General features: G+C 47.0%; 53 protein-coding genes (2 of these 53 cut by a window edge). 41 read left to right on the top strand and 12 right to left on the bottom strand.

What is annotated here, in order from left to right; genetic code table 11:
* A protein-coding gene (locus ADS79_RS00275; RefSeq protein WP_049736419.1) for a LacI family DNA-binding transcriptional regulator crosses the window boundary here: on the top strand, positions 1-213 show its 3' end. 813 nt of this gene lie to the left of the window's left edge; only the last 213 of its 1026 coding nucleotides appear in the window; its start codon lies off the left edge, out of view; the stop codon is at positions 211-213.
* Positions 214-463: 250 nt separating this feature from the next.
* Entirely contained in the window at positions 464-1432 is a 969-nt protein-coding gene (locus tag ADS79_RS00280) for a phosphotransferase family protein (protein ID WP_049736420.1), read from the top strand.
* Between the two features lie 115 nt (positions 1433-1547).
* Here ADS79_RS00280 and ADS79_RS00285 read toward each other — a convergent pair whose 3' ends face one another.
* Positions 1548-2558 (bottom strand): alpha/beta fold hydrolase, encoded by a 1011-nt coding sequence (locus ADS79_RS00285; protein ID WP_049736421.1) that lies wholly within the window; start codon positions 2556-2558, stop codon positions 1548-1550.
* Positions 2559-2710: 152 nt separating this feature from the next.
* On the opposite strand from ADS79_RS00285, the gene ADS79_RS00290 reads away from it, so the two are divergent.
* The 3 genes from ADS79_RS00290 (at position 2711) to ADS79_RS00300 (ending at position 5945) form a co-directional block, all read left to right on the top strand.
* Positions 2711-3526, top strand: coding sequence for a MerR family transcriptional regulator (locus tag ADS79_RS00290; RefSeq protein ID WP_049736422.1), 816 nt, complete (start codon positions 2711-2713; stop codon positions 3524-3526).
* Between the two features lie 159 nt (positions 3527-3685).
* Positions 3686-4411 carry an acetoacetate decarboxylase family protein gene (locus ADS79_RS00295; RefSeq protein WP_049736423.1) on the top strand — a complete coding sequence of 242 codons (726 nt, stop codon included), beginning with the start codon at positions 3686-3688 and terminating at the stop codon, positions 4409-4411.
* A gap of 166 nt (positions 4412-4577) precedes the next feature.
* Positions 4578-5945, top strand: coding sequence for an FAD-binding oxidoreductase (locus ADS79_RS00300; protein WP_049736424.1), 1368 nt, complete (start codon positions 4578-4580; stop codon positions 5943-5945).
* A 59-nt stretch (positions 5946-6004) separates the two neighbouring features.
* Here ADS79_RS00300 and ADS79_RS00305 read toward each other — a convergent pair whose 3' ends face one another.
* The gene (locus tag ADS79_RS00305) at positions 6005-6283 is read right to left on the bottom strand and encodes a DUF7832 domain-containing protein (protein ID WP_457912073.1); all 279 of its coding nucleotides are present in this window, start codon (positions 6281-6283) and stop codon (positions 6005-6007) included.
* 82 nt (positions 6284-6365) lie between these two features.
* On the opposite strand from ADS79_RS00305, the gene ADS79_RS00310 reads away from it, so the two are divergent.
* The 3 genes from ADS79_RS00310 (at position 6366) to ADS79_RS00320 (ending at position 10330) form a co-directional block, all read left to right on the top strand.
* Positions 6366-7814, top strand: a complete 1449-nt coding sequence (locus ADS79_RS00310) for a sigma-54 interaction domain-containing protein (RefSeq protein WP_049736426.1) — start codon at positions 6366-6368, stop codon at positions 7812-7814.
* A gap of 307 nt (positions 7815-8121) precedes the next feature.
* Complete coding sequence (locus tag ADS79_RS00315) at positions 8122-9567, top strand: sodium/proline symporter (protein WP_049736427.1); 1446 nt, start codon at positions 8122-8124, stop codon at positions 9565-9567.
* A 16-nt stretch (positions 9568-9583) separates the two neighbouring features.
* The gene (locus ADS79_RS00320; RefSeq protein ID WP_049736428.1) at positions 9584-10330 is read left to right on the top strand and encodes an acetoacetate decarboxylase family protein; all 747 of its coding nucleotides are present in this window, start codon (positions 9584-9586) and stop codon (positions 10328-10330) included.
* 201 nt (positions 10331-10531) lie between these two features.
* On the opposite strand, the gene ADS79_RS00325 is transcribed toward ADS79_RS00320, so the two are convergent.
* Positions 10532-11926 (bottom strand): TraB/GumN family protein, encoded by a 1395-nt coding sequence (locus ADS79_RS00325; RefSeq protein WP_049736429.1) that lies wholly within the window; start codon positions 11924-11926, stop codon positions 10532-10534.
* A 253-nt stretch (positions 11927-12179) separates the two neighbouring features.
* On the opposite strand from ADS79_RS00325, the gene ADS79_RS00330 reads away from it, so the two are divergent.
* The 16 genes from ADS79_RS00330 to ADS79_RS00410 all read left to right on the top strand — a co-directional run bounded on the left by ADS79_RS00330 (position 12180) and on the right by ADS79_RS00410 (position 28024).
* On the top strand, positions 12180-12767 hold the full coding sequence (locus tag ADS79_RS00330) for a TetR/AcrR family transcriptional regulator (protein ID WP_049736430.1): 588 nt from the start codon (positions 12180-12182) through the stop codon (positions 12765-12767).
* 1 nt (position 12768) lies between these two features.
* Positions 12769-13854, top strand: coding sequence for a DUF418 domain-containing protein (locus ADS79_RS00335; protein ID WP_049736431.1), 1086 nt, complete (start codon positions 12769-12771; stop codon positions 13852-13854).
* Positions 13855-14138: 284 nt separating this feature from the next.
* Positions 14139-15359: an amidohydrolase gene (locus ADS79_RS00340; RefSeq protein WP_049736432.1), complete on the top strand. Its 1221-nt coding sequence runs from the start codon at positions 14139-14141 to the stop codon at positions 15357-15359.
* A gap of 70 nt (positions 15360-15429) precedes the next feature.
* Positions 15430-16647 carry an amidohydrolase family protein gene (locus ADS79_RS00345; RefSeq protein WP_049736433.1) on the top strand — a complete coding sequence of 406 codons (1218 nt, stop codon included), beginning with the start codon at positions 15430-15432 and terminating at the stop codon, positions 16645-16647.
* Positions 16648-17010: 363 nt separating this feature from the next.
* Positions 17011-17466: a tellurite resistance TerB family protein gene (locus tag ADS79_RS00350; RefSeq protein ID WP_049736434.1), complete on the top strand. Its 456-nt coding sequence runs from the start codon at positions 17011-17013 to the stop codon at positions 17464-17466.
* Positions 17467-17752: 286 nt separating this feature from the next.
* A complete protein-coding gene (locus ADS79_RS00360) occupies positions 17753-18958 on the top strand; it encodes an HpcH/HpaI aldolase/citrate lyase family protein (RefSeq protein ID WP_049736436.1) in 1206 nt (401 codons plus the stop codon).
* On the top strand, positions 18891-20267 hold the full coding sequence (locus ADS79_RS00365) for a phosphoribosyltransferase family protein (RefSeq protein ID WP_049736437.1): 1377 nt from the start codon (positions 18891-18893) through the stop codon (positions 20265-20267). Before ADS79_RS00360 ends, ADS79_RS00365 begins: the two co-directional genes overlap by 68 nt.
* A gap of 75 nt (positions 20268-20342) precedes the next feature.
* Positions 20343-21440: a cysteine protease StiP family protein gene (locus ADS79_RS00370; RefSeq protein ID WP_049736438.1), complete on the top strand. Its 1098-nt coding sequence runs from the start codon at positions 20343-20345 to the stop codon at positions 21438-21440.
* Positions 21437-22243: an HAD family hydrolase gene (locus tag ADS79_RS00375; protein WP_049736439.1), complete on the top strand. Its 807-nt coding sequence runs from the start codon at positions 21437-21439 to the stop codon at positions 22241-22243. Before ADS79_RS00370 ends, ADS79_RS00375 begins: the two co-directional genes overlap by 4 nt.
* Positions 22244-22404: 161 nt before the next feature.
* Positions 22405-23013, top strand: a complete 609-nt coding sequence (locus tag ADS79_RS00380; protein ID WP_049736440.1) for a TerD family protein — start codon at positions 22405-22407, stop codon at positions 23011-23013.
* 45 nt (positions 23014-23058) lie between these two features.
* Positions 23059-23640 (top strand): TerD family protein, encoded by a 582-nt coding sequence (locus tag ADS79_RS00385; protein WP_049736441.1) that lies wholly within the window; start codon positions 23059-23061, stop codon positions 23638-23640.
* Positions 23641-23676: 36 nt separating this feature from the next.
* A complete protein-coding gene (locus tag ADS79_RS00390) occupies positions 23677-24261 on the top strand; it encodes a TerD family protein (protein WP_049736442.1) in 585 nt (194 codons plus the stop codon).
* Between the two features lie 68 nt (positions 24262-24329).
* Positions 24330-25562 (top strand): TerD family protein, encoded by a 1233-nt coding sequence (locus ADS79_RS00395; RefSeq protein ID WP_049736443.1) that lies wholly within the window; start codon positions 24330-24332, stop codon positions 25560-25562.
* A gap of 55 nt (positions 25563-25617) precedes the next feature.
* Entirely contained in the window at positions 25618-26316 is a 699-nt protein-coding gene (locus tag ADS79_RS00400; protein WP_049736444.1) for a TerC family protein, read from the top strand.
* A 112-nt stretch (positions 26317-26428) separates the two neighbouring features.
* Positions 26429-27448 carry an ATP-grasp domain-containing protein gene (locus ADS79_RS00405; RefSeq protein ID WP_049736445.1) on the top strand — a complete coding sequence of 340 codons (1020 nt, stop codon included), beginning with the start codon at positions 26429-26431 and terminating at the stop codon, positions 27446-27448.
* A 183-nt stretch (positions 27449-27631) separates the two neighbouring features.
* Positions 27632-28024, top strand: coding sequence for a VOC family protein (locus tag ADS79_RS00410; RefSeq protein ID WP_049736446.1), 393 nt, complete (start codon positions 27632-27634; stop codon positions 28022-28024).
* 107 nt (positions 28025-28131) lie between these two features.
* Here the strand turns inward: ADS79_RS00410 and ADS79_RS00415 are convergent, their stop codons facing one another.
* On the bottom strand, positions 28132-29193 hold the full coding sequence (locus ADS79_RS00415) for an SDR family oxidoreductase (protein WP_049736447.1): 1062 nt from the start codon (positions 29191-29193) through the stop codon (positions 28132-28134).
* Between the two features lie 148 nt (positions 29194-29341).
* Complete coding sequence (locus tag ADS79_RS00420; RefSeq protein WP_049736448.1) at positions 29342-30427, bottom strand: LuxR C-terminal-related transcriptional regulator; 1086 nt, start codon at positions 30425-30427, stop codon at positions 29342-29344.
* A gap of 352 nt (positions 30428-30779) precedes the next feature.
* Between ADS79_RS00420 and ADS79_RS00425 the strand changes: the two genes are divergently transcribed.
* From ADS79_RS00425 to ADS79_RS00475, 11 genes are all read left to right on the top strand, one after another.
* Positions 30780-31847 carry a saccharopine dehydrogenase family protein gene (locus tag ADS79_RS00425; protein WP_049736449.1) on the top strand — a complete coding sequence of 356 codons (1068 nt, stop codon included), beginning with the start codon at positions 30780-30782 and terminating at the stop codon, positions 31845-31847.
* Between the two features lie 66 nt (positions 31848-31913).
* The gene (locus ADS79_RS00430; protein WP_236699832.1) at positions 31914-32426 is read left to right on the top strand and encodes a DinB family protein; all 513 of its coding nucleotides are present in this window, start codon (positions 31914-31916) and stop codon (positions 32424-32426) included.
* A 275-nt stretch (positions 32427-32701) separates the two neighbouring features.
* A complete protein-coding gene (locus ADS79_RS00435) occupies positions 32702-33328 on the top strand; it encodes a nitroreductase family protein (protein ID WP_049736450.1) in 627 nt (208 codons plus the stop codon).
* 59 nt (positions 33329-33387) lie between these two features.
* On the top strand, positions 33388-34335 hold the full coding sequence (locus tag ADS79_RS00440) for a ring-cleaving dioxygenase (protein WP_049736451.1): 948 nt from the start codon (positions 33388-33390) through the stop codon (positions 34333-34335).
* On the top strand, positions 34335-34946 hold the full coding sequence (locus ADS79_RS00445; protein ID WP_049736452.1) for an alpha/beta hydrolase: 612 nt from the start codon (positions 34335-34337) through the stop codon (positions 34944-34946). Before ADS79_RS00440 ends, ADS79_RS00445 begins: the two co-directional genes overlap by 1 nt.
* Before the next feature lie 287 nt (positions 34947-35233).
* Positions 35234-38284 carry an efflux RND transporter permease subunit gene (locus ADS79_RS00450; protein ID WP_049736453.1) on the top strand — a complete coding sequence of 1017 codons (3051 nt, stop codon included), beginning with the start codon at positions 35234-35236 and terminating at the stop codon, positions 38282-38284.
* A 12-nt stretch (positions 38285-38296) separates the two neighbouring features.
* A complete protein-coding gene (locus ADS79_RS00455) occupies positions 38297-39547 on the top strand; it encodes an efflux RND transporter periplasmic adaptor subunit (RefSeq protein ID WP_049736454.1) in 1251 nt (416 codons plus the stop codon).
* Positions 39548-39549: 2 nt separating this feature from the next.
* Entirely contained in the window at positions 39550-39996 is a 447-nt protein-coding gene (locus ADS79_RS00460) for a hypothetical protein (protein WP_049736455.1), read from the top strand.
* Positions 39997-40011: 15 nt separating this feature from the next.
* Entirely contained in the window at positions 40012-40689 is a 678-nt protein-coding gene (locus ADS79_RS00465) for a response regulator transcription factor (protein ID WP_049736456.1), read from the top strand.
* Positions 40689-42077 (top strand): sensor histidine kinase, encoded by a 1389-nt coding sequence (locus ADS79_RS00470; RefSeq protein WP_049736457.1) that lies wholly within the window; start codon positions 40689-40691, stop codon positions 42075-42077. The genes ADS79_RS00465 and ADS79_RS00470 overlap by 1 nt, the downstream gene beginning before the upstream one ends.
* Before the next feature lie 110 nt (positions 42078-42187).
* On the top strand, positions 42188-42874 hold the full coding sequence (locus tag ADS79_RS00475; protein ID WP_049736458.1) for a sulfite exporter TauE/SafE family protein: 687 nt from the start codon (positions 42188-42190) through the stop codon (positions 42872-42874).
* 11 nt (positions 42875-42885) lie between these two features.
* Here ADS79_RS00475 and ADS79_RS00480 read toward each other — a convergent pair whose 3' ends face one another.
* Complete coding sequence (locus ADS79_RS00480) at positions 42886-43398, bottom strand: FixH family protein (protein WP_236699833.1); 513 nt, start codon at positions 43396-43398, stop codon at positions 42886-42888.
* Positions 43399-43477: 79 nt separating this feature from the next.
* On the opposite strand from ADS79_RS00480, the gene ADS79_RS00485 reads away from it, so the two are divergent.
* Entirely contained in the window at positions 43478-45661 is a 2184-nt protein-coding gene (locus ADS79_RS00485; protein ID WP_049736486.1) for a heavy metal translocating P-type ATPase, read from the top strand.
* Between the two features lie 26 nt (positions 45662-45687).
* Here ADS79_RS00485 and ADS79_RS00490 read toward each other — a convergent pair whose 3' ends face one another.
* Positions 45688-46068, bottom strand: a complete 381-nt coding sequence (locus ADS79_RS00490; protein ID WP_084765527.1) for an ArsR/SmtB family transcription factor — start codon at positions 46066-46068, stop codon at positions 45688-45690.
* Positions 46069-46241: 173 nt separating this feature from the next.
* Here ADS79_RS00490 and ADS79_RS00495 point away from each other — a divergent pair, with 173 nt between their 5' ends.
* From ADS79_RS00495 to ADS79_RS35885, 3 genes are all read left to right on the top strand, one after another.
* Complete coding sequence (locus tag ADS79_RS00495) at positions 46242-46532, top strand: hypothetical protein (protein ID WP_049736460.1); 291 nt, start codon at positions 46242-46244, stop codon at positions 46530-46532.
* 212 nt (positions 46533-46744) lie between these two features.
* On the top strand, positions 46745-48976 hold the full coding sequence (locus ADS79_RS00500) for a heavy metal translocating P-type ATPase (protein ID WP_049736461.1): 2232 nt from the start codon (positions 46745-46747) through the stop codon (positions 48974-48976).
* Positions 48977-49185: 209 nt separating this feature from the next.
* Positions 49186-49401: an HTH domain-containing protein gene (locus tag ADS79_RS35885; protein ID WP_049736462.1), complete on the top strand. Its 216-nt coding sequence runs from the start codon at positions 49186-49188 to the stop codon at positions 49399-49401.
* Between the two features lie 58 nt (positions 49402-49459).
* Here the strand turns inward: ADS79_RS35885 and ADS79_RS36480 are convergent, their stop codons facing one another.
* Positions 49460-51469, bottom strand: coding sequence for an ABC transporter ATP-binding protein (locus ADS79_RS36480; RefSeq protein ID WP_084765530.1), 2010 nt, complete (start codon positions 51467-51469; stop codon positions 49460-49462).
* Between the two features lie 489 nt (positions 51470-51958).
* Here ADS79_RS36480 and ADS79_RS00515 point away from each other — a divergent pair, with 489 nt between their 5' ends.
* Positions 51959-52924, top strand: coding sequence for a helix-turn-helix transcriptional regulator (locus tag ADS79_RS00515; protein WP_049736463.1), 966 nt, complete (start codon positions 51959-51961; stop codon positions 52922-52924).
* Positions 52925-52993: 69 nt separating this feature from the next.
* Positions 52994-53506: a DinB family protein gene (locus ADS79_RS00520; RefSeq protein WP_049736464.1), complete on the top strand. Its 513-nt coding sequence runs from the start codon at positions 52994-52996 to the stop codon at positions 53504-53506.
* A gap of 64 nt (positions 53507-53570) precedes the next feature.
* Here the strand turns inward: ADS79_RS00520 and ADS79_RS00525 are convergent, their stop codons facing one another.
* The 4 genes from ADS79_RS00525 to ADS79_RS00540 all read right to left on the bottom strand — a co-directional run.
* On the bottom strand, positions 53571-54572 hold the full coding sequence (locus ADS79_RS00525) for a hypothetical protein (RefSeq protein WP_049736465.1): 1002 nt from the start codon (positions 54570-54572) through the stop codon (positions 53571-53573).
* A gap of 16 nt (positions 54573-54588) precedes the next feature.
* Positions 54589-55662 (bottom strand): hypothetical protein, encoded by a 1074-nt coding sequence (locus ADS79_RS00530; RefSeq protein ID WP_049736466.1) that lies wholly within the window; start codon positions 55660-55662, stop codon positions 54589-54591.
* An 84-nt stretch (positions 55663-55746) separates the two neighbouring features.
* Entirely contained in the window at positions 55747-57174 is a 1428-nt protein-coding gene (locus ADS79_RS00535; RefSeq protein ID WP_049736467.1) for a sensor histidine kinase, read from the bottom strand.
* Positions 57174-57671: the 3' portion of a response regulator transcription factor gene (locus tag ADS79_RS00540; protein ID WP_376747400.1), read on the bottom strand. 210 nt of this gene lie beyond the right edge of the window; 498 of the gene's 708 nt are visible here — the last part of the coding sequence; the start codon falls outside the window, past its right edge; its stop codon occupies positions 57174-57176. The genes ADS79_RS00535 and ADS79_RS00540 overlap by 1 nt, the downstream gene beginning before the upstream one ends.

The following is a 57671-nucleotide window of genomic DNA, read 5'->3' on the forward strand; positions in this document are numbered from 1 at the left end:
ATCGACAACAATTTATGGACGACGATTACGACTCCGCAAATCAGCTCGGTTTCGATTATGGGGGATGAAGTGGCTCGTTTGGCTACAGAGCTTTTGTTGAAACGGATTCGCGAGCAAGGAGCAGGGGCTTATGAGCGCGTTCAGTTCGAACCACGACTGATCGTGCGGGAATCAAGTGTGGCGGTTATACGTAAATCGCCATTGGAAATGTAAAGAATGCTGAATTGTATAGGGGCAGGCTGTCGATCAGGTCGGCGGCCTTTTTTGCGTGCTCGTCTTCTCTCAATGACGTTGATCCAGATAATCCCAGGTGTTTATAATAGAGGTAATTTACAAGAGAGTGAGTGATGATCATGAGAACAGCTGTCATTATGATCCAAGTCCATTTTGCAAAAGGGCAGGGGAGATGACTGCTTGTTAGGCTCTCTTCCATGCCACTAGGATTTATGTGGGAGGGAATATTTTGAGTACAACTGAACATTCATTTGATCATCATCTATCTGGGCCGCCTACTTTTTCGTCCCTGCAGGAATATATATCACGCAAGGATGACATTCACTTCTGGTGGCTGTATGTGGCTGCTATCCTCGAGCGTCATGGTCTGGAGAAAAAGGATCAGGAGCTGCTGGCAGGGCTTGGCGGGACGTATCCGACCTTCCTTTATGGGGATGTAGTTGTTAAGCTGTTTGGTTATATGCAATCAAGCGAAAAGTCATTCGAAGCGGAACGAGCAGCGAAGCTGTTGCTCGCTACTGACCGGGAAATTGCCGTACCTCGGCTGGGCGGAGAAGGCCGCCTTTTTGAAGATGCTCATAATCCATGGTCTTATCTGATTACCACTCGGATGCCGGGGGTTACTTGGCAGTACGCTGATCTTAACACTGAGCAAAAGCTTAGGGTGGCCCACGAGCTAGGATGCCAGATGCGCAGAGTACATGCATTGAGCCCTTCGGGTATCGCCACACATGATGACTGGTCCGGCATGGACGTAACCAGGGCTATTGCAAACAGCTCACTGCCTGCCCATCTGGTAGCGCAGGTGAACGAATACCTTGCGGGGCTTGGTTCGTTCGATCCTGTCTTTGTCCACGGAGATGTGATGTTTCGTCATGTTTTCGTCGAGAACGGACACCTCTCCGGGATTATCGATTGGGGCGATGCAATGGTGACCGATCGGCACTACGAATTCGCCAAGCTCCACCTCGATCTGTTCAATTGCGACAAGTCGCTGCTGCGAGCATTTCTTGCGGCAAGCGACTGGCCGATGACCAAGGATTTCGCTAAAAAGGCGATGGGGATGGCGCTCTACCGTCAGGCTCATGGTCTCATGCAGCATTATGCGATGGATGTCTTTTATACCTTGCCGACTCTTCTCCCGTTGCAAGACATTGAGACGCTGGATGAGCTGGCGAACGAGCTCTTTGCAGTGTAACGGCTAGGCTGGCAAATGATCCAAGCGGACTCTTGGCTTTTGGCCGGGAATCAAAAGACCCTGATGTAGGACCATTTTCGCTAGTATCCATCGCAGGGTCTCTTTAAACAATTGTTTAAGTTCTCTCTAGTAGAACTTTTAGTGCTGAATCAATGAAATTCGCATCGATCGGATTCAATCCAAACCCCGCTAAGTGTCCCCAGATCGATTCAATTGGCTGAAAAGTAGCATTCGCTATGAGACTCGTCTCGTATTCGCTGTCTTCCGGTGTGAAATATAGATCAGTCCTCACGGGCATCACAACGGTTTGTGCCTTTATGCTTTTCAAGGCGAGGGCAAAGTCTCCAGCATACAAGGGATTCCTGCTAATATCAGCATGCTGCCAAGTCCACATCATAGCCAGCAAATCATTCGCATCTGATTGGATGAAGCTCTCCTCCCAAAACTTCACAATAAAATCAGAAAGAGAAGCGAAGCCCAGCTCTTTGAAGCATTCTTCCCGGTAAAAGGCTTGTGAAAATCCCCAGCTCGCATAAACGCGCCCCAATGTACGCAAGCCCAGCTCAGGTGGTACTGTGTATATGCCTTTATTCCACGCAGCATCTGCTTGCAGTGCAGCTCGTATGCCCTCGATCATGACCGAGTTGTGCGGCCAGGTCTTGGCGGTCCCCGCAAATGGAGCCAAACGCTCTACCATATCTGGATAGCTTGCTCCCCATTGAAAGGCCTGAATCGCCCCCATCGACCATCCGGTAGCCAAAGCAACCTTCTTGACGCCAAACCTCTCTGTCAGCAGCCGATGCTGCAAAGCGACATTATCAAAGATCGTGACATTCGGAAAATTCGCCTTGTCAAAAGGGCTTGCTGTGTTGCTAGGAGACGAGGATAATCCATTCCCCAGCATATTGGGTATCACGATGAAATATTTCTCCGGGTTTAACGCCTTATTTATTCCGATCAGCCATTCATTCTGATAATGCTGATCGCCAAATGACGTAGGAAAAACGATGACGTTATCCTTGGTTGCGTTGAGTGTGCCATACGTTTTATAGGCTAAAAATGCTTGTGGGAGTGTCTCCCCTGATTGCAATTCTACATCTCCTAGCTCAAAAATGTCGTAGTCCATCTGTTTTCTCCCCTTTGAATTCTGGTTCAGTATCAACTGTAAACGCTCCCGTATAGGGGAAGGTCAAGAGGCATACTTGGAAAAAGGAGTAGGACTCTTTCGCCATTTCAAATCGGTTATAATGCAAGAAAACGCGTAAGCGAGGTTGGCGCATGTTTAAAATCAGTGATTTTTCCCGACTGAGTCGTGTCTCTTTAAAAACGCTGCGATATTATGACCAGCTCGGCATCTTGAAGCCAGCTCATATCGACAAAGAGACCAGCTATCGATATTACTCAGCTGAGCAATTGCTTACACTCAATCGCATTCTACTGTATAAGGACTTGGGATTTACCCTGCAGCAAATTCAGCAGTTACTGCGTGAAGATATTTCGACAGAGCTCATCCAAGAAATGCTTCGGACAAAAGAAAGTGAAATCGAACAGATGCTCGAGGAAGAGCAGGCGCGACTAGGTAGAATTCAAGATCGATTGCTGTTGCTTGAGCGAGAGGGAAGGGTAGAAAAGGAACAAGAAGTGGTCATGAAAAGCGTGGAAGCACAAAAAATCATTTCCTTTTACTCGCATGGTACGGTGGAAGAGATTCCGAAGCTGTTTCATACGTTAGAACAACTGGTAGGCAAACAAAAAAAACAGCTGCTCCCACGGATGGTTATGTGGAAAGAAACGGAGAGAAATGAGGCGGAATTTGAATTGGAGGTAGCCTATTCGCTCAAGCAGGAGATTGCCGTAACCTCAGACATCCTGAATGTGCGCATGCTGCCGGAGGAGCCGATGATGGCAACGTTGTTACAACGTGTAGACCCATTCGTTCCTTCTACGGCCTGCATGGATTTGGCCAAGTGGCTCGTGGACAATCACTATCGAATAAAAAAGGACCAGCCTGGAAGAGAAGTGTATGTACAATCACTCGAAGATAATGGCGACACTTACGTGGAGGTTCAAATTCCGATTGAATCCAAGAGTTGAAATGAATTTCTCAAAAACGAGTAATTACCGAAATGGACCACAGATTTATGAGTATCACGACGAGCAATTCAATCCCTCCTAAGCAGGAGGAACTCCTTGGCATGTGATTTGCAAAGTTTACTTCCCGACTAGCAAATCCATGTTAAAGGAGATATTCGCATGCTAAAACCAGAGTACACGATTTTACCCGATTACGCGCCATTGTATCCGCAGGTTCCCTATCATTATAAAAATTACGAGAAAATCAGTGTTTACTGCAGGGGAAATCGTGAGGCGATCGAGCGGTTTTTGCCAAAGGACTTTGAATATGTTTCAGATATTTTCGAGATTTTCGTGCTGAAAAATGAAGTCATTGAAGGACTCGATCCGTATTCCGAGGGTGGAATCGTGATCCCCTGCAAATATAAAGACATTGTTGGAGCGTACATGGCATACGAGTACGTCGATACGGACGAAGCGCTTTGTGCAGGAAGAGAAATCTGGGGATATCCCAAGAAGCTCGCCGAGGTAGAATTCAACCGCGAAGAGGGCTTCGCACAAGGGAAAATCATCCGCAAGGGTAAGACCATCATTGATATTGCGCTTACCTTTGAGGACGTCGAAGTAAATCCGCCGAATCTGTTTCCACGGCTCCAGGTCAAACGGATGCCACGAGCGGACAAGTATGGCATGGATATGGATCAAGTCATTTTAAATGAATTTGTGGACTCGCTCATCCATACGCGCCAAACCGGAACGGCCAAAGTGAATTGGGAGTATTCCAGCTATGATCCAATTGCGGAGCTGGGGCCTGTCGAAGTATTGGGCGGTGTTTTTGTCGTAGGTGATTTTACGTTGACGTATGGAAAAATCATCGAGGACAAGGTGCAAGCAGTCGCAAAATAATTGGATAGGGTGGACGCAATGGAATCATCAAGCGGCAGCATAAGGACTTTTTCAACAAAGCCTTAGACTGCCGCTTTCCTTTTGCCTATAAAATCAAGTGTCTTTTTCCAATGGGATTCATAGCATATAACATTCTGACTACAGCATCTGAGAAAGGAGTTCTCTTTTGGAAAAGACAAAGCTAACAGGGCGAATCGTTACGCCTGATGATGCTGATTATGAGCTTGCCAGAACGAATAATAATTTGAGCGTTCCTAAATTCCCAAAGATCATTGTGTTTTGCCAGGATGTAGATGATGTCGTGAATGCACTGAAATGGGCGAGGGAAAATCAAGTGCCGTTTCGAATAAGGAGCGGCAGGCATAGCTATGAAAATTTTTCGCTCGTAAATGGCGGTCTGGTCATTGATGTCAGTGAGATGAACAAAATTACTGTCAATCGTGAAAACATGACAGCAAAAATAGAAGCTGGAGCTGGTCTGGGGAAAGTATACAATGAATTATGGGAATTCGGTACTACGATCCCGGCAGGTACCGAAAGCAGTGTTGGTCTCGTGGGCCTTGCGCTCGGTGGGGGCATTGGGATGCTGTCACGGTTGTTCGGACTTACTTGTGACAACCTGCTTGAAGTCGAAATCGTAATAGCGGATGGAGAGAATGGGGCAAAACTGATTCGGGCAGACAAGCATCACAACAGTGATTTGTTTTGGGCTTGCTGCGGTGGTGGCGGTGGGAATTTTGGCATTGTCACGTCTCTTACATTCAAGGTGCATGCCATTTCCAAGGTCTCTATTTTCTCGATTTCGTGGGGGTGGGAAGATCTCGAAGCGGCATTTGATGTTTGGCAGCATTGGGCACCTACAACCGATTTACGCCTTACTTCTGAGATTGAATTACGAGCAAAGGAAGCCAATCGAATCATTGCGCAAGGTGAATTCGTCGGTCCAGTATCCAGTTTGCGGGCACTGATTCGACCTTTACTCGAAACTGGCTCACCGACAAACGTATTCATCAAAGAAGTTCCTTATAAAAAGGCCTTCCAATTTTTTGACGAACCGGCTGGAAACCGGCCAGCTCACCGTAAGCGATCCGGGTCCTTTCTAAAAAAGCCTTTCCCGTTGAAGGCGATCTCGACAATGAAGCATTTCTTGGAGAACGCCCCAAACGAAAGATCGGGAATCTGGCAACAATCTCTTGGAGGAGCAATCAGGCAGCACTCCCCAACTGAAACCGCCTTTTTCTATCGGGAGGCGATTATCGCCCAGGAGTATCTTGCAACTTGGAGCGATCCAGATGAAAAACAACAAAATGTACGCTGGATCGAAGAATTGCGGGATGCTTTAAAAAAATATATAACAGGCGACTACGTAAACTGGCCCGACCTGCTTATCAAAAATTGGCCAAAGGCGTACTATGGCGAAAACATAAAGCGACTTCAATCAGTGAAGAAAGAATATGATCCAACCAATGTATTTTCGTTTCCACAGAGCATCCCACTAAAGGCGGACGATAAAAAAAATGCCCATCTCCGATGAGATGGGCTTTGCTGTAATGATAGTGGGGGAGATTGCAGCTATTGTAGGGCGAGACCTGATCAGCGATTGTTCTCAAGCCAATGCTCGTACTCGCTGTCGATGGCTTGTCCCATATAGAAGTAGTTATCCCAGCTGTCCTCTACATGATAAATACTGGGATTGCAATCGAACTGCTCCATGAAGTGATACAGATATTCCTGATACTCGCCGCTTTGCAGATTGCAGTAATAATAGTTGGCGAATTTATTTCCATTCTCATTCAGCAAATCTATAGCCAGCACGCCACCCAGCTGACGATAGAGCTGCGAGCTTGTACATCTTGTATTTATAGTGATGATGAAATGTTTATAATATTAGTAATTATGTGATGATTAGATAGTGAGATGGTCACATGCCAAAAGACGAGAGGTGAAAGATAGCATGGAGGATCTGAGAGGGAAATCAAAGCAATGGGAGCAAATTTTTTCGGTTATTCGTGAAGGTGTCTTGGTCGTCGATTTGAATTTGCGGGTCACCTATGTGAATGAAGCTGTACAAAATATCGGGATTTACCCGGAGAAAGTGATTGGCGAAAACATTTTTCAAGTCTTTCCAAATCTGAAGCAGGAGCACAGTCATTTTGTAAAAGTATTGGCTACAGGCCAACCGATTACCGACAAAGTGCTTACCTTTGTTACCTATCGCGGAGAACGAAAAACGACGCTTACCTCTACTTTTCCTCTCTATGAAAATGGGGTGTTGACCGGTGCTTTTGAAGTATTTCAGGATATATCTGCGATAGACGAGCTATCCAAAAAAATCGTGTTTTATCAAAATAAAGAACGCCAGGTTGATCCTCAAAACAAGAAGCCTGCTGTGAGCTCTATGTATACCATTGATTCCATCATTGGAAATAGCCGTGCAATAGAAGCGCTAAAGGACAAAATTTCCTTGATTGCGGACAGCTTCTCGCCTGTACTTCTATATGGCGAAACGGGGACGGGGAAAGAACTGATTGCTCAATCCATTCACACCGCTTCTGCAAAGAAAAACGCTCCGTTTATCGCCCAAAACTGCGCTGCCATCCCTGAAAGCTTGCTGGAAGGCATCCTGTTTGGTACGGAAAAGGGTGGATTTACAGGAGCGGATAGCCGGCCGGGACTTTTTGAACTCGCGAATGGCGGAATTTTATTTTTGGACGAGATTAACTCGATGCCTCTTTCCCTGCAAGCCAAACTACTGCGTGTCATCCAAGAGAAGAAAGTGAGACGGGTCGGCGGGCAAAAAGAAATCGATATCGATTTTCGCATTGTAGCGGCAACCAATGTGAATCCAGAGGTGATTTTGCAAACGGGTGAGATGCGCTCGGATTTATTTTACCGCCTCAACGTTATCTATCTGGAGCTGCCTCCCTTGCGGAACAGAAGAGATGACATCCCGCTGCTCATTGATCACTATATCGCTTATTACAACGCACAATTTAACAAAAAGGTGCAGGGAGTCAATCAGGAAACGATGAGCTTTTTTATGGAGTACATGTGGCCTGGGAATATCCGTGAATTGCGCAACATGATAGAGAGAGCCATGAACATGCAGGAGAGAGAAGTCATTCAACTGGAGGATGTGAATCTGGGAGCGCTGTTCGGTGTCTCCTCCATGACAGCCTCAGCACTACCCGTTGAAGGCCGCAAGCAGCAAGGCTCGCTTAAAGATGCACTGAAGGAAGTAGAAGTGGAAATGATCAAGCAAGCTCTTTTGGAGGCAAAGGGGAATGTCTCAAAAGCTGCGCGCAAATTGGATATTCCGCAGCAGACGATGAATCACAAAATCGATAAATACACGCTGCGTCCGTTCATTTATCAGATGAAGCTAAGTGCTACTCAAAAATGAGTAATTACCGAATGTTTTGCTAGTTGAATGGGTGATCCATGCACAAGTCCCCCTATGTATTTTATGAAATCAGGGGCTTGGTGTTGGCATGACTGTTGCTTTATTTCTTTTGATAAGAAGGGAGGAGCTGAGGGGAGCAGTCTACCTGTAAATCAAATGGTGACTCATGAAAAGGATGCGGGGGTGTAAGAATGAATAGTTCTCTTCCGTTTATCGGTTGGTTTCTGTATGTGATTGTTCCAGTCTCTACTTTAATCATCACTGCAGTGATTTTACTCATGATTAAAAAGAGGGAGGAGCCCACGAAATGATCACTACCTTTGTTGTTTATCTCGTTCTCGTTTTCCTCATTGGTTTGTTCGCGGAACGCTATATGTCCAAGAGCGAAGAGGGATACTACCTTGGCGATCGCAACTTCGGGCCAGTAGCGACTGCGATCAGTGCGGGGGCGACGGATACGAGCGGCTGGATTTTTATTGGAGCGGCCGGTTACTCGTATGTTGCGGGAATCTCGACGATGTGGATGCTGCCTGGATTTGTCGTCGGCTATTTTATTAACTGGTTCGTGGTCGCGCCGCGTTTGCGAAGGTTGGGGGCCGAATACAATTGCCTGAGTATCCCCGATTTTTTTGAAAAACGTTACGGCTCTAATTTATTGAAAATTACGTCAAGTGTCATCATCGCTATCTTTTTTATCGCCTATATGGGCTCGCAATTAACAGCGGCAGGAAAAGCTTTCCACACGATCATCGATATTGACTACAACACAGGGCTGATTTTCAGCGCGTTTTTTGTCCTTGCCTATACCGTTTTTGGCGGGTATCGCGCAGTCGTTTGGACCGATGTGATTCAAGGCTTCATCATGATCATGGTTCTGGTCACATTCCCGATCTATATGATCATCAAGCTAGGGGGATGGGATTCGTTTTTTGCCCGGCTTGGTCAGCTTGATCCGGTGCTATTGACACCTGCCGGAGGATCAGTTGGCGCTGCGGCTTTTGGTATCATCGTTGGTCTCGTAGGCTTCGGACTGGGGGAACCAGGCCAGCCGCATATCATTCAACGTTTTCTTTCGGCCAAGGATGACAAGAGCATCCGGGAAGGGACCTTTATCGCCATGGTATGGGTCATCATTGTGATGATGGGCTCCAATCTGCTCGGTCTCATCGGACGGATTCTGACTCCGAGTCTGACTGATCCCGAGTATGTATTTCCACAGCTCGTCATGGAAACGATGCATCCGATCGTGATCGGTGTAGTCTTGGGTGCCATTTTTGCGGCGATTCAATCCACATTCTCATCTCAGCTGATGGTGGCTACACAGTCACTCGCCAGCGATCTTTTACGCAGCATTTCGAAGCGTGAGTATACCAATAAACAGGTTATTACGATCAGCAGAATCACGATGGTGATTCTATCGATTCTTGCAACTGGACTTGCGCTTATGGATATCCAAGCGGTTTTTACCCTCGTGCTTTATGCCTGGGCAGGATTGGGAGCCAGCTTTGGTCCGTTGATTATTTTGGCGCTCTATTCGAACGCAGTTACGAAGTGGGGAGCTTTCTGGGGAATGATCTCCGGAACTGTAACCGTTGTCATTTGGAAAAGCACACCTTATTCCGTGTATCTATATGAAATTATCCCAGGTATGCTCGTCTCTACTATCGTGATTCTGGCTGTCAGCAAATGGACCTCAGCCTCGAAACGTAAGTCGATTTCGGACCAGGCAAAGACCGGCATGATCAATCGATAAGAAGGGGGATTCGAGAATGAGTACCTATGTAAAAGCGCATGGAAACAATATTCCGATTCAAGCACCGTTGATTCCAGACCCTTTTGTTCCGTATACGTGCAAAGGATATCGTTCCGTTTTCGCTTTATGTGAGGCAGATGAAGCGATCATTCGCAAATATTTGGAACCCACACCATTTGAATATATGGTCAACCAGTTCATCGTGAGCGTGAGTGATTTTAGTAATTGCGACAAGGTGGCTTTCATGGATTGCGCGATTGTCATTCCTGTGAAGCATAAAGATCGCTACGGCGGCTACTACCTGTTCGAGTATGAAAATGACGATTCAGCCATTGCAGCAGGCAGAGATCTGTGGGGGTATCCGAAGAAATATGCCGACATCAACTTGCGAGAAGAGGATGGCAAAGTGAGAGGGCAGGCGGTTCGAAAAGGAAAGGTCATTGCCCAGATCGAGTGTGACCTGACACAAACCATACCGAATCTCGTCCAACCGCAGACCTATCCGCATCTGAATTTGCATGTTGTGCCGAGGCCAGACGGCAAGGGGATCGCTTCCATGAAAATCATCTCCAGAGATACGTCACCGGATTTTCAGCTCTTGAGTGAGAAGCTTGGGAAGACGACAGTGCACCTGCAAGGCTTGCCCACTGATCCATTGGATGAGCTACAGCCAGTAAAGGTACTTGGCGGGGGAATGATCGTTGGAGACTTTTACGCCACGGAAGAGAACGGTTGGGGACAAGTGATCGAGACGTTGATCTAGAACGACATTGCTGCAAATGAGGTGAATGTGGTGGGACGTTTACAGGATCGTATCGCTGTCATAACAGGTGGTTCCTCGGGAATGATGAGTCCTCTTTTGTGACAGGAATCAATTTATTTGCAGATGGTGGTTATACGGCACAATAAAAGGAGCTGCCCCGCTTTTACGAGGGGCAGCTCCTTTGTGTGCACAACGATTCGACTACTTCACAAATTCAACCTGATAGCCTTTTTGCTTCAACTGGTCGATGATCATATCTTTCAAGACAAAGTGTCCTGCGCCAACCACTACAAAATAGGTGGACTTGCCTTTTTTATCGAGCAAGGCAGCTATCTTTGTCGCCATGTTTTTGTCGCGTTCGCCAAACAAGCGTTTTGCGCTGTCGCTTTCTACGAAATCCTGAGAGGATGTAAAGGATTTGGTAAAGCCATCTACATCGCCTTTGGCCCATTGCTGCTGCCATTTGGTGAATTCATCAGCGTTCTTTTGCTGCGCCGCCGTTGGATTCAAAATGGCATCGAGCGCGTCGTTCATTTCTTTTTCTTGAATGTTCATCGGAACGTTGTTGAATACATCTGATTGAAGCTTTAAGCCTTCGAGCTCTTCAATCGGTTTATCGGTAAGCATTGCGCTTTGCAGGAAATACATATCGACCCCCAGCGTAGCGGCTTGGTTCATATCTTCTGGTGAGCTAACAAGAGAGGACATGGACAGACTGGTGGTGATTGCCCAAGGCTTAACCGTTTCGAAAGCCTGCTTCGGAAGACCCAGCTGGTCTAACACCTTCTGAAGCTTTTCATAGGTTTCTTTGGAAATATGATCTTCCAAGGTCGTGCCATCTGTCAGCATCATGGAGTCGGTAAAATATTTCATGTCTTCTGGATTGGCGGATGCCATGTTCACTTCGACAAACAGGGAGTCGGATGCTGTAAATGCTTCTCTGACCTCTTTGCTCAGCGGGTACATGTCCGGATTTCCCAAGTGGATGGAGCCAAGCAAATAGAGCGTGTTCTCGCCCTTGGTCGCTTTCCAGAGAAGTCCTTTTGCTCCGGCTTGTGCTGTATCGTAGGCATACGCGACGAGTCTGCTAGCCAGAACAGCGGCTTGTTCCGTGGTGCTTGGCTGATCCAACTGAAGGCCGCGAGGAGTCCCCTGAACAATGCCTTTCTTTTGGAGGTACTCGTTTGCGGAGTATTTATCGATCTCAAAAGCTTGAGGCAATTCGTACTGTGTAAGGATTGCATATAAAGTGCGAGTCACAGTCTCTCTCGTAATTGTACCTGCTGCTGGTGAAGCGGGCAGGGTTCCCTTTTTCTTCAGTCCCAAGCCATCCAGCTTCTTCGTCGTATCTGCCACTAATGCTTGGAACTTGTCTGTGGTAATCGGCTTTTGAAAAGTCCCGTCATAATACCAGGAAAGTGGGAATATGCCGTATTTTTCGCCTTCGTGTAGGGTTGGAATCGACCACTGGCTAATCGAAGGAGCTGCAGGGACCTCGTCCGCTTGTACTGTATAGACGCTTCCCAGTATCGTCGTTAGACCGAGGACACCACTGGCAATCAGGCGACTAAAGCTGCTCCATTTTCTAAGTTTCATGCAGAAATCTCCTCTCTTGTAAAAATCTCACTCATTATAGCTTACTCTTGAGATTATAACAAACAGATATAGGAAAAGACGGATTTAAATGAAAAAATCGAGACGCTGGCATTTGGGCACATCTCTGGTGATGATGTCCTTTTTTGTGAGCCAAAAGTTAATAAATTTGCTACCTAACGTTAGGTAGAAAGTGGTAAGGCGCGGTGATAAGCTTTGAAGGCAACGAGTAACAGAAGCAAGAGGAGGATAAGGCATGAGCAAGAGTAACGAAACGCATGCTTCCCTGATTCAGGTTAGCTATTGCTTGTTTGCAGAGCATGGAATCGCAAAGACCACATACACGATGATTGCCAAAGAAGTAGGGATCGCCAAGCCGTCGATTTACTATTACTTTGATTCAAAGGATGCGCTCATCGTGGGCGTGTTTGATGAGCTTTGCAAGGGGATAGAGTTTGCGGCATTTTTCGATCTCGAGCAATTTACAGAGGACAATTTTGTAGAGAGCCTGATTGCTATTGGTGCAAAAATGATCGATGAGCAAGACAAAGACCCTTATTTTACAAGGGTTTTACAGGAATATATGCTGCTTGCGACCAGAAATCAGGATTTCAGCAAACGACTGCTAGCTTTGCAAAGAGATTATTTAAGCGGGTTTGAGGCTCTTCTGGAAAAGGCGAGTACGCTTGGTCTGCTACGAAACAAGGACAACCTCACAGCGAAGGCGCACATGCTTGCTTTGATTCTGGATAACATCGGGCACTTTATGATGTTTGACGAGCAGATTGACTACAAGCAAATCTGGATCGAGGCTGTATACAGTTTATTTACGAGGGATGAATAGAATGGGAACGAAACAACGAATTATCGGATATGATTTCGCCAGAGCCTGGGCAATGTTCGGGATGTTAATCGTTAATTTTAACGTGATTATGGGTGCTGGAAACAACGGTCCTGCGTGGCTACGCGCATTTACTTCTCTGTTTGAAGGGCGTGCCTCCGCATTATTTGTCATCCTGGCGGGTATCGGAATCACGATGATGACGAAAAGGGCTGTTGCCAGCAGTGATCAACATCTCGTAATGGAAAGCCGCAAAAATATATGGAAGCGATCTGTGTTTCTGTTTGTGCTCGGTCTTCTGCTGTATACGCTGGAGTGGACCGGAGATATCCTGCATTACTATGGCGTGTACCTCTTTTTAGCTGCCTTTCTCATAGTGGTGAATCCAAGATGGCTAGTGGGACTCGCCCTTGGTTTTTTAGTAGTAGCCCAGTTTCTGCAGCTGAGATACAACCCGTTTGAAGGCTGGGCAGGGCCTGTTCCCTTTATGAATTATGCGGACTTTTGGTCGGTAGAGGGCTTTGCACGAAACTTGTTCTTTAACGGCTATCATCCACTGTTTCCCTGGTTCTCGTTCTTTTTGATCGGGATGTGGCTGGGAAGGATGAATCTGAAAGAGGGGAGGACAAGAAAAAGGCTGCTGCTGGTTAGCGTAGTGATTACGGCGGTGGTAGAGGTGCTCTCACGAGTCTTGATTCACATCTCGACACCTTGGATCGGTCCAGAAGCATCGACCTTTTTGTTCAACACAGGCCCTATTTTGCCAAACGTGCTATATATTTTGTCAGCGACAGGAACGGCTATTGCAGGCTTGATTCTGTGCTTGTACGTCACCGAAAGATGGGCGGGCAGTCGGGTGGTTACGGCGATTGTGCATACAGGGCAATTAACGCTGACTCACTATGTTAGTCATGTGGTCATAGGGATTGGGTTTTTGATACTAATCGGCCGTTTTACGAATCAGCCACTGGCTTTTGCCTTGACCTATTCGGTTTGTTTCTTTGCTTTTAGCATTATGGTCAGTATTTTGTGGCGTAAGAAATTTTCACGGGGGCCGATTGAGTGGGTGATGAGGAAAGTGACGGGATAGATTAGACGGCTGTATCCAATATAAGCAGGAGAGGAGCTGTCCCCGTATCTCCTTGAGAAACGTGGAATAGACCGTCCGGTGCAAGGGAGGGATCTATTCCTTTTCTTTTTTCAATCACTTCTTTCATCAATAATTATCAGAAAAATATAATAAATAAAATCAATTTGGACAAATTGTAAAGATGCTGAAAATAGACGTAAAGATTATGCAAACCAATCAAGGTGATATCCTTGATAATAAATAGGATAGAGTCGGAAGATTGAAAAAGAGAGGATGAATGAAGGATGAGCGCTAACTATTGGCTAACCAATGTTCGCTTGGAGACGGGCTATCATCGCGAAGACGGCGTTGTTACCGGGACAGAAACAGCTTTATTTCACCTTTTGATCAGAGACGGAAGGTTCGCATCCATTGTTCCGGCCAGTGAAACATTGACAGATGGATTAGAGCAAAAGGACGCGAAAGGAAAATTGGCGATCCCTTCCCTGATCGAAAAGCATGTCCATCTGGACAAGACGCTGCTGGGGGAAAAATGGCGAGCGGTTATTCCGGCAGCGAATGTAATTGAGCGGTGTGAAATTGAAAAGCGCATCCTGCCAGGACTGGCTACTTCAACAAAGGAGCGCGCCGAAAATTTCCTCGCCCTCTTGCTCTCCTATGGCTCCACACATGTTCGGACGCATGTAGATATTTATCCTGAAGTTGGTATCTCCAATCTGCATGGAGTCAAAGAGGCGCTCGCTACGTTTGAAGGCCGCTTGACCCATGAGATGGTTGCGTTTCCACAGCACGGGCTGCTACGTACCAAAGCAAAGGAGCTGGTACGGGAAGCTCTGCGCCACGGTGCTACACACGTAGGCGGCGTAGACCCTGCAACTGTGGACGAGGATATCGAGGAATCGCTGTTTCAGATGGTCGACATGGCAGTAGAAGCCAAAGCGGGCATCGATCTTCACCTGCACGATATGGGGCACTTGGGTACATTTACGATGAAGCGTTTGGCTGCCATGATAGTCGATGCTGGGTTGCAGGGCAAGGTCGCGATTAGTCACGCGTTTGCCTTAGGCGATATTCCCGTGAGTGAAGCAGAAGAAATGGCAGCGATTTTGCGCGAAGCGGGCATTAGTATTATCACGAGCGTACCCTACTTTAGAGTGATTCCGCCGGTTCCGGTGCTGCACAAAAATGGCGTAGAGGTAGCGGTCGGATGTGACTGTGTGTTTGATTCCTGGCAGCCGTACGGGAACGGGGACGTGCTGGAACGTCTATGGCGTCTGGCGGAGCGTTCTCGCTGGCTGGATGAGCTGTCACTCTCGCAATCTCTGCAATTTATTACAGGTGGCAAAACCACATTGGATGTGGAAGGCAAGCAGCTGTGGCCTGCGCCTGAGGATGAAGCGAGCCTGCTGCTCGTAGAAGCAACCTGCACTGCCGAAGCAATCGCCCGCCGAGCAAAGCGGAGCGCAGTATTTTTCAAAGGTAGTCTGGTGTCTGGACAGGTGTAGTCTTCGAAAACATTTGGAATGTAAGAGAACGGCACCAGTTATTTTCATAGAGAAAGGGTGTACGAAATAGATGTCTACAGCATATTGGATGACAAACGTCCGCTTGGAGAGCGGCTATCGTGTGGAAAATGAAAAAGTGGTGGCGACAAATACCGAAACCGCCCATTTGTTGATCGAGGATGGTCGTATCGCCCAAATCGTTTATGGAGACATGCCACAGAACGAGCTTCCTACACAGAATGCTGGCGGACTATTGGCTCTGCCGTCTTTTCGCGATATGCATATTCACATCGACAAAACGTATTATGGCGGTCCATGGAAGGCGGTCACTCCGGTTAAAAATTTGCTGGGACGCCTGGAGGAAGAAAGCAAGCTGATGCCAAAGCTGTTGCCAACAGCGCAAGAACGTGCGGAAAAAATGCTGGATTTGCTGTTATCTGCAGGCTCCACGCAGATTCGCACCCATTGCAATATCGATCCTTATATCGGTTTGAAAAACCTGGAGGCGACGCTGGCAGCCATGGAAACGTTTAGCGGCAAGCTCCAGTGTGAGGTAGTTGCTTTCCCGCAGCAAGGACTTCTGCGTAGCAATCAAGTGGAAAACATTCGCCAAGCTTTGAAAATGGGGGCTACTTTCGTAGGTGGGGTGGACCCAGCAACTGTAGATCAAAACATCGAAAAGTCGCTGGCGACGATTTTTGAGCTGGCTGTAGAAGCTGACGCACCGATCGACGTTCATTTGCATGACCCGGATCATCTAGGGATTTTCACCTTCAAGCGCCTCGCCAAAATGACAGAGGAAGCAGGCTGGCAAGGTCGCGTAACAATCAGCCATGCGCTCGCTTTGGCCGACATCAGCTTGGCAGAAGCGGGAGAAGTAGCTGAAATGCTGGCCGGACTCGGTATTTCCATTACCTCGACCGTGCCGGTGAACCGTGCGACAATCCCGATTCCGCTTTTGCGTGACAAGGGCGTATCCGTATCGCTTGGTGATGACAGTATCACCGATCACTGGTCCCCGTTTGGTCGCGGTGACAGCCTAGAAAAAGTGGGAGTTCTGGCGGAGCGCTTCCGTATGCAGGATGAGGGTTCCTTGTCGCAGGCACTTGGATTTATTACAGGCGGCAAAACACCGCTTGATAAAGAAGGGAACCGCATGTGGCCAAACGTAGGGGATGAAGCGGATATTGTATTCGTCCATGCTGCATCGTCCGCAGAGGCAGTGGCACGCAGAGCGAAACGCCAGGCAGTCATGTTCCGTGGAAATGTCGTGTCGGGTGCGCTATAAGACAGTAAAAAATAGATAGTAGAAGAGGAGGCGAAACCACTTGGGTTTTTGCCTCCCTTTTTTGTGTTCAGGTCTGCTCAATCATGATCGGCAAGCTAGTGAGTGTAAAGCCGTCATTTACTCGATGAACGAATTTCATTGCCAGTCAATGATTGTCACCAGTAATCTGCCCTGTAACTGCAAAGCTTACCCACTAGATCAAACCATACCGAAGTGTAAGCAGATAGAATACAGACTCAATCCTATATATAGAAATGAACATGTTATATGGAAAAATATCAAATTTTTTGTTAACTGCTGTCGAATGAGGTATGATAATGCAGAAAGTAAAAAATGTTAAAATTTACATGGAGGTAATGCGGCATGTCAATAGCAGGTACGTTTACCAACTGGTTGAAATCAACAAAAGTTGGGTTGCAGGATCAAGTGAAAAAGTTTCAGAACAGAGATTTTCTGGATGCAGTAGTAGCGGGCTGCGCATTGGTAGCAGCCGCCGATGGAAGTATTGATTCTTCGGAAAAACAAAAAATGGCTGCTTACATCGGAAGAAGCGAAGAGTTGAAAGTTTTTAACATGAATGATGTCATTGCGAGATTTAATCACTTTGTTTCTGGATTCGAATTCGATCACGGCGTAGGCAAGATGGAAGCTCTGAAAGTGATCGGAAAGTATAAAAATAACTCGGACGCTGCGCGAATTGTTGTCAGTGTTTGCTGCGCAATTGGAGCAGCAGATGGTCATTTCGATGAACAGGAAAAATCCGTTGTTCGAGAGATTTGTGCAGTTGTTAATCTCAATCCAGCAGAGTTTCAGTTATAAAAAAGAAGGGCGCCTGATCGGTAGCCCTTCTTTTATTTTACTATTAGGCTCCAAATAGATTAGAAATTGAGAGAGAAAAAATGACATTGTTTTCGCAATTTTTGTCAAAATTTAATTCGTTTCATATCGACATTTTTATTATACTGGAAATAGTAAGGGATATTTACAGTTGTTTTCTCTATTGGATGCAATGTTATCTAAATGTTTATAGATTCCAGATAATAATGATGTGGATAAATGAGGAAAGGGGGGAGAGTTTTTACTACTGCAGTAAAAACGTTGATGTATGAGACATTTCGATTATTTGAGTATAGAAGAACGCGACGAATTATTTTATGGCAAACCGATCTCGTTCAATAGAAACACGGAAAAGGATATCCTCTCCTATAGTTTAGGGGCCACTTTGTATACGCCAGCAACGAAGGCAACGATCTCTCAAGATATTGTACAAAAGAAGCATGAAGGCCTTGTTTCAATGGTGGCTTGTTTGGAAGATGCAATTGGTGATCATGAAGTCATGGATGCGGAGCAAAGCATACTGAAACAAATTGCTACCCTGGCATATTCGCTACAACTCGGTGCAATCGATATCAACGACGTTCCTCTGATCTTCATTCGGGTTCGGGATGTTGCCCAAATGATACGGATGGCAGATGCGCTAGGTGACGACCTGTATGTGCTGACCGGTTTTGTTTTTCCAAAATTCACAAGCAAAAATGGCGAAGAATACTTCTCTGCCCTCCAATCTATCAACGCTCCTCTTTCCTTTACAGTATATGGTATGCCTATTCTGGAATCGGCTGAGGTTATTTATAAAGAAACGCGGTTGGACGAGCTTGTTTCGATACGCCAAATTTTAGATAAATATGAAAATCTCGTTTTGAATGTCCGAATGGGTGCTACTGACTTTTCAAGCCTATTTGGGTTGAGAAGGGGACCAGATGTCACTATATACGATATTTCAACGATTCGGGATTGTATTAGTGACATGGTCAATATTTTTACCCGAACCGAAAAAGGGTATGTTCTCTCAGGTCCAGTTTGGGAGTACTTCACAAATGGTGATCGACTTCTAAAGCCGCAGTTAAGACAGTCCCCCTTTGAAAAGCAGCTTGGCGGCGTACAAGGAAGAAAACTGAGATTAAAGCTTTTAAATAAATTTGAAGATGGACTAATAAAAGAAGTGCTCCTGGATAAAGAGAATGGATTGACAGGTAAGACTATTATTCATCCAAGTCATATTAAGATCATTCATTCTCTTTCTGTTGTTAGCCATGAAGAATATGAGGATGCCATGAGCATTCTACAGAGTAATTCCAATGGCGTACTGAGAAGTCATTTTTCCAACAAAATGAATGAAGTTAAGCCTCATACCAATTGGGCGAAAAGAGTATTGGTGAAGTCAAAAATTTACGGGGTGTATCATGGGCACATCAACTTTATCAACCTCTTGGCCAAATCCTCCAAGATACAGCTTCAATATTCTCGATAGTTTGAAAGTGGAAGTGGTCGTGGAGAAGAATCCATTTGAGCTTCCACTAGAGCTGCTTTTTGGAATGGCAGGAAGAATTAACAAGAAGAGAGGTTTTTTATTTGTAAGTAAGGTGCTGGGCAAGCATATTCCAGTCATTCCTGCGGTGTCATTAGTGAGTGGTGCTTTACTGGGCGCACGATTATTAGAGAACTACTACGGCCAACAGGTAGATACTACGACACTCGTTGAGGGCTTGATGAATCAAGAGATGAGTCAAGTGGTCCACCAGCAACTGATACAAAAACCATTTGAACTACCTGAGCATGTACTTTTCATTGGCTTTGCAGAAACTGCAACAGCACTTGGTCATTCCATGTTCAGTTGTTTTCAGAACAATGCGCACTATATCCATACAACAAGAGAGGTAATACAGGATTTCCAGCCCAGTATTACCTTTGAAGAGGAGCATTCTCACGCGGTGGCACAACGGATGTACCTAAGCGATGATAGCTGGTTAGCTACGGATGCTCCCATTGTTTTAGTAGATGATGAAATCACAACAGGGAAAACAGCGCTCAATATCATTCGCGAAATTCAAATGAAATATCCTCGCAGTCATTACATAGTAGCATCATTGTTAGACTGGCGATCTGATGAGGATTGCAAACGGTTCGAAGAGTTACAAAGCGAGTTAGACATTACGATTACGAATGTTTCCTTTGTAAAAGGACAAATCAAAGTAGAGGGAGCCCCTGTTGAAAAAGCTGAAATCGAGAAAAATAGTTGCGCTGAGCAAAGTAGGGGTACTTCTTCCATCATAAAAATTGAAGCTGCAAAGTGGCCACAAATGAACTATAGCTCGATAGATTCAAGGGGCTGCTCTAACAATCGACCGTATTTGATGCAAACCGGGCGTTTTGGCATACAGAGCTCGGATCAATACGAACTCAATACATATTGCCGACAAATGGGAATAGAACTTAGGGCACGTCGAACCGGGAAAGCACTGTGCATGGGGACAGGCGAGTTTATGTATATTCCGATGCTGATCGCAGCGCACATGGGTGATGATGTTTGGTACCAGTCGACGACAAGGAGCCCGATTTATCCTTCTAAAATGGATAAGTATGCTGTGAAAAATGCATTCTCCTTCCAGTCTCCGGAAGATCCACTTGTATTGAATTTTTGTTACAACATCCCTGATGATTGTTATTCAGACGTGTTTGTATTTTTTGAGCGAGGGACGACAGAAGAGCGACTGCTCTCCTTTTATACCGTACTGAATAATCTTTCCATTCCCAATAAATATGCCGTATTCTTCGGATAAAGGTGGCGTAAACTCTTGAAATTACATTCATTACAAAAAGGGGTAGAGAAGCGAAGTATCCAGGAGCCTTCACCAATGGGCAGCTACCCTTCAGATGATGTGACGTTTCTGCTCAAAGAGATAAGCGGATTGATAACAGAGACAGGGACAGAGGATCGAGAGGAATTAATACAAACGGGACATCACTATTCTGAAATGTTACCTATCGAGTATCGCCCTACTAAAGAATATATCGAATTGTTTCATCAAACCTTGCAAAGCTCTGCCAAAAAAGTCGCATTGGCTGTTGCAATCGTAGCTGAGCTAATTAAGGCAACCAAAGGGAACAATGTGGTGATTGCCTCACTCGCCAGAGCAGGAACGCCAATCGGTATTTTAATCAAAAGATACCTGGAATCGATTCATCAGCTTCACGTTCCCCACTACAGCATCTCTATCATCCGTGGAAAAGGTATCGATGAGAATGCCCTTTTGTATATGTTAGAAAGGCATCCCGAGGCCAAAATTCAGTTTGTGGATGGCTGGACTGGAAAAGGTGCGATTACGAGGGTGCTGCGAAAGGCGATTACAGAGTTCAATGAAAAAAGAGGAACCCAGCTCGAAGACGATTTGGCAGTATTGGCTGACCCTGGTCATTGCGTGAGCAAATTTGGAACGCGTGAGGATTTTTTGATCCCGAGCGCATGTCTGAATTCTACCGTCTCAGGTTTAGTCAGCCGAACTGTTCATCGCCAGGATTTAATTGGACCAATGGACTTTCACGGGGCCAAATATTACCGTGAATGGCTGTCAGAAGACGTATCCAATCTCTTTGTTGATTCGATCTCTAGTTATTTTCACGAGTTGGCAGATACGGCAAAACAGCAGTGCAGCATGCATTTGATTCAAGATGAGGAGCAATGGATTACTTGGAGCGGTGAACGTGATGTGCAGCGAATTCAACAGGACTATAAGATCGATGATATCAATTTAATCAAGCCTGGTGTTGGGGAAACCACTCGTGTACTTTTGCGAAGAGTACCTTGGAAAATCCTTGTGAATCGAATGGATAATCCTAACTTAGCCCATATTCTTTTACTGGCCAATGACCGTGGAGTGCCAGTTGAGGAGCGTACAGACCTTTCTTACTCTTGCTGTGGAATTATTCGTCCACAGAGGGAGGAAAAAGAATGATCTTCGCCAGTGATCTGGACCAGACGTTAATTTACTCGGAGCGCTTCTTAACGGACCCGTCACTGAAGGTACGCTTAATCGAGAAGCTGGATGAAAAACCGATTTCGTATATGACTGAACGGGCGCTATGCTTGCTGGAGGAAATCAACAAGCACATGTTGTTTATACCGGTAACCACACGAACAATCGAGCAATACAACAGAATTACGATCTTTCAAAATGAGCTGAAGCCGAAGTATGCAATCACTAGTAATGGTGGCAATATCATCTGCAATGGGGCAGTGGATGAATTCTGGAACAAGAAGATTCGTATGCGCATAGAGGATGAATGCATCTCTATTACGGATATTTTGAAGCAGTTTGAAGATATAAAAGGATCAGACTGGATTCTAAATGAAAAATCGGCAGAGGATTTGTTTTATTATTTCATCATTGATCGTCAGAAAATGCCCACGGACGAGTGGGATGGATTTGTACAATGGATGGAGCAAGGAAACTGGACAGTATCTATCCAGGGACGAAAGCTTTATTTTGTGCCAAGAGCTGTGAATAAACGCGATGCTGTTCTTTATGTAAAAAGTGTCGAGGAACGCAGTGAGCTGTTCGTAGCAGGTGATTCTTTGCTCGATTTGCCATTGGTGTCATGCACGAGTAATTGTTTGATCCCTTCTCATGGTGAAATTTATCATCTAGCGAAACGTTCAGAGGAAGGTATGTCTTTTCCGTTTACTGCGCAGACCGGAATTCTCGCATCTGAGGAAATTCTTGAATGGGTTATCCAACAGATGAAAATTGCAAAATGAAAAATTCCATCGATGCTTTCTGTCAAAACATAGTCATAAAACGTCGATTTTACAGGATTCGTGTAGAAGTTTTGGTATATTTATGAAATAATGGTATAGCATGAATCGTTTTACTCCATTGCACTGATTTGTAAATTTTCAATAGAGTGGGGAGGTAGAGCATGTCAGTAGTTAGTTTGCAAAAAGGACAGAAAATCGATCTGACAAAGGGAAATGCAGGATTAACGAAATTGCTGGTTGGTCTGGGCTGGGACCCAGTCAAGAAAAGCGGCGGTTTTCTCGGAGGAATTTTTGGTGGTGGCGGCAACGCAAATATAGATTGCGATGCTTCTGTAATTATGCTTGATCAGAATGGAAAAATAACTAAAGAAAAAAACCTTGTTTACTTCGGCAACAAAAAAAGTCAATGCGGCAGCGTAGTACATTCTGGAGACAATCTCACCGGAGATGGTGAAGGTGACGATGAACAACTGAATGTAGACTTGAGCCGGGTACCCAATGATGTACATAAATTGGTGTTTGTTGTGAATATTTACGATTGTGTAAGCCGTCGACAAGATTTCGGGATGATTGGCAATGCGTATATTCGCGTAGTTAATGCTTCGAACAATCAAGAGCTGTGTAAGTTTAATCTAACCGAAAATTATTCCGGAAAGACGTCATTAATTGTAGGAGAACTGTACCGTTACAATGATGAATGGAAATTTTCGGCGATTGGCGAAGGAACGACAGACACAGCTATCTCCCAACTTGTAAGAAGATATAGCTAATTTTGAAGCTTATCACATCTATGAAAAAATAAGGAGGTTTTTAACATGGCAGTATCTTTGCAAAAAGGACAGAAGGTAGATCTCACGAAAACAAATCCTGGTCTGGTTCAAATTCATGTTGGTTTAGGTTGGGATACGAATAAATACGATGGTGGACAAGGTTTTGACCTCGACGCGTCTGTATTTCTTTTGAACGATGCAGGTAAAGTGCTAGATGACCAGCATTTTATCTTCTTCAACAACGCAACTAGCCCTGACGGTTCAGTTGTGCACTCTGGTGACAACCGTACTGGAGAAGGTGAAGGCGATGATGAAGTAATTAATATTGATTTGTCCAAAGTAGCTGCTGGTGTTCAAAAAATTTCTTTCGCCATCACGATTTACGATGCACAAGCTCGCAATCAAAACTTTGGTCAAGTTTCCAATGCATATGCCCGCGTTGTGAACCCTGCTAATAATGAGGAACTGCTTCGTTATGACTTGGGTGAAGACTTTTCAATCGAAACTGCTATCGTAGTCGGCGAATTGTATCGTAATGGTGGCGAATGGAAGTTCAGTGCGATCGGATCTGGCTACAAAGATGGATTAGCAGGATTGGCTCGCGATTTCGGAGTAAACATCGGTTAAAACCTTCAATATGACAAATGAAAGGATTGAATTTCTATGTCAGTTATTAGTTTAACCAAAGGTCAAAAAATTGATCTCACTAAAGGCAACCCGAATTTGACAAAAATCGTTGTTGGTTTAGGTTGGGATACAAATAAATATAGCGGCGGGCATGATTTTGACCTAGACGCTGCAGCATTCTTGCTGCGTGCAGGTGGCAAGGCTAGTGGCATTCAAGATTTTATCTTTTACAACAACCTTCAAGGTGGAAATGGATCCGTTGTCCACACTGGCGACAATCTGACTGGTGAAGGTGATGGAGACGATGAGCAAATCAAAGTAGATTTGAAAGCCATCCCAGCAGATATTGAAAAAGTAGCTGTTACGATTACCATTCATGAGGCTGATGTTCGAAACCAAAATTTTGGACAAGTATCAAATGCCTTTGTACGTATTGTAGACGAAACAACCGGCAGTGAAGTTCTGCGCTACGACTTAGGAGAAGATTTCTCTGTAGAAACGGCGATCGTTGTATGCGAATTGTACCGTCATCAAGGTGAGTGGAAATTTGCCGCTGTAGGAAGTGGTTTCTCTGGTGGTTTAAGAGCACTAGCGAATAACTTTGGTTTGCAAGTTTCATAATTCATAGAAGGGTGCTAGTAATTGCGCTAGCACCTGTTTTCTGACCTTTGGAATAAAGGGTGATCGAAATGGGAATCACGACGATTAAGGGACAAAAAATAGATGTAACAAAGACAAATCCCGGACTATCCAAAACTACCATTGAATTGAGTTGGGCTTCCAATAACGGGCATGATTTGGATGCATCCGCTTTTTTAGTTGGAGCCAGTGGGAAAGTTGACCGAGATGAAGATTTTATTTTTTATGGCAATCCCCGATCAATGAATGGCTCTGTGTCACTTCAAACAGGATCAACGGAAAGACAGCTGTTTGATATTGATTTGGCGAAGGTCCCAACTAACGTAGAAAAAATAGCCTTTACACTTACCATATATGATGCAATTGCACGTAATCATTCATTTAATCGTGTTTCAAATCTTTGTCTTCGTGTTTTACATGGTTCTACTAAGGCTGAAATTATTCAGTTTCCGCTCGATAATTTTACGATTGAAAATGCAATTGTGGCAGGAGAGCTATACAGACATCAAGGACAATGGAAATTCAATGCGATCGGCAGTGGCTTCCATGGTGGTCTGGCTGCTTTGTGTGGCAATTTTGGAATCGAGGTAACCCAAGAGAAAACACAAGAGCTGGGAGCATCCGAGACAAAGCCAAAACCTGCACCCAAACCCGAACCTGTCGTGTCCACTTCTCCCCCCATTTCGATTACAAAAGTAGAGTTAAAGAAAAAGGGAGAGGCCATTAGCTTAAAGAAAACTTCAACAAATCTTGGGGAGATTTTGGTTAACCTCAATTGGAATAAAGGCACAAAACAGAGCATGGGCTTTTTGGGTCGAAGTAAAGGAATTGACCTTGATCTCGGCTGCCTTTATGAAATGTCGGATGGAGAAAAAGGATGTATACAAGCGTTGGGCAGAAGATTTGGTAGCTACAGCGGTTTTCCCTATATTTCATTGGATGGGGATGATCGCACGGGTACTCGTTCAGAAGGTGAAAATCTGCGTATCAACGGAAATAACGTCAAGGACTTTGAACGAATCTTGATCTACGCTTATATTTACGAGGGTGTTGCAAAATGGGCGGAAACCGATGGAGTGGTGACCATTAAGCAAGCTGACAATCCAGCCATCGAAGTGAGAATGGATGTACATGACCGTAATAAAGTGATGTGTGCCGTAGCGATGATTGAGAGACAAGGTGATACGTTCAATATCAGAAGATTGGTTGATTACTTCTCCGGTCATAGTGAGATGGACCGTCACTTCGGTTGGAATATGCGTTGGACAAACGCTTCGAAATAACAAACGATACAGTCGGTAATTGTAGACATCATTGGAAATGGAGTGAACTGTATTTATGGACATGATAGCTGATTTTTTAGTTCAATCGTGGAGCGCGTTGCTTGCGATCATTCTGATTGACATCGTATTAAGTGGAGACAATGCTGTTGTTATCGCCATGGCAGCTCGAAATCTGCCGAAGCATCAACAGAAAAAGGCCATTTTCATTGGTACATTTGGTGCGATTGGGCTACGTATTGTCTTTGCTGCGATTGTGGTCTGGCTGATTCAAATTCCTCTTCTAAAAGCAATCGGTGGCTTACTTCTTCTCCAAGTAGCGTACAAGCTGTTAGCGGAAGAGGAAGGCGGAGACAACATTAAGAGTGGAACGACCTTATTAGGTGCAGTAGGTACGATCATATATGCAGACGCATTAATGAGTCTGGACAACGTAATCGCAGTTGCAGGTGTAAGTCATGGAAACCTTACCTTAATTGCAATCGGTGTACTTGTTTCGATTCCGATTATTTTGATTGGATCGGCAATAATTTTGAAAGCGCTGGAAAGGTTCCCAATCATCGCTTACATTGGATCGGGAATTCTTGCGTGGACAGCTGGAGATATGATTGTAAAAGACAAGATCATTCAAAATTATATTTCTAGTACGGTAGGTTTGGTTATTACCATCGCTTTAACAATAGCCGTCCTCCTAGCTGGTTGGCTGAAAAGCAGAAAAAGCAAAGAGGAAAAAAAATCGGAGAGTGCTGTTGCTTAAGTTACCCTGTTAGAAATGAACAAGCCCTCCATATAAGAAACATGAGAAGAGCGAGGTCATTACGACTTTCGCTCTTCTTTATAAAATGAAGATTTGAAAGGAAGAACTTCTCATGAAGAAGCGAATTTGGTTTAATCGTACATTCTCAACGGCTTACCATTTCATTGATATGATTCGTTCACAATCAGACGAATTCGAATTTGAATGCTATGTCACTCACCCAAAGAGATATAGTGTTATGTTGCAAAATGCGGATTTTGCAGAGATTGAACCTAGTCTGCCTGTTTCAGAGTATATCGAATACTGTGTACAGTTTTGTCAGAAGCATCAGATTGATATTTTCTTCCCGAATTATAGACTCGTTGAAATTGCAAAGCATTTGGAGCGATTTGAACAGGTGGGTACATCTGTTTTAGTATGCAAAGATGCTGCTTTATTGGAAACCATTTCAGACAAGGGCAAGCTGTTTCATGCTTTGCAGGATACCTCAGGCGTACACATACCTGATTATTACATCGTCAACACGCGTGAGCAATTCAAGAGTGCGTATGACAAGCTAAGAGAAAAAGGGCATAGGGTATGCTTTAAACCTGCTAGAGGCGAAGGGGGAGCTGGTTTCCATATCGTCGAGGAAGCTATCGATCCCTTAGACAAGCTTATGGGATTAAGTAACCAAATGATTACCATAAATGAAGTTCTAAACATCTTAGCAGATCAAACAGTCGATGACATCATGGTGATGGAGTATTTGGATGAGTGGGAATACAGCATTGATTGCTTGGCAACAAAAGAGAAATTACTGGCGATTGTACCTCGAAAAAAAGTAGAGGGACGTATACGTTTGCTTGAAGAAAATCAAACGTTGATTGATCTTGCAAAAGCAGTACATGAAAAGCTTCAGCTCCCATACCTTTTCAACATTCAGGTAAAGTATAAAAATGGAGTCCCAAAATTATTAGAAATCAATCCGCGAGCATCAGGTGGTTTGCATGTATCTTGCCTTTCTGGTGTGAATTTTCCGTATCTTGCCATGAAGCTTTTGCTGGTGGGTAAAGTGGATGTAGTTGCACCGAAATTTGGGGTGTACGCGACTCATATTGAAAAAGAAATAGTCCTGCGTCAATTGTTGTAAGAGAATACTAGGAAGTGGAGAATAACAAGTGCGGATAGCTAAGGCACCTCTTTAGTTATAATAAAAGGGAGTATTTTGACCAAGAGGATGTATGTCATTACGCATGAAACGGGATGGCGTGGACCGTACTGATGCCGTCAATCCCGCTATCATAAACACGATGTACAGGAAGGGGAAAAGAAGATGCAGATTAAACTGACAAGTGTTTTTGTGGATAATCAGGATCAGGCTCACAAATTTTATACCGAGGTTTTAGGGTTTGTCACCAAAAGAGACATTCCGGTCGGAGCAGACAAATGGCTTACGGTCGTCTCTCCTGAGGAGCCGGATGGAGTGGAGTTGCTGTTGGAGCCAAATGGGAACCCGACCGCCACCGCCTATCAGAAAGCGATTTTTGACCAGGGAATTCCTGCCACAGCTTTTCTGGTGGATGACATCCAAAAAGAGTATGAGAGATTGAAGACATTGGGTGTCGCATTTAAGGTGGAGCCAACCAAAACAGGAGAGGTCACGCTCGCGATTTTTCATGATACATGCGGAAACCTGATCCAAATTTATCAGGTTCATACAACATAGATAATAAAGGAAGCCTGATCGCACAGTGATTACGTGTGATCAGGCTTTTGTGTAGCTGGATTTTGCTCTGCGTATGAATTCCCGACACTAACACAAATTGCGCGATTCTAAGTAAGAACAGGTTGCTTTTGATAACCCCGAATGATCGAGATGAGCAGTGCTTTGTTCATGATTAGCTCGCTGCGGTTCGCTTTGTGTAATAGCTCTTTGGTGTTGTCGCTTGGGAAGTGGATCGTACGCGTACAATATTCCTTGAAGATGCTCATGGAAGACTGAAACACACTTTCCTCATCCGAAAATGACTCGGTCGATTCGTAGGGGATGGTTTGCAAATTAGGGAAATCCAAAACTTCCTTGATACACTCGATGACCAATTCCTGTGTGGGCGGAGCAGGATTGGTTGCATGATAGATCTCCTTGTGCCTGGCATGAGTGAGTGCTGCTACCAGCACAGAGGTTACATAATCAACGGGAACGAGATTCGTCTGGACATCCACATCCAGCCGCATTCGATAGGTTTGCTTTTCCCAACCCGGTGTTCGAGATGCCCTTCTTTTAAGGACACATAAACCTTTTAGCAGTCCATACAAGCCAAAATTCGTATCTGCTTCCCCCGTTCGCGAATCACCGATGATAATGGACGGCCTGACGATGACAACCTCTATTTTCTCGCTGTGGGAGAAAACGAGATGTTCAGCCAGGCATTTGGATTCTTCATAATGATTCACAAAAGATCGCTCCGGGCTGTACAGCTCTTCCTTTCCCGCCACTTCTTTCCCGACCGTATAAGCTGTACTTACATAAATAAAACGTTTTGCCCCGATCGCTTCAGCAAATAGCAGTGTGTTTTTCGTTCCGTCTACATTGACCGTAAACGTTTGTGATTTATGAGCTGGATCAAACGAGAGGTAGGCAGCCAGATGATATACAGCATCTATTTTGTGCTGGACGTGCTGCAGGTCCTGCTTCGCCAAACCGAGCCCTGTTTGCGAGATATCGCCCATCACAATATGTACGTTTGTTTTGTCCTTATCGGCAAAGCTTTGTAGCAATTGACTCGCTTTCTGTTCATTTCGTGCAAGCAGGAAAAGGGTGTGGCCTTCATTTACTAAATCTTGTGATAGCTTTTTTCCGAGAAAACCCGTTGCTCCTGTTATGAGGATGTTCATTTGATTTAACCAGCTCCGTACTCTGTCGATATAGGGTGTACTGTTGAAGGTGTAGTGTGGGGATATAAGTATATCAATATTTAATTATATCGAAAGAGAGTGGATGTGACATAAAAGGTTGAAACGATCTGGTGAACGATGTATCGTATTACTTTTCCGCCTGCACGCCAAAGCGGGAAAACAACTGCCATATCAATTCCCTACGACTGGTTACTCCGGTTTTAACAAAAATCGATTTCAGATGATCCTGCACGGTATAAGCAGAGATGTGATACGTGCTAGCCAATTCTTTTGTAGAAAAACCTCTGACGAGCCCCTCCAATATTTGCTTCTCTCGCTCTGATAAACCGTACGCTTCGGAAACGAGGGGGAGCATGTCAGCAGGCTTGGCGGGCTCGAACCAGACGGCAATATGGATGATGTCGCTCTCCCCATGCATCAGGCTGGCTTGGAGTGCGAGATAAGGACCATCAGGCATACGGATACATACTTTGGCCATGGAGGTTTGCCCTGAAGGCGATGAATGCTCGGAAAGCGCACGCGAGCAGACAGCTCGGATCGGTCGGGGGAGTGTTTGTTCATCGATAGACTCCCATTTGCGCAATAAAATCAGCCATTGCTCGGCGATCGCATTGGCGGATAGGACCTGGAGCGCAGCAGAAAGAACGGCGATGCCAGGGCCGTCATTTATCCACTCATGCTCGTCGGCGGGCAGGGACAGGCTGGTTTTTCGTAAATGATAGGCGATCAAGGGTCCGATAGAAGCGATCAGCTCTCGTTCTTCCTCGTTAAAAAAGGACTGGTCGCCTTTGCGGAACAAGGTTAAATACCCCCAGCAGGCTCCATCGTACTTGAGGGCTGCACGCAGTTCATCTGTAAAGCCGGCAGGATAGAGAACATCCAGGTAGCGAGCACTTCGCACAAGCTCTCCGCCAGTTGCCTGGCTCAATACAGCGACAGGCTCCGATGATGCAGCGAGCTGCGTGTAGCGATTGAAATCATCGCTCAAGTATTCATTTTCAAACAGGCGATGATGTATGGCTTCGACGCCATCCTCTGTAACTGCTCCCGTAGACAAAAGCGTTTGCGGGTCTACGGCGCTGCAACAGGCCGCATCGATGGTGAAAAAGCTGCGCAACAGGTCGAGCAGGGCGACGCGGAACTCCTGGGATGAGGAATGACGCTTTGTCAGTGCAATTACTTTTCGTTTGGCAGTCTCTATATGTAGATTCATTGGTAATCTCCTATGTGTAAAATTCCGGTCATGCTGCGAAACATCCCATATTTGTGGGATGGTGGTTTTACCCTTCAACTATATAATTGAGAATAGTTCTTAATCATAATGTACAGGAAGCATGAGGAGTTGGGAAGAGCAAGTGAGATGGAGAGCTAGCTATGTACAACAAAGGGTAGCAGGTGCAGCAGGATGAACCGACAACCATTTTGGATGATGATCGCAATCTGTCTGGATTGGTCTCGTCAGTTTGTTGGTGTGGGGGTACAGAGCGCGGATAGAGCGCCGGAGAAAACAGCTTGAGCTGGATAGAAGTGTATAAAACAGAAGAAAAAAGGACGAGTGGTCTGATATGAAAGATAGCATCATCGTTGTGGGCGGCTATGGTCATGTGGGGGGAACGATCTGCAAGGAGCTGGGAGAAGTCTTTCCAGGCAAGGTGTATGCAGCGGGACGTAAGCGCGCGCCCGCAGAAGCGTTTTGCCGGGAAACAGACGGAAAAGTGCTGCCCCTGCAGCTGGATATCTCGAAGCCATTTGATGCCAGCTTGCTGGAAAGCGTCAGGCTGGTGGTGATGTGCCTGGACCAAACGGATACGGCTTTTGCCGAGGCGTGTCTGCGCAGTGGAACAAACTATATGGATGTGTCTGCGAATGGGGTCTTTCTCACCGACCTGGAGCAGTGGGGAAGACTGGGAGAGGCAAGTGGGACTGGTGTGCTCAGCATTGGACTTGCACCTGGCTTGACGAATTTATTGGCAGGTGAAGCCCAGCGATTATTGGAGGAGACGGCCCAGCTCGATATTTCGATTATGCTTGGATTGGGCGACAAGCATGGAAGAGCGGCGATTGAATGGACGGTGGATAACCTGTGTATCGACTTTGAGGTAACGCAGGAGCATCGCCGGGTAAAAGTAGCCAGCTTTACTGATGGCAAGCTCATCGATTTTGGAGCGGAGCTGGGACGCAAAAAGGCGTACCGCTTTCCTTTTTCCGATCAGCAGACATTGGCGCAAACGCTCGGTGTGCCCACTGTATCGACACGGCTGGGCTTTGATCAGGAGCGGATGACCAAAGTCGTTGCTGGTTTGCGGACACTTGGAATACGCCAACTGCTGAAGCGCCCATGGATTCGGCAGGCTGCGATTGAGGCGTTTGAACGCTGGAAGCTGGGAGATGACGGCTTTGCGATCAAAGTCGAGGGGCAAGGAAGTGTGGACAATAAAGAGACCAAAGTGGAGTGGCTGCTGCAAGGTAGGGATCAGTCCAAAATAACCGCACTGGTTGCGGCAGAGGTTGCCAAATCCCTTTACACGACTGAATTTTCGCCAGGAGTGTTTCATATTGAGCAGTTATTTCGATTGGAGCAAATGCGCGACTGGCTGGAAAAGCAAGCTTCACTGACCGTAGCTGTCAGGTAAGCGGAGTTATCATAAAGCTACCGATGAATTCCTATAGTGAACAGAGGGAAAAGAAGGGGGCTATGAATGATGACACTGACCGAGCATGTAAAATCGATGTACGACTTCCATACGTGGGCCAATCAAACATTGTTGAATCGGCTGAAGGAGCTTCCTGAAGAGGTATACACGCAAGAAGTGCAGAGTGTTTTCCCAAACGTTGCAAAAGTAATGAATCATATTTACATCGTAGACCAAGGCTGGCTCGGCATGATGGGTGGCGTAGACATGCGCGAGGCGATGAGTGGTGTGGGGGAGTTGGAGAAACAACTGGAGACAAAGAATGTTGTAGAATTGCAAGCCATGTACAGAGAGCTGGCTGATCGATTTACAGCTTTTTTCGATCAAGAGTCTGACTTGGAAAGAAAGCTTGTTCTCGACAATCCATACGCAGGAGTCAGGGATACCAGTCTGTCAGAAATGGTGCTGCAAGTCGTGAATCATGGCACCTACCATCGTGGAAATGTAACGGCGATGCTACGGCAAATGGGTCACGCCTCCGTGATGACGGAGTACGCTGCTTACTGGTACTGGCGCTAGAGCTAGCTATAAACGATGCGATGGGGCCGGGAGAATTATTCTTCTGGCCCAACTTGTTGACAAATGGAAAAATTCGACCTATAATTATCTTAAATTCGAGATAATAATTTTTAAAACAATTCGTATTCGCCATCTTACTTCCCCAAGCTCCGGTTGATCAACAATCGTAAAAAGATGGAGGTACACCAGAAATCGGTTGTTAAATATCTTTAATTTGAGATATATGTTTTTTAAATAAAATTCTATGGATAAGAAACGCACGAGGAGGCAATCCCATGAGTGAATTCACTACCCTGGTAAAAAACCGTCGATCTGCTAACAAGTTTTTGGAGAATGTTCCGATTTCACGGGAAGAGCTGGATGAAATCATGAATATGGTCAAGTACGCACCGTCTGCATTTAATTTGCAACACACGCATTATGTCGTTGTGCTCGATCCTGAAACAAAAGAGCGAGTATATGAAGCAGCACATAGGCAGTATAAGGTAAAAACGGCGTCGGCAGTCATTCTCGTTCTAGGTGACAAGGAAGCCCAGCAAAACGTAGGACCGATTCATGAGGGATTGCTTCATTTAGGTGTCATGGATCAGCGTGAGTTTGATCATACCGTATCCTCTGTCCAAGCTTTTTATGAGGCTGGTGGCGATTCGTTCAAACGGGATGAGGCCATCCGCAATGCCAGTCTGTCCGCCATGCTGTTCATGCTGGTTGCAAAAGACAAGGGCTGGGATACGTGTCCGATGATTGGCTTTGATCACAAGGCCGTGCAGCAAATTTTAAACATCCCGGATCAATATGTGCCAGCGATGATGATCACCATTGGGAAAGAGGATCATTCCAACCAGCGAGTAAGAGGCTATCGCAAGCCAGTCGGTGAGTTTGTCAGCTACGATACGTTTTGAGCATGACTTGCCTGATCAAATAAAACCATTCATGAAACGATAAACAGGAGGGTATTCAAATGACACAGAAAACAGCAGGAATTCACCACATCACAGCATTTGTTAAAAGTGCACAGGACAACGTTGACTTTTACGCAGGGATTCTGGGGCTGCGTCTCGTGAAAAAAACAATCAACTTTGATGCGCCTGAAGTCTATCATCTGTACTTCGGTAATGAAGTAGGAAGTCCGGGTACGGCCATTACCTTCTTTCCATGGGAGACATCCCGCCAAGGGCGCATTGGCGGTGGTCAGGTAGGCTATACCACCTTCCTCGTTCCGGTTGGTTCGCTGACATTTTGGGAAGAGCGACTGACAAAATTAGGGGTAACGTATAAACGCGTGGAGCGATTTAACGAAACGTATTTGCAGTTTGCGGATAAAGACGGTCTGCAGCTGGAGATCGTGGAGCGCGAGGGAGGACCTGCGAGCAAGTGGAGCTTTGGCGGTGTTCCCGCAGATAAAGCGATCAAAGGCTTTGGTGGTGCGATTTTGTACAGTGTGGCTCCAACCTACACGATGGCTGTTCTGGAAAAGCTGATGGGGCTGCAAAAGGTAGGAGAAGAAAATGGACTGGTTCGCTTCAAGGCTAGTGGAGATTTGGGCAATATCATCGACATCAATGCAGAGCCAATGCCGAGAGGCGCAGGTGGCGCCGGAACTGTCCACCATATCGCTTGGCGTGCCAAGGGCGAGCAAGATCATCGCATGTGGCAGGAGCGTGTGGCGCAGTCGGGCTTACACCCTACGGATATCATTGATCGACAATACTTCAATGCGATTTACTTCCGTGAGCCAGGCGAAATCTTGTTTGAAATCGCGACTGATCCTCCAGGCTTTGAACGGGATGAGCCATTCGAGTCGCTGGGTGAAAAATTGATGCTGCCGGAGTGGTATGAACCGCGTCGTGCCCAGATCGAGCAAGGCTTGACGCCAATTACTGTACGTGTTTTGGAGGGAGATAAGTAATGAAGCACATCTTTCGCAAAGGAACGAATCCTGCTGCACCAACCCTGCTGCTTCTCCATGGGACAGGAGGCGATGAGAACGACTTGCTGCCACTCGCTGACCGTATCTACCCTGGCGCTTCTGTATTGAGCGTGCGCGGAAACGTACTGGAAAATGGCATGCCTAGATTTTTTCGACGTCTGGCTGAAGGCGTTTTTGACGAAGAGGATCTCGTCTTCCGTACGCAGGAGCTCCATGATTTTTTGGATCAGGCGTCTGTCCAGTACAAATTTGAGCGCGAAAACATCATCGCTGTGGGCTACTCCAATGGGGCCAATATCGCCGGAAGCCTGCTGTTCCATTATCCTGATGTGTTAAAAGGGGCGATTTTGTACCACCCGATGGTTCCAAGACGGGGGATTTCGCTGCCCGATATGTCACAGCTTCCCGTGTTTATCGGGGCGGGTTCAAACGACCCAATCTGCTCACCACTGGAGACGAAGGAATTGCAGCAATTGTTGTCAGATGCAGGGGCTTCGGTTACACTGCACTGGGAATCGTACGGTCATCAGCTTACTGTTAAGGAAGTAGATGCTTCTGCGCAGTGGTTTGCGGATACTTTTAGCGAGTAATTCATCTTATATGTCAAAGAGCAGCAGAGTCGATGACCGGGTAAGACTAGGAAAAACACTCCTTTAATCATTTGTTTAAAGCTAATGGAGTTGTGACCATATAGAAAAGCAAGCCATCGTTGCACAGGGGGACTAGAGCCTCGTCTGTAGGTGACGATGGCTTTTTGGTGTGGCTATTTCGTCAAGCTTTGTTCATCAGTCGTTCATATTGGACCTCTATAGTGATCTACGTAACCTGTTCTGCCAGCATGCGGTAGAGAAAAAAGAGCAAGGGAGGCAATGAGCCGGTGCAATGGCTAACCCGATTATCGTTGAAAAATCCCGCGATGGTGGTCATCCTATCGCTGCTTGTTGCGCTAGGTGGGATTTTTTCATTTACCGTCATCAATATAGAGAGCGAACCACAAGCCAAGCTGGGGATGCTCACAGTATCCACGGCGTATCCGAATGCATCCTCGGAGGATGTTTTGGAGGACGTGACCAAGCCGTTGGAAAAAGTGATCGATGCAGTGAGCGGGGTAAAGACGTATATCTCCAGCTCAGAGGAGAATCATTCGCTTATTACAGTCTCCATTGAATCTTCCGCAGATATGGAAAAGGTAGAGGCAGACGTGGAGAAAAGCGTCACGAATGCCAAGCTTCCCAACACAGCAGGCAGACCAAGCGTAAAGCTCAGTGTGGTTGGTTCAGAGCCGATGTATTTTCTCGCGATTAGCAATAAAGAGCAGCTGCGGTCAAATGAGGCCTTTTATCGAGTCGTAAAGGATTCCATCGTGGAAGACCTGCAAACGATTAGCGGGGTGGAATCAGCAGAAGCGATCGGACTTGCAACCAGGCTCGTACGCATCAAGCCGCGGCAGGATGATTTGCATTACTATGGCATGACTGCATCCGATCTGCGGCAGGCGATAACGGGGCAGCATATGGCAGCTTCCGTCGGGAGTGTCACAGCTGATGGTCAAGATTACATCGCTCGTTTTACCAACGAATACAAAAGCGTAGACGACCTTAAGAAAACCAAACTGCGTGTGCCAGGAGCTGATAATAACGCCCAAGGCTATCTGCAACTGGGTGATTTGGCAGACGTGGATTGGGAAATGGAGAGTAACTCGATCAGCAGATTGAATGGAAAGCCTGCTGTTGCTGTACAAATCGCCAAAACGTCAGAAGGAAACATCGTAGCGATCAGCGACGCCATACACGATAAGCTGGATGACTATCGCGTGAAATACCCGGATTTGGATTTTGAAATGGTTTCGGATCGCTCTGATTTTGTCAAAAGCTCAATTGGCGGGATGGCCAAAGAAGGAGCGATGGGAATCGTGATGGCGATTGCGGTCATCTATTTATTCCTTCGCAGCGTAAAAACAACGCTGATTGTGGTCGTATCGATTCCGCTTTGTGTGCTCGTTAGCGTTATGCTTATGAAGTTTAATGGCATGACGATCAATCTGATGAGCTTGTTCGGAATGACGGTCGCGATTGGGCGGGTGGTGGATGACAGCATTGTCGTGATTGAAAACATCTTCCGCCGCTTTCAGACCGAGCCTCGCACCAAGTCGACGATTATCAAGGCTGTAGGCGAGGTAGGCAGTGCAATTACTTCGTCGACCCTCACAACCGTTGCTGTCTTTTTGCCGATTGCCTTTGTCAGCGGCATGCTGGGGGACTTTTTCAAGCCATTTGCAGCGGCAGTTACATGGTCCTTGCTGGCATCGTTGATCGTCGCAGTTACCGTGGTACCACTATTGGCGAGTGTCACCATGCGCCATGAACCGTCCAAGCAGCATCCCAGCGGAAAGCTTTCCGGGGTGTACACAAGGCTGCTGCGCCGAGCGCTTGAAAATAAGGGCAAGGTCGCTATTGTGACCCTCGCTTTATTCGTCGGGAGCATAGGGCTTGCTGCTAAGCTGCCGACCGGATTTTTACCTGAACTAAATATGAATCTGCTTTATATCAAAATAAACATGCCAATAGGGACTTCCCTCGAAAAAACAAGCGCTGTGGCAAGTGAAATAGAAAAGGCAGTCCTGCAGGAGCCGCAAGTCCTGTACATCCAAAGCAAGATAGGCTCAGGGGATGATGCCGCCAAACGCTCTCATATTGCGGACATGACGATCAAGCTTAAACCTGACGCAGATGAAAATGAGGTTCTGGCCCAAATTCGCGAGCGTGTAAAACCATTCGTGCCAGCCAGCTCCCAGATTACTTTTAGCAAGCCTGCTGCAGGCGGTCAGGGTGGCTATCAGCTAGTGCTGTACGGCACGGACCTAGCGACCTTAAAGCAAGCGGCCGCTGTGGTAAAAGACCGATTAAAACAAAATCCGGTGCTTAGCAATATCAAGGACAACGTATCGGAGACACGCGGTCAGCTATCGATCAAGGTAGATCGGGATCGCGCGATGCAATGGGGGCTCACACCTGAGCAAGTGTCCAAAGAGGTAGGCGCTGCAATAGGCACAACCAGCCTGAAAAGCCTCATGGTAAATGGCAAGGAATACGCGCTGGTTTTCGGAGCGGGTGCAAACGTAGCTCCAGATGAGTTGTCGGGAATTTGGGTGAAGACAACTTCAGGACAACAAGTATCACTCGAAGAGATCGCCTCTCTGCAAAAAGAAGAAGTAACACCGCAGCTACTGCGCAAGGACGGAAAAGCGTATATCCAGATAACCGCCGATATCCTCAGTACAGATAAAGGTGGGGTCAGTGCAGAGCAGACGCGTCTTTTGCAGCAACTGAATCTGCCACCGGGTGTTTCCATGAGTGCTGAGGGCATTTCACAAGATATGCAAAAAGGCTTTACAGAAATGCTCGCCGCGATGGGAGCTGCGATATTACTTGTATTGCTGGTCATGGTTGCAGCGTTTGGAAATCTCTTGTCGCCAGCGGCTGTTCTTTTGTCTCTGCCGCTAGCGTCCATCGGGGGCTTGCTCTCTTTGTGGCTGGTGGGCGGGGTCATGGATATGACGGTCATGATTGGCTTTTTGATGCTGATTGGCATCGTGGTGACCAATGCAATCGTGCTGATCGACAGAGTGCAGCAGCATCGAGCGGCAGGATTACCTGTCCGAGAAGCTCTGGTCGAAGCAGGCAGAACGCGTCTTCGCCCAATCATGATGACCGCCGTGGCTACCATTGCAGCCATGCTGCCTCTGGCTCTCGGATTTTCAGAAGGAAGCCTGCTGTCCCAAGGCTTGTCTGTTGTTGTGATTGGGGGACTGCTGACATCCACCTTGATGACGCTGATTGTTGTTCCCGTCGGTTATGAAAGCTTGTATCAATTCGCTCACCGCAAGCGAAATCGCAAACGACTGAAATCTGCACAGGAAGCCATGTGAGGAGGAGATTAGATGAACAAGCGGTCGATGAGTACAATCGCTGCGAGTCTCATGCTCACAGTGGGACTCGTGCTGGCGGGCTGCACTAATCAGAACGAAAAAGGGGAAGAAGCACCACCTGTTTCTGTGAACGTCCCGGTTACTGTCCTAACAGCAAAGCAAGAATCCTTGCCTAATGAACACTCGTATATGGGCAGTATCACAGCAGAGAATGCTGGCACAGTGGTTGCCCAGACAACAGGGACGATAACCAAGTTGTACGTGAAAAAGGGCGATACGGTCAAAAAGGGACAGCTCATCGCAGAAATAGATAGTACGAGACAACAGCTGGATGTGGGGGAGCAAGAAAGCAAGCTCGCCTCCGCAATCGCAAGACTCGAACAGGCAAAAGCGAGTCAAGCCGCAGATACAGAAGCAGTTTCTTCAACGAAGAGCCTCGCCAAGCAATCGTTGGACAATGCAAAAGAAAGCTATGACCGTATAAAAGTATTGGTGGAAGCAGGTGCATTGCCGGCAGCACAGCTGAATGCCGCAGAGGACGAGTGGCTCCGGGCACAGAGCAGCTATCGCACCAGTACCCAGTCAGATGCCAAGGATTTGGCAGGAATCAAGGTTTCATCGGCAGATGTCGAGGCGGCAAAAATCGCGCTGGCGAAAGCCAAACGCGCACTTGCAGATACAAAAATAACAGCTTCGATGGACGGCGTGATCGATCAGCTGGCTCTGTCCGCTGGCGATCTGGTAGCAAATCAAAATACAGTGGCGGAAATCGTATCGCTTGATCACGTCCTCGTTACGATCCAGGTAGCAGAGGATTCACTCTCCTCATTAAAGAAGGGAGAGCACGTCCAGGTAAAAATACCCGCACTGGGCGCGAAAAAAACGGAGGGGGAGGTAGCTTTTGTTGGCTTGAGCGCTGCCCGTGAAACGAAGCTGTTCCCGGTGGAAATCCGCCTGACGAATCGCGAGCTGGCCTTTCGTCCCGGAATGAGAGCGGATGTAACAATACCCGGCTCCCAAGAACAAAAAGGAATCTTGCTTCCGAACAAAGCGCTGGTAGAGCAGGATGGTCAGACCTACGTGTATGTCGTTAAAGGGGATCGCGCCTACAAGCAGGAGGTTGAGAAAGTCGATAGCTTGACTGATGCCGTCATCATCAGCAAAGGGCTTGCACCTGGAGATGTCGTCGTAATAGAAGGGCAGTCTGAATTGCAGGACGGAGCGCAAGTAAGCAGCACCCATTACGCTGAAAAAGGAGAATGATCATGTACGCGGGAATGTATTTTACACATATCATCGGTTTGGCTGTCTGGTTTGGAGCGTTGGTCGTCGTCCTGCTGCTTTTGCGTACCTACAAGGCATATACAGATCAAGGCCAAGTGGCAACAGCGTTAGCCAACAAAACAGTCTGGTCGACTCTGCAGGTTGCGGCATTTGCGGTCCTGCTTTCAGGAATCGGGATGATTATTCAGGCAGGGCTGTTAGGACAAAAAAAGCCGCTCTGGCTCAAGCTGATGGAAGAAGGCGGCGGCTTGATTATTCTCCTGTTCATTATTTTCGTAACGTTGTGGACAAGAAAATTGCGTAATGCACTGAAACAAGGAGATGCTACCCGTTATACTCAAATAAGTAAAAGATTTTTCGGGTTGTCGCTAGCTTTTGTGGTAGCGATTGCTGCCGTCGTTCTCGTCGTCAGCCTGAGACTGGCGTAACAAGGAGGAATCCTGATGAAGGTCACCATATTAATTGCGGATGACGACCCGCATATTCGCGAGCTGCTGCGCTTTTATTTAGCAAAAGAAGGCTACCTCGTCCTGGCTGCGTCCGATGGGGAGAAGGCAGCACGCCTGCTGGAGGAGGAAGCCATTCATCTCGCCATTGTAGATATTATGATGCCCGGATTAAACGGCTTGGAGCTATGCCGTCAAATAAGAGAAACGTACGATCTTCCTGTCATTATGCTCACTGCCAAAGGCGAGGTGCGGGACAAGGAAAAAGGCTTTCGGGCTGGCACCGATGATTATCTCACCAAGCCATTTGAGCCTACCGAGCTGTTGTATCGAATCAAGGCGCTTCTAAGGCGCTATCAGATGGTCAGCAAACAGGTGATTGTCATGAACAAAACAGTCGTTGATCGGATGAGTCATGTCGTAAAGGTGGGGGATGAGATAATTCATCTCCCGCTCAAGGAATTTGAATTGCTCGTACAGTTAGCCAGCTTCCCGGATCGAACGTTTACCAGAGATCAGCTGCTTGAGCTCGTGTGGGGAAGCAACAACGAAAGCGATAGTCGAACCATCGACGTCCACATTAAGCGCTTGCGTGAAAAGTTCACGGACAAGACGAATGACTTTGTCATCTCGACGGTGCGTGGCTTGGGCTACAAGCTGGAGGTACGAAGCTAGTGAAGTCTCTTTATGTACGCCTTGTCCTGACATTTATCGCTATCGTGATCATTAGCGGAACGCTCGGCTTTTTGCTCGCAAATGAATACTATCAACGCAATCTTCGCACTTACAATGAACAGAAAATCATTCGGATTGGTCAGCAAATCGTCGACTTGTACGAGCACAATGCCTCGCTTGATTTGCAAGGCTTTATGACGCATATCGCGAATTTGAACTTTCAGATCTATCTCGTGGATGAAAACGGGGTGAAAAGCGAATTCGGCGCTCCATTTCGAGAAGAGAAGCTCGACCCACAAATCGTTCAAAAAGTGCTTGGCGGTGAGATTTATCGAGGGATCACGGAAGAAAAGCACGGTTTGTTTGTGACTGGTTTCTTTGAGAACACCCTACAAAATAGCATCGGAATGCCACTTGAAGCGAATAGTAAAAAGTATGCATTGTTTGTACGACCAAGCATTGAACAGCAGTTTGGCGAGGTGCATATTTTGTTTGCTTTTTTGCTGGCAGCAACTTTTTTGCTTTGCATGGTATTGATCCTGATTTTTACCCGCTATTTGGTGAAGCCGATCCGGACGTTAACCAAGGCGACAAAAAAGCTGGCAGAGGGCCAGTACGATATCCCACTGGACATTTCCCGGCGTGACGAAATCGGGGATTTGGCAGTGAATTTCACGCAGATGACGCAGTCGCTCAAGCAGCTGGATGAGATGAGACAGGAGTTTGTCTCCAATGTGTCGCACGAAATCCAGTCTCCGCTTACGTCCATCCAAGGTTTTTCGCAGGCAATCAGAAGCGGGGGAGCAACCCGTGAGCAGCAGGAGGCGTATTTAGCCATCATTGAGGAAGAGAGCCGCCGACTATCCTCTTTGAGTAAGCAATTGCTCACGCTTGCTTCTTTGGACAAGGAAACGCAGCTTTATGAGCCGTCTGTTTTTCGGCTAGATGAGCAAATCCGTCAAGTCTTGCTCATGCTGGAGCATCAGTGGCAGCAAAAGAGGTTGAATATCGAGCTGGAGCTGCCAGAAGTGTCGATCAATGCGGATAGGCATTTGCTCAGCCAGGTATGGATCAACCTGATTTCCAACAGCATCAAGTTTACTCCATCTGCAGGCACAATTTCGATCTCGCTTCACGCCGATACAGAGATTGTCGTGACCATTTCGGACAATGGCATGGGCATTTCGGAGGAAGAGCTGGCGCACATCTTCGACCGTTTTTATAAAGGCGACAAGGCACGCAACCGGGAAGCGACAGGAAGCGGTCTGGGCTTGTCCATCGTCAGGAAAATCGTGCAGGTAGCAGGTGGCACCATCGAGATTCACAGTAAAGAAAAAGAGGGAACGACGATTACCGTTCGTCTTCCCAAGCATGAACAAACCCCCTGAGCAAATGCTTGAGGGGGTTTGCTGTGTGTATGGATCACAGGCATAAAAGCGGGCTGGCACCATTAAGGTAGGAAAAGGGATGACACCACTGACGAAAGAGGGACAATGCGATGAGCGCTGGTCTGTATGATTACTGGTTGATCGTGTTGACAGGACTGCTGGGCGCCCCGCATTGTATCGGCATGTGCGGAGGCATCATGTCAGCGATGACCTTTCAGTCCAAGGCTTCCCTGGCACAGACGATCATGGCATACAACCTGGGCAGGATTTTGACGTATATCAGCGTGGGAGCCTTCATGGGCTTTATCGGATCATTCGTCAATGCCGCTGGAACGATTGTGGGTCTGCAAGGCATTGCGAATATTCTCGGAGGGGTGTTCATCATTTTGTGGATCGGAAAAAAGGTGGCGCTGCCATTGGACAAATGGAGTCCGCTCAAGCTGCCTGTCATTCAACAGTTGCTGCAAAAGCTAAAAACGCGGCCAGGAGTAATGCCTGTCTTTGTCAGTGGACTCTTGCTGGGCTTTTTACCATGTGGACTTACATATACGATGCATATGAAAGCAGCCGCTTCGGGAAGTGTTTGGCAAGGAGCGCTCACCCTGTTGCTTTTTGGGTTGGGGACACTGCCAGCACTGATCTTGATCGGGGTATTCTCCTTTGTGCTAACCAAAGCGCTGCGCTCAAGGGTAATGCTGATCGGCAATATGCTTGCGCTTATCATCGGAATCATTTCGATTTTGCGGGGCATGGTCATTAATGGCTGGATACCGCATGTAAATCCGTGGCTGTGGTGAGAGCACAGGGCTTAGGGCACCGCTTCGAACGGGTATGTAGCTGTAGCGGTTTGCCCGTCTACCTCAAACGTAATCGTGGCGAGCCAGCCTCCGACCATGGTGGGGATGATCTTTGCAGTAAACTCGCCATCCTTGAACGCTGCCGCTTCAAAATTGACAGCACCATGGTCCATACTCGGCATCGTAAGGGTGACAGAAACCTTGGCCAGCTTTAGCTTGTCGACGTGCTCGGCAGGTACAATGATACGTAGCTGGTTTTCTTTTAAAATTTGGGCGTTTGTTGGCTCAAGCTCAACCTGTAAAGGAATGGACATATCCTGTATGACTAGTAGGGGCGTTGTTGTCCCTGCTGTAGCAGCAGCCCCATGCTGCGAATGCTCCTGCTGGTTTTGGCCAGAGCAGGCAGGGAGCAGTAGAAAAACGAGAGACAAAAATGCAGATAAATAAGCCGGTTTTCTCAGATCACTCACCACTTTCTCTCTGATTCCAAGCACCATATCGTATTCAGATAGCCAGCCATTCATTCTTCATCGTCTATAAATTTGCCTGTCCGCATAGTGATTACTAGGGGACATGTTTCTTGATGATGAAGGGGAGCTCGCGATGACGACCGTACAATTTTATCAGGTAACGGGCATGACCTGTGCTGCCTGCGCCAATCGTATAGAGAAAAGATTGATGAAAGCAGAAGGCGTAATCGAGGTTCAGGTGAATTTGACTACAAACAAAGCGCGTGTGGCCTTCGATGGCACGCAAATTAATGATCAGGAAATCATAGATAAGATTGAAAGATTAGGGTTTCAGGCCAGCTTGAATGTAGAAGAGCCGCACACAGAAAAAACGGTATTGCTGCAACGGTTCATTTTGTCTGCGATCCTCACACTTCCCCTGCTCTGGGCAATGGCTGCGCATTTTTCCTTTACCTCGTTTATTTGGGTGCCCGACTTGTTTTTGAATCCCTTTTTCCAGCTTGCGCTTGCGCTGCCCATTCAGCTTTTCATTGGACAATCCTTTTACATCGGAGCGTGGAATGCGCTTAAAAGCAGGACGGCAAACATGGATGTGCTGGTTGTCCTGAGCACGTCCGCTGCTTTTTTATATAGCCATTATCTGACCTTTGCGACGATCGGACAGCCTGCTGAGCATTTGACACTCTACTACGAATCATGTGCCGTCATTTTTACTTTTTTGCTTTTGGGCAAATATTTAGAGGCGATGGCCAAGGATCGGACGAAAAATGCGATCAGGCAGCTTCATCAGCTCCAGCCGAAAACAGCGAATGTCCTGCGCAATCAGGAGATTCGAGAGATCCCTGTGGAAGAACTCGTTGTAGGGGATATTTTTATTGTCAAACCAGGAGAGCGGATACCGACAGACGGGATTGTCCTTGAAGGACATGCCAGCATCGATCAGTCCATTTTCACAGGGGAGAGTCTTCCTGTTGAGAAATGGCAAGGACACGCAGTCATCGGAGCGACCGTGAATCAAAGCGGCTGGCTAAAGGTGCAGACCACCAAAGTAGGCAGTGATACCGCATTGACGCAGGTGATAAAAACTGTGGAGGAAGCACAGCTGTCAAAAGCGCCGATTCAACGCCTTGCAGATGAAATTACCGATGTTTTCGTCCCTATCCTCATCACGATTGCGCTCATTACATTTGCTGCCTGGTACTATTTCTTTACTGCACAAGCTTTTGGACAGTCGCTGGAAAAGGCGATTGCTGTCCTCATCATTGCCTGCCCGTGCGCACTTGGACTTGCTACGCCGATGTCCATTCTGGTCGTTTCGGGTAGAGCCGCACAGCTTGGGATACTGTTCAAGCAAGGAAAGTATGTAGAGACACTTCAAAAGGTGGACACGGTCATTTTTGACAAGACAGGTACGCTTACCCTCGGCAAGCATGAGGTCGTGGACATTGAGATACGGGGCTGGGAAAAAGAAGCGTTCCTGCGACTGGTAGCGGCAGCAGAGACGACATCTGAGCACCCGTTGGCGGCAGCGGTCGTAGCTTTTGTCAAAGCACGTGGAATTCGTATTCCGACGGCCTCCTCCTTCACGTCCTACCCTGGCTACGGCATACAAGCCACGGTAGAGGGACAGTCAATCCTGATTGGCTCACCCAAATTTCTTGGCAGCAAAAATGTGGATACGACGCTCGTTATGGAAAAAGTAGAAGCGCATGCGGCAGAGGGAAAGATGGTTACACTCGTCTCGATCAACGACCAGTTTGCAGGCTATCTGGTGCTGTCCGACATGGTCAAGGAGGATGCAAAGCCTTCTGTTCAGCGGCTCACCCAGATGGGCAAGGAAACGATCATGCTCACCGGAGACAATCCGTTTACCGCCCGCAGCATTGCCAGGCAAGCGGGGATTGGACGTGTCTATGCCGGTATATTGCCTTCACAAAAGGCTGAATTGATCAGGGACTTGCAAGCAAAAGGGAAGAAGGTAGCGATGGTTGGCGACGGGGTGAACGATGCACCTGCCCTGATGGCGGCGAATATCGGAATTGCCTTGGGAACAGGGGCAGATATCTCCAAGGATTCCGCTGATATTTTGATTATGCACGGAGATGTAAAAGGAGTCGTACATGCTTTTTCCTTGAGCCAAAAAGCGATGACAAACATTAAGCAGAATTTGTTTTGGGCACTTTTCTATAACGTGATTGCGATTCCAGCTACTATGCTTGGCTTTTTGGAGCCGTGGCTTGCGGGGGTAGCTATGGCATTCAGCTCGGTTTCGGTCGTGCTCAACGCACTCAGGCTGCGCAACAGCAAAATAGGATAACCGCGAAAAAAGAAAAAACCGAGCTATCAGGTAGCTCGGATCGGCGTTCGTTGTTCCTTTGCATGCTCAACCCCTGCTGTAATCAGATGTCGAACGTGGTCATCGTCCAGCGAGTAGAATACGAGCTTTCCTTCCTTCCGATACTTGGCAAGCCCCATATTGCGCAATAGCCGCAAATGGTGGGAGGTGTTGGCGATCGAGCTGCCGATGATATTGGCAATATCGCAAACACAAAGCTCATCCTCCATGGACAGGATGTGAATGATTTTGGCACGGGTATCGTCAGCCAACGCCTTGAAGATTTTCGCTACGCCTTCTGACTCGGCGGCGAACGGTTTTAATCGGTTTACTTTTTCATCATCAAAACACTGAACTTCACAGACGTCATCCCGCTGTTTCGGAGACACCAGAAAATCACCTCTTGCTTACGTACAATGTCCTATTATTATAGTCATTCCCGTGAAAAGTGGAAAGGAAAAAAGACATTTTGGTGGCAGTATAGTGTCTCTCCTGCTTTTCGTGTAAGATGGTTTTGACAAGCCTCGCCGCGCGGGTGTGTAACAAGTAGGGAGAGAATACCATGAATGTTCAGCAGAAATGCGCCAAGTGTCGCTCCACTAAAATCGATTTTACTGAAATGATTAATCGCCGTTTATATGTCATTATTTACGTATTTGTTCTGCTCTTGCTTGCCTTGATCGGCATTTCGCTTCAAGGAACACCTGTGATCTATTTGTTTCTCGGGCTTGCAGGTGCATTCGTGCTTTTTGCAGTCCGTCTCTCATTGGAGAAGCGCAAAGTGATCAAGTGTGTCTGCCTGGATTGCGGAGAAAGCTGGCAAACAGCTCCGAACGTTGTCACAAAAAAATAGGGCAGGCGTATTGTTGGCAAGGGACTCCCCGTATGTGGGGGTCTTTTTTTTGGGGCAAAACGACAACTTTCGAAAAAATAGGCAAAATACTCCAAATGATTCTTGAACGAAAAAGAATGTTAAGATAATATAATAATTAAATATCCGTTTGAATGTTTATAGGATAGCTGTACCTTGGGTAAAATAAATGCTTGGAAAATAGGTGATTGCAAATGTCGGATGAACATAAGAAGGACGCTTGCTGCACAGATCATCATCATTGTAGTTCAGAGCATGGCAGCTCTGTAAAAACTCTGCCGGTTGTAGGTAATGTTGCTGTGGCCGGGGATGCAGCAAGCCTGATCTCCTCACAGGCAGTTGTTTACCGCGTTCATGGGATGGACTGCAGCTCGTGTGCCAAATCATTGGAAAAGCACATGAAATCATTACCTGCTGTAAAGGATGTCGTCGTCAACTTTTCCACGGGGAAAATGCAGCTCGTCCAAGAAGGTCTGGAGGACGAGGCAATCGTGAAGGAAGTAGCCAAGGCAGGCTATACCGCAATGTCACTTTCGAAGCGGGCAAATAAGCAGGCAGCCCACACCGATCGGACAGGAGAGCGTCTCGCGATTATCTCCGGGGTACTGCTTGTAGCAGGCTTTCTCGGTTCCTATACGAGTGTATCGCCCATGCTTGTTACGATATTGTATGCACTGGCCATCATCAGTGGTGGCTACAGGCCGGCACGCAGTGCGTTTTATGCGATTAAGAGCAAATCACTCGACATGAACGTGCTGATGTCAGTCGCCGCGATTGGAGCGGCATTGATTGGCGAGTGGCTGGAAGGAGCCACCGTTGTCTGGCTGTTCTCAATCGGGAATTTGCTGCAAACCAAATCAATTGAGAAGACGCGGGACTCCATCCGCAACCTGATGGATCTGGCACCTCCTGAGGCGTGGGTAAAGCAGGGTGATTCTCTTACCCGCGTGTCTGTTGAAGACATCGGCGTGGGCGCAGTGATTGTAGTTAAGCCAGGAGAAAAAATTCCGTTGGACGGGATCGTTCTTCAAGGAACAGGCAGTGTGAATCAGGCTCCGATTACAGGCGAATCCATTCCGGTTGATAAAATGACGGGAGATTCTGTTTTTGCCGGTAGCGTCAACGAAAACGGATCGTTGGAAATCAAGGTCACGAAGCTAGTGGAAGATACAGCGATTGCGCGGATCATTCATCTTGTGGAGGAAGCACAGGAGAAAAAAGCGCCTACGCAAGCCTTCGTAGATAAATTTGCTGCGATCTATACACCGGTCGTCCTGATTATGGCACTTGCGGTGATTGTGATTCCTCCGCTTTTTTCTTGGGGAACATGGGGTGAATGGTTTTACAAAGGATTGGAGCTTCTCGTGGTTGCCTGCCCGTGCGCTTTGGTGATTTCGACTCCGGTAGCAATCGTATCCGCTATCGGCAATGCTGCACGAAACGGCGTATTGATCAAGGGCGGTACATTTTTGGAGCGCGCAGGGGTCATTAGCGCTATCGCTTTTGATAAAACCGGTACGCTCACAGAAGGCAAGCCGCAGGTCGCAGAAGTCATCGAAATTCAGGGAAGCGAGCAAGAGGTACTCGCAATCGCAAAAACGATTGAGGAGCGCTCCAGCCATCCGATTGCACAAGCGATTATTCAATATGCGGATGCCCACAATATCGCAGCCCTCGCAGGCGAAGATTTTCAGGCGATTGTCGGAAAAGGCGCAGAGGCTACGATCAACGCTCAAAAATACTATGCGGGTAAGCCTGCTTTATTCGAAGAGCTGGGTGTAGACCTGACCGCGTATAAAGAACAGATTCAAGCGCTGCAAAGCGAAGGAAATACACTGGTCATCGTAGGGACCTCTCAGGCTATCCTCGGAATGATTGCGGTGGCAGATACAATCAGGGAAATTACGGTCAGTGCCATCAGCAAGATAAAAGCAGCAGGGATAGACGAGATTGTCATGCTGACGGGTGATAATAGCGGAACCGCCCAAAAGGTGGCGAAGCAGACTGGGGTCAGTCGCTATTTTGCCGAGCTGATGCCAGGGGACAAGGTCGAAGCTGTCAAGGCTCTCCAAAAAGAGGGCAAGGTCGTAGCGATGGTCGGCGACGGAATTAATGACGCACCTGCATTGGCAACTGCTGATCTGGGAATCGCTATGGGAGGCGCTGGCACCGATACCGCTATGGAAACGGCTGATATTGTGCTAATGGCAGACAATCTGGAGAAGCTTCCGCATACGATAAATATCAGTCGCAGAGCACTGCAAATTATTAAGCAAAACATCTGGTTCTCGATTATCATCAAGCTGGTGGCGCTCGTCTTGATTTTCCCTGGCTGGCTCACCTTGTGGCTGGCGGTACTGAGTGACACCGGAGCAGCGTTGATCGTGATTTTAAACAGCATGCGTCTATTGCGAATGAAGCCATAAAGATGAAAAATACGAGGAGCCGAGGGCATGTCCCTGCGGCTCTTTTTATTGTTCCAAGCAGAGAACGGTATTTTCTCACATTTCAAAATTAGCTGTGGCTATATAAGAAAATTGCAGGACCACTGGGCAAGCCTGAGCAAATCACGTATTCGTACGCCTCAGAGGAGCTGCATGCGATCAGCAAGGCAACCTCGCTTGGTGTCTCTACCTTGCAAAAGTTAAAATCCGTTTTGCGCAAGCTCTCCAGTGAAGAAATCAGCTCACAGGAGCTTGCTCAATACATGCAAATTACGCAAAGAAGTGCCCGGCGCATACTGACTGAGCTGGAAGAGAAGGGGTTTGCCGAAATCGTCGCAGAAGAAAAGCCATACATGCGAGGCAGACCGCGCAAGGTGTACAAAATATGGCTGGAGCAAAAGGTATAAAGAAAAAAGGAGCAGGCACGCGATGCCCAGCTCCTTTTTTTGCTTGATAGGGATTGGCTTACACCAATACGCCTCCGTACATTTCGTATTCTTTTTGCGTGCAGGCAACCCAGTGACCGCGTTCAATCTCACGCAGGACACGTTCCTCGCCCTGGTTTTGCAAATAGGACTCATCATCGAAGATAATCCGTTTGCGACCGCGCTCATAATCCGGGTCTGGTAATGGAATGGCAGAGAGCAGCGATTTGGTGTACGGATGGATCGGATTTTCGTACAGGCGGTTACTTTCCGCCAGCTCAACGATACGTCCGCGATACATAACCCCGATCCGGTCACTGATATATTTCACCATGGACAGATCATGGGCAATGAAGAGGTAGGTAAGTCCTTTTTCTTTTTGCAAACGCTTGAGCAAATTGATGACCTGTGCCTGAATCGATACGTCCAGTGCAGAGATAGGCTCGTCCGCAATGATAAACTCGGGATCAACTGCCAATGCGCGCGCAATGCCGATCCGTTGGCGTTGTCCGCCGCTGAATTCATGCGGATAACGACTGGCATGCTCACGGTTAAGACCGACTGTTTCCAGCAGCTCGTATACTTTTTTCATCCGCTCTTCCTTGGAATGCAGACCGTGAATATCGATGCCTTCCGCAATAATGTCCGAGACTGTCAGACGTGGATTCAAAGACGAATACGGGTCTTGGAAGATCATCTGGATTTTGCGATTGAGCCATTTCTTTTCTTCCATCGTCTTTTTGCCGTGAACGCTTTTGCCTTTGAAAAGCACTTCGCCGCCTGTTGCATCATAGAGACGGAGGATCGTGCGGCCTGTGGTGGATTTTCCGCAGCCGGATTCGCCAACAAGACCGAAAATCTCACCTTTATAAATATCAAAGCTGATGCCATCGACCGCTTTTAACGTATGGCCACCGCCAAGGTCGAAATACTGCTGCAGGTTTTTGATTTCCAGAAGCTTCTCCCTCGTGTCAGGGTTTGGAGCTTCCTCGGGAGTACGCATCTGCAACGGTTCAACCTTCTCTGTGGAAGGAGTGATTTTCTTGCGGACCGCAGAAGCAGGCGGTTCGATGTGAGGAGCCATCTCATGCAGCAGCCAGGTAGCTGCGTAGTGTGTGTCCGAGATTTTGAACATAGGCGGCTCATATTCCAGGTCCACTTTGAGCGCATACGGATTGCGTGCGGCAAAGGCATCGCCAACCGGAGGACGAAACATATCAGGAGGAGAACCAGGGATCGACATGAGTTCTTCTTCATTCGTATCCAGATTCGGCATCGAGCCGAGCAAGCCCCACGTATACGGATGCTTAGGATCGTAGAAAATCTCATCAACCATACCGATTTCTACAATTTTACCAGCGTACATCACCGCTACACGGTCAGCCATATTGGCTACAACACCGAGGTCATGCGTAATGAAAATGATGGAGGTACCCATTTTTTGTTGCAGTTCCTTGAGCAGCTCCAGAATTTGCGCCTGAATTGACACGTCCAAAGCAGTCGTAGGCTCGTCCGCAATAATCACTTTTGGATTGCAAGCGAGTGCGATGGCAATCACGATCCGCTGACGCATTCCACCAGAAAACTGGTGTGGGTACTGGTCGATCCGTTCTTTTGCAAACGGGATGCCGACCATTTCCAAAAGCTCAATCGATCTTTTTCTGGCCTCTGCACGAGACAGCTTTTGGTGCTTGATATAGCTTTCCATAATTTGATTGCCGATGGTCATCGTCGGGTTGAGCGAGGTCATCGGGTCTTGGAAAATCATCGAGATGTCGCGACCGCGTACATCCTGCATCTCTTTTTCGCTCAAAGTGACCAAGTCTCTGCCTTCAAACAAGACTTGTCCTTTCGGGATACGCCCTGGAGGAGAGGGAATGAGGCGCATGAGGGCTTGGGAGGTAACCGATTTTCCTGAACCAGACTCCCCAACAATCGCTAAGGTTTCCCCTTTGTGCAAATCAAAAGAGACGCCCCGCACAGCTTTGACTTCACCTGCATACGTATCAAACGAGACATGCAGATCCTTCACTTCCAATACTTTTTCCATGACATCCTCCCATTCTTTGCTTTCTGTGAAGTAACACCCATGTATATCCAAAATTATCTCTTGTACACAATTGTTCGAAAATGAAAATCATTATCACTATTATACTATATTCAAGAAAAAATGCTAAAAAAATTTTTAACGTATAAGAATTTATCAGCGCGACGCTTATGAACTCCAGAACGCATGGCAAGGTACCTCAGCGTTCGCTCCCGGCATTACTTCGGGTGAAACTTTCTGCTAAAACGCGGTCGCACCTCCTTGAGGAAGCCTCGATAGAGGTTCTATTAACGAAAGAGTGCACCAACGCTTCCTGTCTTTAGAGGCTCTTTTAGCGTTGCCATTTGGTACGTACCTCATACCAAACCTCAGCGGATAGGTAACGAGCGTTAGCCTATCGCTAGGATCAAGCAGGGAATTTGGCTGTTTAAACGAAAAGTAAAATTGTAACAATAGTAGGAAGAGAACGACAGAGGGGAGCAAGATTTTACGATGTCCAAAGCTGATAACATGCTCTCCATTTTATGGCTGCTGCAAACGGAAAAGAAAATAACGGCGAAGCAATTGGCGGAGGCATTGGAGATCAATATTCGCACCGTGTATCGCTACATCGACGCCTTGTGTGCGAGTGGTGTGCCGATTATTTCTGACGCGGGGCACAATGGTGGATACAGCCTGCTTCATCCTTTTACCGAGGCACCCTTGTTTTTCGATTTGAACGAACAAAAAGCGCTTGTTCATGCGGCTGTGTTTGCCGAGGAAGCAGGCTATCCATTTGGAACGGATTTGATGAATGCGATTGCCAAGCTGAAACGGTACACAAACGAAGAACAGCGCCAGACGATTGATCGCCACAGCGTCGGCTTTGAAGTGATTCTTCCGCCTCAAGACCCTGCTTTGGAGTCTTTTCTGCAAGAAATTGAGCTCTCTGTAGCGAATGCCTGTAGATTGCAGATGGGCTATATAAAGAACTACCAGTTAAATGTCCAGACGCGTGAGATTGACCCGTATGGTCTCGTTCATTGGCGAGCAAAATGGTACCTCATTGCGTATTGCCATCTTCGCGGTGAAATTCGCAGCTTTCGAGTGGACCGAATTCATTCCATTTCCCGGACCGATGCGACATTTGAGCGTCCACCCGGTTTTTCCGCTCGCCAACTCTTTCTTACCAATCTGCTTCCGGAGACAGACCAGCAGGAGCAGCTTATTTCTGTGGTTGTAAAAGGAAGAATGCAAGCCATTACAGACCTTTGTGGGCATTGGTTTCTTGGACATGCCGTAGTGGAGCGCACTAGCGAACAGGTACACTTTCGGATCAGTGAGCAGTTTGTCCATACCCACGTTCCTCATTTCTTCCTTTCTTATGGCAAGTCGATTCAAGTGATAGAACCTGCTTTTCTCAAAGAACGCTTGGTGGCTGTCGCAAAGGATTTGCTCGATTATTATCAGTCGTCCTGACTTCACTGACTGCTGTTGTCAGGTAAGGGTAGTTATGATTGAAGAAACAGCCGAAATGGAGGATTTGGGATGAAGCATGATGCGCTGCGTAACTACGATTATCATCTCTGGGCGAATGAAAGGTTGTTCGAGCGCCTGCAGGAGGTTCCCAAAGAAATTTGGGAACAAGAGATGCCTAGTGTATTTCCTACCATTACCAAGACACTTAACCATATGCTATTGATCGACTATGTCTGGTTACTGGCGATGCAAGGGGAGAGTTACGAAAAGGTCGGAAAAGTAGTGGGGAAACTCTCTTCTGAAACAGCGGGAAAGAGTGTGACAGAGCTGCGAGTGATGTTTAATGAGCTGGCAGGGAAGTTCAACGACTTTATCCAACAGATTGATTTAGAGGCAACGGCTCCGTATGCGCATCCGCAAATGGGTACCATCCATGCAAGGTACTGCGATATCGTACAGCATGTGGTCAATCATGGCACATATCATCGCGGGAATATCTCCGCAATGCTGAGACAGCTTGGACATGCGGGTGCTTCCTCGGACTATATTCATTATTTGTTTGAGGTGCTTCCCAAAGAGTAGTAGAAAGACAAAAGCTCCGCCTGATTGTAGGCAGAGCTTTTTTACATCTCAAAAAGGGCCATGATTAGAACAATTGATCGACCCGGCTGCTGATTTCATCCCAAAACTTTGAAATGTTTGGCTTTGCGTCGCCAATAATGCTTTCGCCTTGCTTTCCAAAGGCAAAGATTACATCCTTGTTTTTATCGATTTCCGCCAGGTAGGCAGAGACAATTTGGCTTGTTTTTGCATTCGGGTACTTTTTCACAAACGCTGAGTAGCTGCCCTTGACCTCTGGCAAAAGCTTCATGGTGCTCTCATCAATCGCACCATAGCGATAGTTGGAGAGATAATCCGTGAGATAGTCTTTGTAAAGCTGCTTGATTGTTGCTGTCTTTGGCCCGTTTGGATGCTTGGTCAAATAATTTTCTGCTTTCATCATTCGTTCGCCCAGCTCATCGCGGGAGATTTTTAAGCTGCCATCTGTTGCATAGGGTCCGTTCATCTCTGTTGTCTGAATTGCGAGGTACTCCTTCAGATCGTCCGATAAGTGAGGGGCGTACACCTGGAGCGCTTCATAATCGACAACCCAGTAATACTCCATATCAAAGGTAGCCATGAGCTTTAGCTTGCCTGCTGTTTGGGCCATAAGCCATTGCTTGAGGTTATCGTCGTTTTTGATTTTGGAAAAATCATACGGATATTCAAGACCTCGAATGATATCTGCCGCAGCTGGTTGTGCCAGAAGTGCGTGGAAATTATCGTTTACCACAGGCAAGTGCCCCACTAAATAATTCTCCAAACCGATAAACAATTGGTCAGCCGTTTTCTCGCCTGCTGTGCTCATGTGCTGGTCTAAAAAGGCGGTTAGCTCGCTAGCTTCCTTCGCTTGCGCAGCCATTACCTCAAATTGCTTGACCACATCTGCTTCTGGTTTTTCTGCGGGTGGCGGTGAGGTAGGCTGGCTACTGTTCTCGGAAGCAGGTGGCTGCTTTACGGTAAGCTGTTTGTCATTTGCATTTCCACAGCCTCCAACAAGTGCAAGGGCAATGATACAAGGGATCATGATCAGGTTAAAGCGTTTCATAGTGTGTGTCACTCCGTTAAGGTAAGGTTTTGAAACGATAAATCGTCGAAAATGCTTTGCTGTCAGATGAGGATTCGTCACGTTGACTGATCAATAGCTGTTGGCCAGATGGGCTCCAGACAATCGGACTTTTCAATGTCTGAAAAGTGGAGAGAGAGAGCATGCTGCCAGTTTGCGTATCCATGACATACAGTCCGGTCATGCCCTGTGCCAGGTTGAAGATGGCAAAGGCAAGCCTGTGACCATCCGGAGACCAGGACAATTGCTGCAAAAGCCGTCCATTCACACGAGTCGACTTCTGCGTCTGCCCCTGTGCGTCGGAAAGAATCAGGCTGACCTCATCCTTGCCTGTTACTAGCGCAAGAGCGAGCCGGGTGCCATCCGGTGAGAGCGCAAAGTCTGCTACCTGATTGCTGATCAGCTGCGCATGGTTCCTGTGTTCAACAAGCGCTTTTAACTGCTGGTCAGAGGTCAGATAGTAGATGGAATCGCTATGTGCCATTACTTTTTGGATCGGCTGATCCTCATCAGGGGTGGAAACCGACGTAGCTGTTCCGTCTACTCGCACATAAAGCAAGCCGTACTTTTTGTCTCCCTTTACAATCGGCAAGACATAGGCTTGATCATTTGCCCATGCTCCGACTGCATTTCGAAGAATCCAGGATACGTGCTCATCCGAGACAGGCAGGGAAAGGACTTGACCAGTGATGAGATTAGCAATGTCAGCCCGCAGCTCGGATAAAAGCAATACGTGCTTGCGATCTGGCGATACCATCGCTGAACGCTCGGCACTCATGTCGGTAGCTTGACTGGCTCCGGTCTTGAGGTTGCGAATCTGCAAATGCTCAGTTGTAAGTGGAGCTTTCTGGTACAACAGTTCTTCCTCGGAAAGCCAAGCGAGGGCAAACATTTCATCCAGTCGATCAATTCGCTCCAATGCAAGGGTATCTGGCTGCTTATAAGCGGGTGGATCGATCACGGTCATTTTCCGCCCGGTTGTGTGATCACAGCCCGTCAAAGAGCAAATGAGCATCGTCAATATGCCGGCCATGACGATGATTTGCGTAAGAAATGGTCGCTGTGCTTGCATGTGAGAGATTGCCTCCTTTCTGTTTGCCTTCGAGCTTGAGTCTTATCCTACAGCCTCATCATTTCGACAAGATTTCTGGATGTTTCAAACTTGTAAACAATCATTCGATGATTTCGGAGTGTACACACGAAACGTCACGATAAAGGTAGAGCCTTGTCCGTTCGGGCCATCCTCGACTCTGATCGTACCTTGTTGTTTTTCGACAAATTGCTGTACCAGTGCCAAGCCAAGACCTGTTCCACCTGTCTGTCTGGCTCTGTCAGGATTAACGGTGTAAAAAGGCTCGAATATACGCGCACGCTCATCCGCGGGGATACCAATCCCTGTATCCTGGATCAGGATTTCGAGATGGGCTGCGACGATTCGATTCGAGATGATGACCTCTCCATGCGGCTTGTTGTATTTGATTGCATTGTCCATCAGATTGAGGAAGATGTGAATCAGGCTATCCTTGTCAGCCCAAATCGTAGCGGGAACCAAATTTTTTCGGAGCGTAATTCCTGCTTTTTCTGCCTTTCCTTTCAACCGCACAGACAATTCTTCCAGCAATTGATCGATCCAGATCACTTCTGGACGATTTTCCAAAGAGTACTTTTCAAGAGCAGATAACTGGAGGGCAGTCTCTACCAGCTCATGCAGGCGAGATGATTCACTTGCGATTGCTGCGCTCGATTCCCGGACCAGGGAGGGGTCATCTCCATACATGTGCAACAGATCGGCGTTTGCCTTGATAGCGGTTAACGGGGTCTTAAACTCATGACTGATATTGTCGAAGAATTGTTTTTGAGTCTGGATATTCGCCTTTATCGCTTGATTCATTTCAAAAATTCCAGCACTCAGATCGCCCAATTCATCTTTGCGCAAAAGGCCGGGGGACGTAAGATACTGGCCCATTCGAATGCGATCGGTCTCTTGTTTAAGTCGACTGATGGCGATTGCCTGACGGTTCATGTAGAAAAATCCAAATAAAAAGCTGATGAGCAGCACGCCAATGCTGGTATAGACAAACAGACGCAAAAGCTGTTGAAAAAAGCTGTTTTGTGCAAGCAGGGAGGAGTCGAATTGTATCACGGCGATTTGACCATCGGGACCTTGGAGTGGGGCCAGATAGTGTAGCGTATCGCCCTCTGTCAAATAGGCGATTTTATTTTGCAAGGCAAATGCCAGAGCGTCTGCGACATCCGCTTTTTCCGCCATTGGCAGGGAGTCTCCCGCAACCACTCCATCCATGCTGTACAAAAGGACACGGGTCCCGCTGGTAGCTCCCAATTCAATCGCAAGCTTTTGCCCCTCCACACTCATGAAGGTCTGGGGTGGGATGCGCGTGCCAGTCACATATTGCCCGGTAATGCGAGTTTGTGCCGTTTTGACCATTTGCGCGAGTGAGTCCTCCATCTGCTCCCGCTGATAACGAGCCACTCCTTGCAGGATCAAGGTACTCAACACCGCAACCGTGAACAATAACAGACCTGCGAGAAACAGGGTGAACTTCCATTTCAGGCTGACCCGCATTACAAATCTCCTACCGCTTTGTAGCCAATTCCGTATACGGTTTGCAGTAAATGCTGATACTCTGAACCCAACTTGGCGCGGAGGCGCTGGATATGAATATCAACGGTTCGTGTACCTCCGTCGTAATCCATCCCCCAAACAAGATCGAGAAGCTCTTCTCTTGTATACACGCGTTTCAAGTGAGTAAGGAGCAGGGCAAGCAAATCAAATTCCTTCGGTGTCAGGCTGATTGGCTCTTCATGAAGGAAAAGAGCTCGCTGCTCCAGATGCAGAGTCAAAGCTCCCAGATGGATCGTATTCGTTTGCTCTGCAGGTGCAGCGTTTTTCTCCAGACGTCGGCATAGTGCCTTGACTCTGGCAACGACCTCGCGTAAATCAAATGGTTTGGTCATATAGTCGTCGGCTCCCAATTCGAGACCGACAAGCTTATCGACAATGTCGTTTTTTACGGTAAGAAGCAGAATCCCGATATCCTTGCGATTTTCCAGCTTGCGACA

The sequence above is a fragment of the Brevibacillus reuszeri genome, from assembly GCF_001187725.1.
In the GTDB taxonomy this organism is placed as follows: domain Bacteria; phylum Bacillota; class Bacilli; order Brevibacillales; family Brevibacillaceae; genus Brevibacillus; species Brevibacillus reuszeri.

Bases quoted from the DNA above. Each gene is read 5' to 3' on its own strand.
- ADS79_RS00405 (WP_049736445.1), top strand. From the start codon at position 26,429: ATGAAGAAGCGAATTTGGTTTAATCGTACATTCTCAACGGCTTACCAT.
- ADS79_RS00455 (WP_049736454.1), top strand. From the start codon at position 38,297: ATGAACAAGCGGTCGATGAGTACAATCGCTGCGAGTCTCATGCTCACA.
- ADS79_RS00315 (WP_049736427.1), top strand. From the start codon at position 8,122: ATGATCACTACCTTTGTTGTTTATCTCGTTCTCGTTTTCCTCATTGGT.
- ADS79_RS00330 (WP_049736430.1), top strand. From the start codon at position 12,180: ATGAGCAAGAGTAACGAAACGCATGCTTCCCTGATTCAGGTTAGCTAT.
- ADS79_RS00440 (WP_049736451.1), top strand. From the start codon at position 33,388: ATGACACAGAAAACAGCAGGAATTCACCACATCACAGCATTTGTTAAA.
- ADS79_RS00415 (WP_049736447.1), bottom strand. From the start codon at position 29,193: ATGAACATCCTCATAACAGGAGCAACGGGTTTTCTCGGAAAAAAGCTA.
- ADS79_RS00320 (WP_049736428.1), top strand. From the start codon at position 9,584: ATGAGTACCTATGTAAAAGCGCATGGAAACAATATTCCGATTCAAGCA.
- ADS79_RS00345 (WP_049736433.1), top strand. From the start codon at position 15,430: ATGTCTACAGCATATTGGATGACAAACGTCCGCTTGGAGAGCGGCTAT.
- ADS79_RS00395 (WP_049736443.1), top strand. From the start codon at position 24,330: ATGGGAATCACGACGATTAAGGGACAAAAAATAGATGTAACAAAGACA.
- ADS79_RS00435 (WP_049736450.1), top strand. From the start codon at position 32,702: ATGAGTGAATTCACTACCCTGGTAAAAAACCGTCGATCTGCTAACAAG.
- ADS79_RS00285 (WP_049736421.1), bottom strand. From the start codon at position 2,558: ATGGACTACGACATTTTTGAGCTAGGAGATGTAGAATTGCAATCAGGG.
- ADS79_RS00365 (WP_049736437.1), top strand. From the start codon at position 18,891: ATGGGCACATCAACTTTATCAACCTCTTGGCCAAATCCTCCAAGATAC.
- ADS79_RS00420 (WP_049736448.1), bottom strand. From the start codon at position 30,427: ATGAATCTACATATAGAGACTGCCAAACGAAAAGTAATTGCACTGACA.
- ADS79_RS00465 (WP_049736456.1), top strand. From the start codon at position 40,012: ATGAAGGTCACCATATTAATTGCGGATGACGACCCGCATATTCGCGAG.
- ADS79_RS00520 (WP_049736464.1), top strand. From the start codon at position 52,994: ATGAAGCATGATGCGCTGCGTAACTACGATTATCATCTCTGGGCGAAT.
- ADS79_RS00340 (WP_049736432.1), top strand. From the start codon at position 14,139: ATGAGCGCTAACTATTGGCTAACCAATGTTCGCTTGGAGACGGGCTAT.
- ADS79_RS00360 (WP_049736436.1), top strand. From the start codon at position 17,753: ATGAGACATTTCGATTATTTGAGTATAGAAGAACGCGACGAATTATTT.
- ADS79_RS00410 (WP_049736446.1), top strand. From the start codon at position 27,632: ATGCAGATTAAACTGACAAGTGTTTTTGTGGATAATCAGGATCAGGCT.
- ADS79_RS00310 (WP_049736426.1), top strand. From the start codon at position 6,366: ATGGAGGATCTGAGAGGGAAATCAAAGCAATGGGAGCAAATTTTTTCG.
- ADS79_RS00370 (WP_049736438.1), top strand. From the start codon at position 20,343: ATGGGCAGCTACCCTTCAGATGATGTGACGTTTCTGCTCAAAGAGATA.
- ADS79_RS36480 (WP_084765530.1), bottom strand. From the start codon at position 51,469: ATGGAAAAAGTATTGGAAGTGAAGGATCTGCATGTCTCGTTTGATACG.
- ADS79_RS00525 (WP_049736465.1), bottom strand. From the start codon at position 54,572: ATGAAACGCTTTAACCTGATCATGATCCCTTGTATCATTGCCCTTGCA.
- ADS79_RS00335 (WP_049736431.1), top strand. From the start codon at position 12,769: ATGGGAACGAAACAACGAATTATCGGATATGATTTCGCCAGAGCCTGG.
- ADS79_RS00500 (WP_049736461.1), top strand. From the start codon at position 46,745: ATGTCGGATGAACATAAGAAGGACGCTTGCTGCACAGATCATCATCAT.
- ADS79_RS00430 (WP_236699832.1), top strand. From the start codon at position 31,914: ATGATGACACTGACCGAGCATGTAAAATCGATGTACGACTTCCATACG.
- ADS79_RS00535 (WP_049736467.1), bottom strand. From the start codon at position 57,174: ATGCGGGTCAGCCTGAAATGGAAGTTCACCCTGTTTCTCGCAGGTCTG.
- ADS79_RS00385 (WP_049736441.1), top strand. From the start codon at position 23,059: ATGGCAGTATCTTTGCAAAAAGGACAGAAGGTAGATCTCACGAAAACA.
- ADS79_RS00495 (WP_049736460.1), top strand. From the start codon at position 46,242: ATGAATGTTCAGCAGAAATGCGCCAAGTGTCGCTCCACTAAAATCGAT.
- ADS79_RS00485 (WP_049736486.1), top strand. From the start codon at position 43,478: ATGACGACCGTACAATTTTATCAGGTAACGGGCATGACCTGTGCTGCC.
- ADS79_RS00390 (WP_049736442.1), top strand. From the start codon at position 23,677: ATGTCAGTTATTAGTTTAACCAAAGGTCAAAAAATTGATCTCACTAAA.
- ADS79_RS00515 (WP_049736463.1), top strand. From the start codon at position 51,959: ATGTCCAAAGCTGATAACATGCTCTCCATTTTATGGCTGCTGCAAACG.
- ADS79_RS00445 (WP_049736452.1), top strand. From the start codon at position 34,335: ATGAAGCACATCTTTCGCAAAGGAACGAATCCTGCTGCACCAACCCTG.
- ADS79_RS00380 (WP_049736440.1), top strand. From the start codon at position 22,405: ATGTCAGTAGTTAGTTTGCAAAAAGGACAGAAAATCGATCTGACAAAG.
- ADS79_RS00290 (WP_049736422.1), top strand. From the start codon at position 2,711: ATGTTTAAAATCAGTGATTTTTCCCGACTGAGTCGTGTCTCTTTAAAA.
- ADS79_RS00375 (WP_049736439.1), top strand. From the start codon at position 21,437: ATGATCTTCGCCAGTGATCTGGACCAGACGTTAATTTACTCGGAGCGC.
- ADS79_RS00295 (WP_049736423.1), top strand. From the start codon at position 3,686: ATGCTAAAACCAGAGTACACGATTTTACCCGATTACGCGCCATTGTAT.
- ADS79_RS00475 (WP_049736458.1), top strand. From the start codon at position 42,188: ATGAGCGCTGGTCTGTATGATTACTGGTTGATCGTGTTGACAGGACTG.
- ADS79_RS00425 (WP_049736449.1), top strand. From the start codon at position 30,780: ATGAAAGATAGCATCATCGTTGTGGGCGGCTATGGTCATGTGGGGGGA.
- ADS79_RS00350 (WP_049736434.1), top strand. From the start codon at position 17,011: ATGTCAATAGCAGGTACGTTTACCAACTGGTTGAAATCAACAAAAGTT.
- ADS79_RS00480 (WP_236699833.1), bottom strand. From the start codon at position 43,398: ATGAATGGCTGGCTATCTGAATACGATATGGTGCTTGGAATCAGAGAG.
- ADS79_RS00460 (WP_049736455.1), top strand. From the start codon at position 39,550: ATGTACGCGGGAATGTATTTTACACATATCATCGGTTTGGCTGTCTGG.
- ADS79_RS00530 (WP_049736466.1), bottom strand. From the start codon at position 55,662: ATGCAAGCACAGCGACCATTTCTTACGCAAATCATCGTCATGGCCGGC.
- ADS79_RS00325 (WP_049736429.1), bottom strand. From the start codon at position 11,926: ATGAAACTTAGAAAATGGAGCAGCTTTAGTCGCCTGATTGCCAGTGGT.
- ADS79_RS00400 (WP_049736444.1), top strand. From the start codon at position 25,618: ATGGACATGATAGCTGATTTTTTAGTTCAATCGTGGAGCGCGTTGCTT.